The organism is Leisingera sp. S132 (genome assembly GCF_025144465.1).
GTDB lineage: Bacteria > Pseudomonadota > Alphaproteobacteria > Rhodobacterales > Rhodobacteraceae > Leisingera.
Genome location: NZ_CP083553.1, coordinates 3,596,885 through 3,652,286, shown reverse-complemented (window position 1 = coordinate 3,652,286; position 55,402 = coordinate 3,596,885). Strand labels below are relative to the sequence as shown.

54 protein-coding genes and 1 tRNA gene (2 of these 55 cut by a window edge) are annotated in these 55,402 nt (G+C 62.0%); 25 read left to right on the top strand and 30 right to left on the bottom strand.

Features of this window, described 5'->3' with window-relative positions:
• Both K3725_RS17995 and K3725_RS17990 read left to right on the top strand, forming a co-directional pair.
• A protein-coding gene (locus K3725_RS17995) for a beta-1,6-N-acetylglucosaminyltransferase (protein ID WP_260016617.1) crosses the window boundary here: on the top strand, nt 1-731 show its 3' end. It extends 970 nt beyond the left edge of the window; 731 of the gene's 1,701 nt are visible here — the last part of the coding sequence; its start codon lies off the left edge, out of view; it ends in the stop codon at nt 729-731.
• Between the two features lie 6 nt (nt 732-737).
• Nucleotides 738-2,174, top strand: coding sequence for a sulfotransferase family protein (locus tag K3725_RS17990; protein ID WP_260016616.1), 1,437 nt, complete (start codon nt 738-740; stop codon nt 2,172-2,174).
• Nucleotides 2,175-2,486: 312 nt separating this feature from the next.
• On the opposite strand, the gene K3725_RS17985 is transcribed toward K3725_RS17990, so the two are convergent.
• The 9 genes from K3725_RS17985 to K3725_RS17945 form a co-directional block, all read right to left on the bottom strand.
• Nucleotides 2,487-2,951 (bottom strand): PTS sugar transporter subunit IIA, encoded by a 465-nt coding sequence (locus K3725_RS17985; protein ID WP_260016615.1) that lies wholly within the window; start codon nt 2,949-2,951, stop codon nt 2,487-2,489.
• 53 nt (nt 2,952-3,004) lie between these two features.
• A complete protein-coding gene (gene hpf / locus K3725_RS17980) occupies nt 3,005-3,562 on the bottom strand; it encodes a ribosome hibernation-promoting factor, HPF/YfiA family (RefSeq protein WP_260016614.1) in 558 nt (185 codons plus the stop codon).
• Between the two features lie 268 nt (nt 3,563-3,830).
• Entirely contained in the window at nt 3,831-4,589 is a 759-nt protein-coding gene (gene lptB, locus K3725_RS17975; RefSeq protein WP_039184848.1) for an LPS export ABC transporter ATP-binding protein, read from the bottom strand.
• Nucleotides 4,589-5,101 (bottom strand): LptA/OstA family protein, encoded by a 513-nt coding sequence (locus K3725_RS17970; RefSeq protein ID WP_409201578.1) that lies wholly within the window; start codon nt 5,099-5,101, stop codon nt 4,589-4,591. The genes lptB and K3725_RS17970 overlap by 1 nt, the downstream gene beginning before the upstream one ends.
• 3 nt (nt 5,102-5,104) lie before the next feature.
• Nucleotides 5,105-5,704, bottom strand: coding sequence for an LPS export ABC transporter periplasmic protein LptC (lptC, locus tag K3725_RS17965; RefSeq protein ID WP_260016613.1), 600 nt, complete (start codon nt 5,702-5,704; stop codon nt 5,105-5,107).
• A gap of 21 nt (nt 5,705-5,725) precedes the next feature.
• Complete coding sequence (locus K3725_RS17960; protein ID WP_260016612.1) at nt 5,726-6,694, bottom strand: SIS domain-containing protein; 969 nt, start codon at nt 6,692-6,694, stop codon at nt 5,726-5,728.
• Nucleotides 6,691-7,305, bottom strand: a complete 615-nt coding sequence (locus K3725_RS17955) for a ribonuclease D (RefSeq protein ID WP_260016611.1) — start codon at nt 7,303-7,305, stop codon at nt 6,691-6,693. The genes K3725_RS17960 and K3725_RS17955 overlap by 4 nt, the downstream gene beginning before the upstream one ends.
• Before the next feature lie 172 nt (nt 7,306-7,477).
• Nucleotides 7,478-9,316 carry a M10 family metallopeptidase C-terminal domain-containing protein gene (locus tag K3725_RS17950; RefSeq protein WP_260016610.1) on the bottom strand — a complete coding sequence of 613 codons (1,839 nt, stop codon included), beginning with the start codon at nt 9,314-9,316 and terminating at the stop codon, nt 7,478-7,480.
• A gap of 369 nt (nt 9,317-9,685) precedes the next feature.
• Nucleotides 9,686-9,772: transfer RNA gene (locus K3725_RS17945), tRNA-Leu, on the bottom strand.
• Nucleotides 9,773-10,025: 253 nt separating this feature from the next.
• On the opposite strand from K3725_RS17945, the gene K3725_RS17940 reads away from it, so the two are divergent.
• Together K3725_RS17940 and K3725_RS17935 are read left to right on the top strand one after the other, a co-directional pair.
• On the top strand, nt 10,026-12,215 hold the full coding sequence (locus tag K3725_RS17940; protein ID WP_260016609.1) for an alpha-ketoacid dehydrogenase subunit alpha/beta: 2,190 nt from the start codon (nt 10,026-10,028) through the stop codon (nt 12,213-12,215).
• On the top strand, nt 12,212-13,246 hold the full coding sequence (locus tag K3725_RS17935; protein ID WP_260016608.1) for an ACP S-malonyltransferase: 1,035 nt from the start codon (nt 12,212-12,214) through the stop codon (nt 13,244-13,246). The genes K3725_RS17940 and K3725_RS17935 overlap by 4 nt, the downstream gene beginning before the upstream one ends.
• 31 nt (nt 13,247-13,277) lie before the next feature.
• On the opposite strand, the gene K3725_RS17930 is transcribed toward K3725_RS17935, so the two are convergent.
• The 3 genes from K3725_RS17930 to K3725_RS17920 all read right to left on the bottom strand — a co-directional run bounded on the left by K3725_RS17930 (nt 13,278) and on the right by K3725_RS17920 (nt 15,957).
• On the bottom strand, nt 13,278-14,852 hold the full coding sequence (locus tag K3725_RS17930) for a DUF427 domain-containing protein (RefSeq protein WP_260016607.1): 1,575 nt from the start codon (nt 14,850-14,852) through the stop codon (nt 13,278-13,280).
• A gap of 138 nt (nt 14,853-14,990) precedes the next feature.
• On the bottom strand, nt 14,991-15,692 hold the full coding sequence (locus K3725_RS17925) for a hypothetical protein (RefSeq protein ID WP_260016606.1): 702 nt from the start codon (nt 15,690-15,692) through the stop codon (nt 14,991-14,993).
• Nucleotides 15,664-15,957, bottom strand: a complete 294-nt coding sequence (locus K3725_RS17920; RefSeq protein WP_260016605.1) for a hypothetical protein — start codon at nt 15,955-15,957, stop codon at nt 15,664-15,666. Before K3725_RS17920 ends, K3725_RS17925 begins: the two co-directional genes overlap by 29 nt.
• A gap of 166 nt (nt 15,958-16,123) precedes the next feature.
• On the opposite strand from K3725_RS17920, the gene K3725_RS17915 reads away from it, so the two are divergent.
• The 4 genes from K3725_RS17915 to K3725_RS17900 all read left to right on the top strand — a co-directional run bounded on the left by K3725_RS17915 (nt 16,124) and on the right by K3725_RS17900 (nt 20,149).
• Nucleotides 16,124-16,639 carry a hypothetical protein gene (locus K3725_RS17915; protein WP_260018634.1) on the top strand — a complete coding sequence of 172 codons (516 nt, stop codon included), beginning with the start codon at nt 16,124-16,126 and terminating at the stop codon, nt 16,637-16,639.
• Nucleotides 16,640-16,737: 98 nt separating this feature from the next.
• Complete coding sequence (locus tag K3725_RS17910; protein ID WP_260016604.1) at nt 16,738-17,355, top strand: ribonuclease HII; 618 nt, start codon at nt 16,738-16,740, stop codon at nt 17,353-17,355.
• 107 nt (nt 17,356-17,462) lie between these two features.
• Nucleotides 17,463-18,566, top strand: a complete 1,104-nt coding sequence (locus K3725_RS17905) for a site-specific DNA-methyltransferase (protein ID WP_019297600.1) — start codon at nt 17,463-17,465, stop codon at nt 18,564-18,566.
• A gap of 194 nt (nt 18,567-18,760) precedes the next feature.
• Nucleotides 18,761-20,149 carry an adenylate/guanylate cyclase domain-containing protein gene (locus K3725_RS17900; RefSeq protein WP_260016603.1) on the top strand — a complete coding sequence of 463 codons (1,389 nt, stop codon included), beginning with the start codon at nt 18,761-18,763 and terminating at the stop codon, nt 20,147-20,149.
• 3 nt (nt 20,150-20,152) lie between these two features.
• On the opposite strand, the gene K3725_RS17895 is transcribed toward K3725_RS17900, so the two are convergent.
• Nucleotides 20,153-21,286, bottom strand: a complete 1,134-nt coding sequence (locus K3725_RS17895) for an alkane 1-monooxygenase (RefSeq protein WP_260016602.1) — start codon at nt 21,284-21,286, stop codon at nt 20,153-20,155.
• 84 nt (nt 21,287-21,370) lie between these two features.
• Nucleotides 21,371-22,435, bottom strand: a complete 1,065-nt coding sequence (gene mutY / locus K3725_RS17890) for an A/G-specific adenine glycosylase (RefSeq protein ID WP_260016601.1) — start codon at nt 22,433-22,435, stop codon at nt 21,371-21,373.
• Between the two features lie 84 nt (nt 22,436-22,519).
• Between mutY and K3725_RS17885 the strand changes: the two genes are divergently transcribed.
• Both K3725_RS17885 and K3725_RS17880 read left to right on the top strand, forming a co-directional pair.
• Complete coding sequence (locus K3725_RS17885) at nt 22,520-23,047, top strand: DUF721 domain-containing protein (RefSeq protein ID WP_226431046.1); 528 nt, start codon at nt 22,520-22,522, stop codon at nt 23,045-23,047.
• A complete protein-coding gene (locus K3725_RS17880; RefSeq protein WP_260016600.1) occupies nt 23,044-23,715 on the top strand; it encodes a DsbA family protein in 672 nt (223 codons plus the stop codon). Before K3725_RS17885 ends, K3725_RS17880 begins: the two co-directional genes overlap by 4 nt.
• A 70-nt stretch (nt 23,716-23,785) precedes the next feature.
• Here K3725_RS17880 and lpxK read toward each other — a convergent pair whose 3' ends face one another.
• The 5 genes from lpxK to K3725_RS17855 form a co-directional block, all read right to left on the bottom strand.
• The gene (gene lpxK / locus K3725_RS17875; protein ID WP_260016599.1) at nt 23,786-24,787 is read right to left on the bottom strand and encodes a tetraacyldisaccharide 4'-kinase; all 1,002 of its coding nucleotides are present in this window, start codon (nt 24,785-24,787) and stop codon (nt 23,786-23,788) included.
• Nucleotides 24,774-25,967, bottom strand: a complete 1,194-nt coding sequence (locus tag K3725_RS17870; RefSeq protein WP_260016598.1) for a 3-deoxy-D-manno-octulosonic acid transferase — start codon at nt 25,965-25,967, stop codon at nt 24,774-24,776. Before K3725_RS17870 ends, lpxK begins: the two co-directional genes overlap by 14 nt.
• Before the next feature lie 113 nt (nt 25,968-26,080).
• Nucleotides 26,081-26,884 (bottom strand): 3'(2'),5'-bisphosphate nucleotidase CysQ, encoded by an 804-nt coding sequence (locus tag K3725_RS17865; protein WP_260016597.1) that lies wholly within the window; start codon nt 26,882-26,884, stop codon nt 26,081-26,083.
• A complete protein-coding gene (locus tag K3725_RS17860; RefSeq protein WP_260016596.1) occupies nt 26,871-28,217 on the bottom strand; it encodes a TldD/PmbA family protein in 1,347 nt (448 codons plus the stop codon). The genes K3725_RS17865 and K3725_RS17860 overlap by 14 nt, the downstream gene beginning before the upstream one ends.
• A 122-nt stretch (nt 28,218-28,339) precedes the next feature.
• Nucleotides 28,340-29,863: a DUF2125 domain-containing protein gene (locus K3725_RS17855; RefSeq protein ID WP_260016595.1), complete on the bottom strand. Its 1,524-nt coding sequence runs from the start codon at nt 29,861-29,863 to the stop codon at nt 28,340-28,342.
• Between the two features lie 135 nt (nt 29,864-29,998).
• Here K3725_RS17855 and K3725_RS17850 point away from each other — a divergent pair, with 135 nt between their 5' ends.
• Genes K3725_RS17850 through K3725_RS17840 form a run of 3 tightly spaced genes read left to right on the top strand, consistent with a single transcriptional unit; the run spans nt 29,999 to nt 32,039 of the window.
• On the top strand, nt 29,999-30,748 hold the full coding sequence (locus K3725_RS17850; protein ID WP_260016594.1) for an SDR family oxidoreductase: 750 nt from the start codon (nt 29,999-30,001) through the stop codon (nt 30,746-30,748).
• Nucleotides 30,745-31,356 (top strand): enoyl-CoA hydratase/isomerase family protein, encoded by a 612-nt coding sequence (locus K3725_RS17845; RefSeq protein ID WP_260016593.1) that lies wholly within the window; start codon nt 30,745-30,747, stop codon nt 31,354-31,356. The genes K3725_RS17850 and K3725_RS17845 overlap by 4 nt, the downstream gene beginning before the upstream one ends.
• Nucleotides 31,353-32,039: a VOC family protein gene (locus tag K3725_RS17840; protein ID WP_311202207.1), complete on the top strand. Its 687-nt coding sequence runs from the start codon at nt 31,353-31,355 to the stop codon at nt 32,037-32,039. Before K3725_RS17845 ends, K3725_RS17840 begins: the two co-directional genes overlap by 4 nt.
• On the opposite strand, the gene K3725_RS17835 is transcribed toward K3725_RS17840, so the two are convergent.
• On the bottom strand, nt 32,036-32,329 hold the full coding sequence (locus K3725_RS17835; RefSeq protein ID WP_260016591.1) for an HNH endonuclease: 294 nt from the start codon (nt 32,327-32,329) through the stop codon (nt 32,036-32,038). The two genes, K3725_RS17840 and K3725_RS17835, sit on opposite strands and share 4 nt — an antisense overlap.
• Nucleotides 32,330-32,397: 68 nt before the next feature.
• On the opposite strand from K3725_RS17835, the gene K3725_RS17830 reads away from it, so the two are divergent.
• The gene (locus K3725_RS17830) at nt 32,398-33,597 is read left to right on the top strand and encodes a TIGR03862 family flavoprotein (protein WP_260016590.1); all 1,200 of its coding nucleotides are present in this window, start codon (nt 32,398-32,400) and stop codon (nt 33,595-33,597) included.
• Here K3725_RS17830 and K3725_RS17825 read toward each other — a convergent pair.
• From K3725_RS17825 to K3725_RS17805, 5 genes are all read right to left on the bottom strand, one after another.
• Nucleotides 33,570-34,160, bottom strand: coding sequence for a glutathione S-transferase family protein (locus tag K3725_RS17825; protein WP_260016589.1), 591 nt, complete (start codon nt 34,158-34,160; stop codon nt 33,570-33,572). The genes K3725_RS17830 and K3725_RS17825 overlap by 28 nt on opposite strands.
• Before the next feature lie 76 nt (nt 34,161-34,236).
• Nucleotides 34,237-35,265, bottom strand: coding sequence for a DNA polymerase III subunit delta (holA, locus tag K3725_RS17820; RefSeq protein ID WP_260016588.1), 1,029 nt, complete (start codon nt 35,263-35,265; stop codon nt 34,237-34,239).
• Entirely contained in the window at nt 35,262-35,777 is a 516-nt protein-coding gene (gene lptE / locus K3725_RS17815; RefSeq protein WP_260016587.1) for an LPS assembly lipoprotein LptE, read from the bottom strand. The genes holA and lptE overlap by 4 nt, the downstream gene beginning before the upstream one ends.
• The gene (leuS, locus tag K3725_RS17810; protein ID WP_260016586.1) at nt 35,764-38,328 is read right to left on the bottom strand and encodes a leucine--tRNA ligase; all 2,565 of its coding nucleotides are present in this window, start codon (nt 38,326-38,328) and stop codon (nt 35,764-35,766) included. The genes lptE and leuS overlap by 14 nt, the downstream gene beginning before the upstream one ends.
• Nucleotides 38,329-38,416: 88 nt before the next feature.
• Nucleotides 38,417-38,902 (bottom strand): DUF3576 domain-containing protein, encoded by a 486-nt coding sequence (locus K3725_RS17805; protein ID WP_260016585.1) that lies wholly within the window; start codon nt 38,900-38,902, stop codon nt 38,417-38,419.
• A gap of 311 nt (nt 38,903-39,213) precedes the next feature.
• Between K3725_RS17805 and K3725_RS17800 the strand changes: the two genes are divergently transcribed.
• Nucleotides 39,214-40,224, top strand: a complete 1,011-nt coding sequence (locus tag K3725_RS17800; protein ID WP_260016584.1) for a porin — start codon at nt 39,214-39,216, stop codon at nt 40,222-40,224.
• A 123-nt stretch (nt 40,225-40,347) separates the two neighbouring features.
• Nucleotides 40,348-40,998, top strand: coding sequence for a YggS family pyridoxal phosphate-dependent enzyme (locus K3725_RS17795; RefSeq protein ID WP_260016583.1), 651 nt, complete (start codon nt 40,348-40,350; stop codon nt 40,996-40,998).
• 54 nt (nt 40,999-41,052) lie between these two features.
• On the opposite strand, the gene K3725_RS17790 is transcribed toward K3725_RS17795, so the two are convergent.
• Together K3725_RS17790 and ribA are read right to left on the bottom strand one after the other, a co-directional pair.
• Complete coding sequence (locus K3725_RS17790; protein WP_260016582.1) at nt 41,053-41,562, bottom strand: L,D-transpeptidase; 510 nt, start codon at nt 41,560-41,562, stop codon at nt 41,053-41,055.
• Nucleotides 41,562-42,650: a GTP cyclohydrolase II gene (ribA, locus tag K3725_RS17785; RefSeq protein WP_260016581.1), complete on the bottom strand. Its 1,089-nt coding sequence runs from the start codon at nt 42,648-42,650 to the stop codon at nt 41,562-41,564. The genes K3725_RS17790 and ribA overlap by 1 nt, the downstream gene beginning before the upstream one ends.
• A gap of 172 nt (nt 42,651-42,822) precedes the next feature.
• Between ribA and K3725_RS17780 the strand changes: the two genes are divergently transcribed.
• Entirely contained in the window at nt 42,823-43,509 is a 687-nt protein-coding gene (locus K3725_RS17780; protein WP_039184779.1) for a response regulator transcription factor, read from the top strand.
• A 234-nt stretch (nt 43,510-43,743) separates the two neighbouring features.
• Nucleotides 43,744-44,532: an exodeoxyribonuclease III gene (locus tag K3725_RS17775; RefSeq protein WP_260016580.1), complete on the top strand. Its 789-nt coding sequence runs from the start codon at nt 43,744-43,746 to the stop codon at nt 44,530-44,532.
• A gap of 177 nt (nt 44,533-44,709) precedes the next feature.
• On the opposite strand, the gene K3725_RS17770 is transcribed toward K3725_RS17775, so the two are convergent.
• The gene (locus K3725_RS17770; RefSeq protein WP_260016579.1) at nt 44,710-45,231 is read right to left on the bottom strand and encodes a DUF6653 family protein; all 522 of its coding nucleotides are present in this window, start codon (nt 45,229-45,231) and stop codon (nt 44,710-44,712) included.
• 74 nt (nt 45,232-45,305) lie between these two features.
• On the opposite strand from K3725_RS17770, the gene K3725_RS17765 reads away from it, so the two are divergent.
• From K3725_RS17765 to K3725_RS17755, 3 genes are read left to right on the top strand one after another with little or no spacing between them, the layout of a single operon-like run.
• The gene (locus K3725_RS17765) at nt 45,306-46,232 is read left to right on the top strand and encodes a tetratricopeptide repeat protein (protein WP_260016578.1); all 927 of its coding nucleotides are present in this window, start codon (nt 45,306-45,308) and stop codon (nt 46,230-46,232) included.
• A gap of 27 nt (nt 46,233-46,259) precedes the next feature.
• Nucleotides 46,260-46,904 carry an LON peptidase substrate-binding domain-containing protein gene (locus K3725_RS17760; RefSeq protein WP_260016577.1) on the top strand — a complete coding sequence of 215 codons (645 nt, stop codon included), beginning with the start codon at nt 46,260-46,262 and terminating at the stop codon, nt 46,902-46,904.
• On the top strand, nt 46,901-47,089 hold the full coding sequence (locus K3725_RS17755) for a Trm112 family protein (RefSeq protein ID WP_260016576.1): 189 nt from the start codon (nt 46,901-46,903) through the stop codon (nt 47,087-47,089). The genes K3725_RS17760 and K3725_RS17755 overlap by 4 nt, the downstream gene beginning before the upstream one ends.
• Before the next feature lie 25 nt (nt 47,090-47,114).
• On the opposite strand, the gene K3725_RS17750 is transcribed toward K3725_RS17755, so the two are convergent.
• A complete protein-coding gene (locus K3725_RS17750) occupies nt 47,115-48,341 on the bottom strand; it encodes an FAD-dependent monooxygenase (protein WP_260016575.1) in 1,227 nt (408 codons plus the stop codon).
• 110 nt (nt 48,342-48,451) lie between these two features.
• Between K3725_RS17750 and K3725_RS17745 the strand changes: the two genes are divergently transcribed.
• The 4 genes from K3725_RS17745 (at nt 48,452) to K3725_RS17730 (ending at nt 54,878) form a co-directional block, all read left to right on the top strand.
• A complete protein-coding gene (locus K3725_RS17745; RefSeq protein ID WP_260016574.1) occupies nt 48,452-49,783 on the top strand; it encodes an amidase in 1,332 nt (443 codons plus the stop codon).
• A gap of 109 nt (nt 49,784-49,892) precedes the next feature.
• Nucleotides 49,893-51,071 carry an aminotransferase class I/II-fold pyridoxal phosphate-dependent enzyme gene (locus K3725_RS17740; protein ID WP_260016573.1) on the top strand — a complete coding sequence of 393 codons (1,179 nt, stop codon included), beginning with the start codon at nt 49,893-49,895 and terminating at the stop codon, nt 51,069-51,071.
• Between the two features lie 115 nt (nt 51,072-51,186).
• The gene (locus K3725_RS17735) at nt 51,187-54,213 is read left to right on the top strand and encodes a DNA translocase FtsK (RefSeq protein ID WP_260016572.1); all 3,027 of its coding nucleotides are present in this window, start codon (nt 51,187-51,189) and stop codon (nt 54,211-54,213) included.
• Between the two features lie 80 nt (nt 54,214-54,293).
• Nucleotides 54,294-54,878 carry an outer membrane lipoprotein carrier protein LolA gene (locus K3725_RS17730; RefSeq protein ID WP_065267988.1) on the top strand — a complete coding sequence of 195 codons (585 nt, stop codon included), beginning with the start codon at nt 54,294-54,296 and terminating at the stop codon, nt 54,876-54,878.
• A gap of 193 nt (nt 54,879-55,071) precedes the next feature.
• Here the strand turns inward: K3725_RS17730 and K3725_RS17725 are convergent, their stop codons facing one another.
• Nucleotides 55,072-55,402: the 3' portion of a lytic transglycosylase gene (locus tag K3725_RS17725; protein ID WP_260016571.1), read on the bottom strand. Its footprint extends 257 nt past the window's final position; 331 of the gene's 588 nt are visible here — the last part of the coding sequence; its start codon lies beyond the right edge, outside the window — the gene reads right to left on this strand; its stop codon occupies nt 55,072-55,074.

Below are 55,402 nucleotides of genomic sequence, written 5' to 3'. Positions count from 1 at the left end.
GCCATGGCTCCGAGAACGGCGTCACCTCCAGCCCTTATTCGGTGTTTCAGGGCTTTTCCGAGCTGTTTGAAGATTTCGAAACCTGGCTTGCACGCACAACCGGCAGCAAGGTGCACGGGCATATCTTTGCACCGGAGGGGGCAGAGTTCTGTGAAGGGCAGAGCCTGATCAACGGCTGCCTGAACGGCAGTGCCGGATTGCGCGACTATAACCCCGAAAGTTTTCTGACCAGCCTGATCTGGAACACCCGCGGCGAGCGGCAGTGCTTTCAGTTCGGGCCGCGCAGCAATCAGGCGGTGAACTGGCTTGTGGCGCGGGATACCAACGCGCAGGTCTCAGTCATCAGCGGCGCCTGGGCAATTCCTCTGTTCAAGTCCAGCCGCAGTTTTGCGGAGCTGCGCCAGGAAGCGGCGAGGCTGCAGCAGCGAGAGGCGGAGCAATTGCAGATCCTGCGCTCCCAATGGACCAAGGCGCGGGTGCGGATCTGGACCATGGCGGAGTTTGTCGAAGCGCCGATGGAACCCTTGCAGACCATCATCGACGAGATCGGGCCGCTGTCTGCACGGCATTTGGGCGAAGCCCCCAGAATGGCGGATCTTGAAGGTTTCGGGCAGTTTCTGCAGAATTTGAAGAACCAGGGCATGCATCCCTATCTGATGGGCGACTTTCCGGTCGAGCACAGCCCTGCCAGCCCGTCCAAGCCGCAGCGCAAACCTTATCTGGTGCGATAATCCATTATGTCTGAACCCTCCTTTGATTACTTCGCCGTCTTCGCTGAAATGCGGACGGGCTCCAATTTCCTGGAAAGCAACCTGAATGCCTTTGACCGGCTGACATGCCACGGGGAGGCGTTCAATCCGCATTTCATAGGCTACCCGAACAGCACCGAAATTCTGAGTGTGACCCAGGCGATGCGGGACGCCGATCCGGCACGGCTGATCCAGGAGATCAAGGCAGAGCCGGGTGTTCTGGGGGGCTTCCGGTACTTTCACGATCACGATCCGCGGGTGCTGGACCTGATGCTGGAGGATCCGCGCTGTGCCAAGATCATCCTGACCCGCAACCCGCTCGACAGCTATGTGTCCTGGAAGATCGCGCAGGAAACCGGCCAGTGGAAACTGACCGATGTGAAGCGGCGCAAGGACGCCAAGGCGCGGTTTGACGCGGCGGAGTTCGCGGCCCACGTGGCGGCGCTGCAGGAGTTCCAGGTCCGCCTCCTGAACCGGCTGCAGACCTTGGGGCAAACGGCCTTTTACGTGGCCTACGAAGACTTGCAGAGCCTTGAAGTGATGAACGGGTTGGCCCGCTGGCTGGGCGTTCCGCAGCAGCTGGAGGCGCTCGACGGCAGTCTCAAGCGGCAGAACCCGGCGCCGGTGCTGGCCAAGGTGGCCAATCCTGACGAGATGGAGGAAGCGCTGGCCGGTATGGACCGGTTCAACCTGACGCGGACCCCGAATTTCGAACCGCGCCGCGGGCCGGCGGTGCCGGGCTACGTGGCGGGGGCGGTGACGCCGCTCTTGTATCTGCCGGTGAAGGGTGGGCCGGAGGCAGGCGTGGTGCAATGGATGGCCGGACTGGACCAGGCGGCGCCGGAAAGCCTGATCCAGGGCATGAACCAGAAGCAGCTGCGCCAGTGGAAACGGCGCAATAAGGGGTTCCGCAGCTTTACGGTTCTCCGCCATCCGGCGGCGCGGGCGCATGCCGTGTTCTGCCGGCGGATCCTGAACGCAGGCGCGGGCAGTTACGGGCAGATCCGCAGCACGCTGCGGCGGCAGTTCAAACTGCCCATTCCGGAGGCCGGGCCAGATGCCGGCTATTCGCGGGCGCAGCACCGTGATGCCTTTGCCGGGTTTCTGGAGTTTGTGCGCACCAGCCTGGCCGGGCAGACCCCCGTGCGGGTGGATGCGGAGTGGGCAACGCAAGCCCAGGCACTGTCCGGGTTCGCCGAACTGGGCCCGCCGGATCTGCTGATCCGCGAGGAGGAGATGGGCGAAGACCTGCCTGCGCTGGCCCGCAAGCTGGGCCGGATGGAGCCGGAGGCGGTACCGGAAGCCGAGCCGGAGACGCCTTTCACGCTGGCGGATATCTATGACGAGGAGCTGGAGGCGCTGGTCTCTTCTGTTTATCAGCGCGATTACCTGGCTTTTGGCTTTGGGCCCTGGCGGCAGGGCTGAAACCTCTGGTTCCGTTGCAAAGGCGGGGCTCCCGCGCCCGCCAGGAGTTCAGCATGGCTGAACTCCTGGAACGGCCTTGGGCCGGGCGCCGCACGGGGTGCGGCGCGGTGCCTGGCGCCACCTTCCGGTTGTTGGAAACACAGTCTGTACGTATGCCTCCGCACGGGGCGGGGCCGCAGGCCGCGGCCCGTGCCCGGCCCAACGGGAAGAGCGCTGCCGGCAGGCTGCCGATGACGGGCGGGAGAGTCGCCGAAACTGCAGACCTCAGGTGCTTGCGGGAGGCGGGACTATCGGCCGGAGATGCCCGGCGCCTCAGGCGGCTTGGACGGACTGGCCTTCGGTGAGGATAGTGTAGAGCGTTGCCGGGTCGTGGTTGGCACGCAGCTTGGTGCAGAAGCTCTGCTCGCGCAAGGTGCGCGACACCAGCGCCAGTGCTTTCAGGTGCTCGACCCCGGCATCTTCGGGGGCGAACAGGGCAAAGGCAATATCGACCGGCTGGCGGTCAACCGCACCGAACTCCAGCGGTTTTTCCAGAATCAGGAAGGTGCCGCAGACCTCGCTGATGGACTCGAGCCGGGCATGCGGCAGGGCGACGCCATGGCCGACCCCGGTGGGGCCGAGGCTCTCCCGGTCCAGCAGAGCCTCGACCGTGGGCTGCGCGTCCAGCCCGTAGGCGGCCTGAGCGACATCCGCGATTTCCTGGAACAAGCGCTTCTTGCTGGAGACCGCGCCGATAACCCGGACGGCCTCTGGCTTGAGGATGCTGGAAATCTGCATGTGTCTGCTCCGTTCCGGCGCCCCGTCCGGGGGCGCCGATGCCTTGGGTGTGTTTACGGATCGATCCAGCCGATGTTGCCGTCGTCGCGGCGGTAGACCACATTCAATCCGTCTTTGCCTTCGTTGCGGAAAACCAGCACCGGTGCGCCTGCCAGCTCCATCTGCATCACCGCTTCCCCGACAGACAGGGAGGGGATACGGGTCTCCATCTCGGCGACGATGATCGGCTGCAGCGAGTCCGGTTCGGAATCCGCTTCCTCAGAGGCGAGGATATACGAGTTGGCGCCCAGATGTTCAACCGGCTCGGTGCGGTCCTTGTGGTGATCCTTCAGGCGGCGCTTGTAGCGGCGCAGCTGTTTCTCCATTTTCTCGCAGCACGCGTCGAAAGCGGCATAAATCTCGGTTTCGTGGGCTTTTGCCTGCGCGCTCAGCCCGGTCGACAGATGGACGGTGGCTTCACACACATATTCATGCGCCGAACGGGAAAAGACCACAGTCGCGTCGGTTGGGCGCTCGGCGTATTTTTGTACGGCCGAACCCAGCTCGTTCTGCACATGAACCTGCAGAGCGTCGCCGATGTCGATCTGTTTGCCGCTGATTTTGTAACGCATGTGATCTCCTTCACAATTTATTGCGGCCGGGCCCGCCGCCAAGGCAATCCTTGGCGGTGTCACATCAGGTCCGGAACCGGGGGGCAGGCCAGCCGTCCGGTTGCATCCATCCGGGCCTTGTCGCCAAGGCTGTTGTTCGGACTGCATCGGACTGCGCGTATGCCATGGGTCAATTCCACGGCAAGACAGCGGGAGAGTCAATGGATAACGCGAAAAAAGAAGTCCGGGTTTTCAGCGGTTATTTGCTGCCGCGGAGGTGCGGAAAGGGTCAGGAAATACGGAAGTTATCGCCCAGATAAACACGGCGGACATTCTCGTTTTCCACCACCTCTTCGGGGCTTCCCGACATCAGCACCTGGCCGTCGTGCAGGATATAGGCGCGGTCGACAATCTCCAGCGTCTCGCGCACGTTGTGATCGGTGATCAGCACCCCGATGCCGCGTTTCTTGAGGTCGGCGACCAGGTGGCGGATGTCGCCGACGGAAATCGGGTCGACGCCGGCGAAAGGCTCATCGAGCAGCAGGTATTTCGGGTTGGCGGCCAGGCAGCGGGCGATTTCGACGCGGCGGCGCTCACCGCCCGACAGCGCCAGCGCAGGCGCGCGGCGCAGGTGCTCGATCGAGAAATCCGACAGCAGTTCTTCCAGCCGCTCGCGGCGTTTGTGCTCGTGCTTTTGCGAAATGTCCAGAACGGCAGAGATGTTGTCCTCCACCGACAATCCGCGGAAGATCGACATTTCCTGCGGCAAGTAGCCGATGCCCAGGCGCGCGCGGCGGTACATCGGCAGGCCGGTCACGTTCTGGCCGTCAATGGTGACGGTGCCGGCTTCAGGAAATACCAGACCTGCAATCGTGTAGAAGCTGGTGGTCTTGCCGGAGCCGTTGGGGCCAAGCAGGGCCACCACCTCACCCCGGTTCAAAGACAGGGAAACGTCCCGGATCACCACCTTCTTGCGGTAAGATTTGCGCAGCCGTTCGATGCGCAGCCCGGAGGAGCCTTCCGTGACTTTCAGGTCTGGTTTCGCCATCAGTTGCTGCCGCCGTTCGGGTTGAGGATGGTTTTCACGCGGCCGGCCATCTGAGCGGTGCCGGAGGTAAGGTTCACCTCCAGCCGGTTTGAGGCAAGGGTCCCGTTTTCCTGATTGAGCAGCACGTTGCCGGTCATCACGACCGTTCCGCGGTCAATGGTGTACTCCGCGTATTGAGACTCGGCTGCGTCCGGGCCGCTGACCAGAACCACATTGCCCGTCGCCTCCAGCCGTTCGATACCGCCTTCGCCGCCGCTTTGTTCTGCCGTCTTGTAGATGACCAGAACCGTGTCGGCGGACAGCCGCATGACGCCCTGCACGATCAGGACATTGCCGGTGAACTCAGCCGAACCGTCGGCCTGGTTCACGGCAAGATTGTCGGCGGTGACTTCAACCGGCAGGCTTGGGTCGGCCTTGACCGCGCCGAAAGCAACGGAGGCGGCTTGTGCCAGTGCGAGACCGGGAAACACCGCGAGAGGCAGGCTGAAAATCAATGCGCGCAAATAAGACACAGGTTATCTTTCCGGTTGCTGGGGTTGATATAACAGCTTCACCCCGTTTTTGAACAGCATATGAACCGGGCCGCCGCCGGTTTTTGCTTCGATCTGCATGTTGCCTGCCGTCAGCACGCCGATGTCGCCGGTCGCGCGGACCGGTCCCGGGCTGCTGGCTGACAAACCGCTGAGAATGGAATGGAGTTCTTCCGTTTCAACGACCAGGCCATCGGCCGAAGTGATCACAACATTTCCGGTAAAACGGGCGGTATCCTGGGCCGGGTTGATCGCCCCGGTTTCGGAGGCAAGCGTGATCTTGCCGCCTTCCGCAAGGTTGATTTCCGCGGACATATCGCTGGCTATCGCAGGCGCGCCGTTCCGGCCCGGGCGGGCCGTAGAGGCTGTCACCTTGATCTCATCGCCTTTAGCGGTGGTGCCGGAGAAGAAGGGCGCGGTGACCAGCTGGCCTCTCATCCGGTCTTCGATTTCCTTTTGCGCAAAGGGGATCACCGCATCCGTGTTCACCCCGCGCGAGATCAGGAACAGTGTCGACAGCAGAACCAGTGCCGCCAGCGGCAGCAGCACCTTGAGATATGCGACGGCTCTTGAGTGGCTGTCCATGATGCGTTCCCGGACCCCGTGTCAGCCCAGCCCTGCGCGCAGGCAGTCGTGGATGTGCAGCAGGCCTTCGGCCTTTCTGCCGGTCTCCGGGTCGACCACAAACAGGCAGGTGATCTTGCGCTGGTTCATCACTGCTACCGCCTCCTGCGCCATGGCACCGGGAGCAATGGTAGCCGGGTCCGCGGTCATCACCTCAGCCGCGGTCTTGTTCAGCAGCCCGTCCATGTGACGGCGCAGGTCGCCGTCGGTGATGATGCCGGCCAGCGCGCCATCGGCGGCGGCAACGCCAGCGACGCCGAATCCTTTCTGGCTGATTTCGATCAGTGCGTCTGCCATCGGGGTGGTTTCCAAGACAAGCGGCAGCGCGCCGTCCGCATGCATCAGGTCGCGCACCTTGCTGAGCTGGGCACCGAGCTTGCCGCCGGGGTGGAAGTCGCGGAAGTTTTCCGGGCGGAAATCGCGGTGCTTCATCAGCGCGATCGCCAATGCATCACCCATCGCAAGCGTCAGCGTGGTGGAGATCGAGGGCACCATGCCAAAGCCGCAGGCCTCGCCCATCGAGGGGATTTGCAGGTGCACGTCAGCCTGTTTCATCAGGGTGCTGTCCATCTTGCTGGACAGGCCGATCAGCGGGATAGCGAAGCGGCGGGTGAAGGCCAGCAGGTTGGCCAGTTCCGGCGCCTCGCCCGAGTTTGAGATCGCCAGAACCACATCGCCTTCGGACAGCATGCCGAGGTCGCCGTGGCTGGCCTCAGCCGGGTGCACGAAATAGGCGGGCGTGCCGGTGGAGGCCAGTGTTGCGGCAATCTTGTGGCCAATGTGGCCTGACTTGCCGATTCCGCTGACGATGATGCGGCCCTTTGCCTGCAGGATCAGCTGCACAGCTTCGGCAAAGCGTTCATCCAGACCTTCGGCCAATGCGTCCAGCGCCTTGGCCTCATCAGTGATCACCTGCCGGGCAGTGACGAGGAATTTTTCTGTATCGGTCATGAGTGGGCAAAGATGTCGATTTCGGGCCAGCCAGCCAGGTCCAGCTTGGCGCGCATGGGAAGGAAGCCGAAGCACGCCTGGGCCATTTCGGTGCGGTCCTCGCGGGCCAGGCGCTTCTCCAGCGCGTCGCGCAGTTTGTGCAGGTGCAGGACGTCGGAGGCCGCATAGTCGAGCTGCGCATCGGTCAGTTCCTCTGCGCCCCAATCGCTCATCTGCTGCTGCTTGGAGATATCGATTCCCAGCAGTTCCTGGGTCAGGTTCTTGAGACCGTGACGGTCGGTGTAGGTGCGCACCAGGCGGCTGGCGATCTTGGTGCAGTAGACCGGAGCTGCCAACGCGCCGAATGCGTGGTACATCGCGGCGATGTCGAAGCGGCCGAAATGAAACAGCTTCAGCACATTCGGATCTTCCAGCATCCGGCAAAGATTGGGCGCTGCGGTCTGGCCTATTTCAACCTGAACAATATGGGCATTGCCGTCGCCGCCGGACATCTGGATCACGCAGAGACGGTCGCGGTGGGGGTTCAGACCCATGGTCTCGCAGTCAATGGCGACAACGGGACCAAGATCCAGCCCGTCGGGCAGGTCGTTCTTGTACAGGTAATTGGCCACTGGAATTCCCTTTTGATATTCACCGCACCGGGGCTGTTGCAGTGGAAATAGGCGCTTTGGACCGCAAACTCAACTGCGCCCTAAAAAACGGCAAAAGGCTCTTAAGAATCCCTGAAGAAAGTTGCACGGCACAGACAGGCCTGTGCCGTGCGGCAGTTTTGCCAGCCGCCGGTCAGAAGATGAAGTCATCCGCAGCAAGACTGCTGATCTGCAAACCTTCTAGCAGGATGCTGCTGTTCGCGCCTGTTGTGATCAGCACACCGTCCGAAGTTGCTGCGGCGTTGGCCAGCACATCATCGAAGTCTTCGATCTGTGAAATACGGGACAGGTCGATACGTTCTGCGCTCGAGTTTGTGCTGAAGTCGAGGATGCGGTCATGGCCGTGGTTGCTGGCGAAAACAAAGGTGTCGTGGCCGAAACCGCCGGCCATGACGTCCCTGCCGAAACCGCCGTTCAAGAGGTCATCGCCGTTGCCGCCGTACAGTTGATCCCGGCCCCAGCCGCCGTACAATTGGTCATTCCCGCCGCCGCCGTACATGCGGTCATCGTTGTTGCCGCCGTACAGCCAGTCGGTGCCCTCGCCGCCTGACAGAAAGTCGTATTCATTGCCGCCGTACAGGCGGTCGCCGCCATCGCCGCCGGTCAGCCGGTCGTTGCCGCTGCCGCCGAACAGCCTGTCCCAGCCCAGATCGCCATACAGGCTGTCGTTGCCATTGCCGCCATAGATCCTGTCGTGGCCGATCCTGCCCCGGACAATGTCATTGCCGTTATGGGTGTGGATAATGTTGGAGACATCGTTGCCGATGACGGTATCGTTGCCGGAGCCTGTGATCAGGTTTTCGACAATGGTGCCGCGGGCAATGCCAACATTCCCAGTGAGGCCGCCAACATCGGAAAACTGCGTTTGCCGCATGTCAATACGGCTTTGCTCATCATAGCCGCTGACGTCCAGTGTGTCTGTGCCGCCTTGATCGTAGATAGTGAACGCAACGGCGTTGCCTTGGATGCTGTTCTGGTCGCCAAACAGATCGCCGAGGGTGCCGGGCAGAGAGGATCCTGGCCCCCAGACGGTGTCACCCGCCGTTGTGCCGCCGCTTCCCGGCGCGCCGTACAGATTCTGAATGGCAATGATGTCCGCCATCATCGGGGTCAGCAGATAAGCGTGGCTTGCGTCCACGCTAGTGTTATCTGTCTGGCTGAAATAGGACATGATAGACAGCTGCCAGCTGTCATTTGAGAATTCCTCGCTGGACCCGTAGGTCGCGGTGCCGTTGTAGTCGCCCTGGTGTCCCAGGCCGAGCGCATGTCCAACTTCGTGAATGTAAGTCTGCAGCGAATAGCTGTCGATGCTGGTGCCGTAGGTGTTCAGCCATTGCAGGGAAACATTCACAAGAGATGAGGTGATGTCGCCACTTGACACCTGAGAGGTCGAATACGCACCTGCCTCGTGATCAATGAAAGTGATACCCGCGCTGTCGCTGGTGGTCTCGGAAAACTCGATATTTGCCACCATCTCCCAGGCCTGCAGGGCCCAGCGTGCAAGCTGCTGGCCTTCTGCGGTCAGCCCGGTAAGGTTTACGGTAATGACATTGCTGCCAGAAGTGTCGAAGCTTCTGCCCGTCCGGCCGCTGTCCTCCCAGTAGCCATCAGTCAGATAGCCGGCCAAGTCATTCAGAGACCCGAGCTGTGCCGGTTCATTTACATCGGTTGAGATCGTGTAGCTGCCAGTGTAGCCGTCTGAGTATGCACCGGCACTGATGTAGTATGTTCCGGTGGAGGATGCTGTAAATGTAATAGCGGAATCATAACCTGGACCGCCGTCATCATCGCTGCGGATAAGGCTGCCTTGGCTGTTGTAAAGCCGCAAGTAAGGGTCGCTCAAAGTGCCGCCGCCGCTGGCCGCGCCGCTCAGTTCAAATTCGTAGGTTTCGCCCTCGGTCAGCGTGATGGCGACCCAGTCCCTGTCTCCGTTGGTGGAAAGGGTGCCTTGGAACGTATCGCCGGCGGACATGCGGTATGAGGTCCAGGTTCCATGCCCTGCGTCGGAGATTTCAACAATTCTGGCAGAGCTGACATTGTCTTGACCATCGGACGCGGCACGTTCAATGCAATCTAAACACATGAAATATCTTCCTGTTGACCTTCGTAGCGTGCTGGAAAACGAATAACTGTTGAAACAGCTCTTGGTGGCGGCTGATTTCCGCCTGCAATCTTTGCGCTTTAATCATTTTTTAAGAGCCGCTGAAAGCCTCGCTTGCTTCACTTTCGAGGGATAGCCGCGAAAACGTTGCGTGAACCGTTTGCAAATGACGCAGAAAGCACCTGAAAACAAATGCTTGCGCTCATTGGTTCGCAAGGGGAAACAGAATGTTGAGGAAGATGGTGCCCAGGAGAGGACTCGAACCTCCACGTCCATACGGACACTAGCACCTGAAGCTAGCGCGTCTACCAATTCCGCCACCTGGGCAGGTGTCGTGAAACCGGCGTATAAGATGGTTTTCAGGGGCCGTCAAACGGAAATCGCGGGCCAAGCTGACGGCGGCGCGCGCATTGGAATGCGGCCTTAGCCGCAAGCGCGGGGCTTCCAGCCTTTATGTGACAATCCCGACTGATTGGCGGGTTTTGCATTCCGTTTTGGAATGAAGCCAGTACGCAAACTCATTGGCTTCAAGTTCCGGATTCGCGGATAAAGACATGGTCAGTCAGCGTAGGGAGGCCGCATGGACCGCGCCCAGATCGTGCATCAGAACTTCCTGGACCGGGTTCAGGCCGGAAAACTTCCCGCAGGCGCTGCGCCTGCAGGTCCTCTGGCCGCGTCCGCGGCCGTTTCCACCTTCCGTGCGCAAGTGCTGAGCCGGGCGCTGGACCTGACAAGCCGCGACATGCAGAAAGCGGGGCAGGGGTTTTATACCATCGGCTCCTCCGGGCATGAGGGGATGGCGGCGGTGGCCCGCGCCCTGCGCCCCACTGATATGGCGTTCCTTCATTACCGGGATGCGGCGTTCCAGATTGCCCGTGCCGATCAGGTGCCGGGACAGCGGATTGCCTGGGACATGCTGCTGTCCTTTGCCTGTTCCAGCGAAGATCCGACCTCCGGCGGGCGGCATAAGGTGCTGGGGTCCAAGGCGCTGATGATCCCGCCGCAGACCTCGACCATTGCATCGCATCTGCCGAAGGCGGTGGGCGCAGCCTATTCCATCGGTGCTGCCAAGCGGCACCAGCCGGAGCATCAGCTGCTGCCGGAGGATGCGATTGTGATGTGTTCCTTCGGCGACGCATCTGCCAACCACTCGACGGCGCAGGGGGCGATCAACACCGCGGGCTGGACCTCGGTGCAGTCGACGCCGCTGCCCTTGCTGTTTGTCTGCGAGGACAATGGTATCGGCATTTCGACCAAGACGCCGAAAGGGTGGATCGAGTCCTCGATGGCCCATCGGCCGGGCATCCGGTATTTCAAGGCGGACGGGCTGGATATCTACAACGCCTTTCAGGTGGCGCAGGAGGCGGCGGAATATGTGCGGACGCGTAAGAAGCCCGCGTTTCTTCACCTGCGCACTGTGCGACTTTATGGCCATGCCGGGGCGGATGTGCCGACTACCTATATGGCCAAAACTGAAGTGGAGGCGGATGAGGCCAACGATCCGCTGCTGCATTCGGTGCGGCTGATGGATGAGGCGGGGGCGCTGCGTCCCGAGGATGCGCTGAAGATCTACACGGATACCTGCGCGCGTGTGGAGCGGATCCGGGCTGAGGCAGTGACACGGCCGCATTTGAAAACCGCCGCGGATGTCGCCGCCAGCCTGATCCCGCCCAAGCGGGTATGTGCGCCCACCAATGGCCCCAGTGCCGAAGCGCGCGCCGCGGCCTTTGGCAGCGACATGCGGGCGATGGAGGAGCCGCAGCCGATGTCGCGCCTGATTAATTGGGCGCTGACCGACCTGATGCTGGAGCACGGTGAAATCGTCATGATGGGCGAAGACGTGGGCCGCAAGGGCGGGGTCTACGGCGTCAGCCAGAAGCTGCAGCAGCGGTTCGGGCCGGACCGTGTGACCGACACTCTGCTGGATGAGCAATCGATCCTCGGCCTCGCGATCGGCATGGGGCACAATGGATTCCTGCCGATCCCGGAAATCCAGTTCCTCGCTTATCTTCACAACGCCGAGGACCAGCTGCGCGGCGAGGCGGCGACATTGCCGTTTTTCTCCAACGGGCAGTTTTCCAACCCGATGGTGCTGCGGATTGCCGGTCTGGGGTACCAGAAAGGTTTTGGCGGCCATTTCCACAACGACAACTCGCTGGCGGTGCTGCGCGATATTCCGGGCTTGGTGATTGCCTGCCCGTCGGACGGGGCGGAGGCTGCGATGATGATGCGTGAGGCGGTGCGGCTGGCGCGCGAGGAGCAGCGGGTGGTGGTCTTTGTCGAACCAATTGCGCTCTATCCGATGCGGGATCTGCATGAGGCGAAAGATGGCGGCTGGATGCGGACCTACCCGTCGCCGGAGCGGCGGATCGGTTTGGGCGAGGTTGGCATGCATGGGGACGGCAGCGATCTGGCCATCGTGACCTATGGCAACGGACGCTACCTTTCCACCCAGGCGCAGGCAGAGCTGGCGGCGCAGGGCGTGCAGGCGCGGATTGTGGATTTGCGCTGGCTGGCGCCCTTGCCGGAGGCGGCGCTGCTGGAGGCCGTCGAAGGCTGCAAGCACGTGCTGATCGTCGACGAATGCCGCATCACCGGCAGCCAGTCTGAAGCGCTGATGGCGCTGTTTGCGGAGCAAAGCGATATCCCCACGGCCCGGATCGCGGCCAGCGATTGCTTTATCGCAACCGGGCCTGCTTATGGCGCCACGCTGCCGTCGAAGGATAGCATCGTTGAGGCCGCGTTGAAGCTGGCAGGAGGCCGGAAATGACCCGTACCGCTGTTCTGATCTGCCCGGGCCGGGGCACCTATAACAAGCCGGAGCTGGGGTATCTGCACCGCCACCATGCGGACAAGGCTGCGCTTTTTGCGGGCTTTGATGCACAGCGCCAGGACGCCGGACAGGAAGCGATCACCGCGCTGGACGGAGCCACGCGGTATTCCGTGTCGAAGTATTCGCGCGGGGATATTGCCTCGCCGCTGATCTATGCGTCCGCATTGGCGGATGCGCAGTCCTTGGCGGAGGACATCGAGGTGGTTGCGGTCACCGGCAACTCTATGGGCTGGTACATCGCGCTGGCAGCGGGTGGGGCGCTGAGCGCGGCGGATGGGTTCGAGGTGGTGAACACGATGGGCACGCTGATGCAAGAGCAGCTGATCGGCGGCCAGCTGGTCTATCCCTTTGCCGGGCCGGATTGGCAGAACGGCCCCGCGCGCAAGGCTGAGCTTCTGGCGCTGGCGGCAGAGATAAATGACCGCGAGGGGCATGATCTGGCGCTGTCGATTGATCTGGGCGGAATGCTGGTGCTGGCCGGAAATGAGGCCGGGCTGGCAGCGTTTGAGCGCGCGGTGCCAGTGGTCGAGGAGCGTTTCCCGATGCGTCTGGCCAATCATGCGGCTTTCCACACTGCGCTGCAGGCGCCGGTGGCGGCGGAGGGGCGCAAGCGGTTGGTGGCAGGGGTGTTCACCCAGCCGGAGCTGCCGCTGATCGACGGGCGCGGGCAGATTTGGTGGCCCGGTGCCACGGATACGCAGGCCCTGTGGGATTACACTTTGGGTCATCAGGTGGTGGAACCCTATGATTTCACGCTTGCTGTGCAGAATGCGGCTTATGAGTTTGCGCCGGATCTGTTCATCGTAACCGGTCCGGGCACCACGCTGGGCGGCGCGGTGGCGCAATCTCTGGTGCAGGCGGGTTGGCAGGGGATGACCGGGAAGGAGGCCTTCAAGGCGCGGCAGGCCGAGGCGCCGCTGCTGGTCTCGATGGGCGATGCGGGGCAGCGCTCCTTGGCCACCAGTTGATTGACTGCCGGGAAGGCTGTCTGTGGCAGGGTTACTCTGCAGCAGCCTGGGAATTCCCGCCAGCTTGAATTGCAAAGCAGCTGACGGGCTGGGAGACGTTGTGCAGGCTGACTGCGCCGAGCGAGATGCCTTGCGAGGTGTCGCCCAGGATGTCATGGCTGACGACAATCGCGTGATCCGCGGTCTTGCCGTAGTCGCCCAGCCGGGCGGCGATATTGGCGGCTTGGCCGATCACCGTGAAATCCAGCCGCTCCCGCGAGCCGATGTTGCCATAGGTCACGCGGCCATAGGCGATGCCGATGGCGGCCTCGCAGCGGTGGCCGTCTTCTTCCCGGGCAATTTCTTCCAGCCGGGCAACGATGGCGCGGGCGCTGTCCAGGGCCTGGGTCCGGGCTTTGTCTGGGTCGCTGCCGGCCGGGAATACGGCCAGCACAGCGTCGCCGATGAATTTCAGCACTTCGCCGCCGTGATCATGCACGATGGTTGAGGCGGTCTCGAAGAACTGGTTCAGCAGCGCGATATAGTCCCGGCGGCCCAGCTGCTCTTCCAGCCGGGTGGAGCCGCGCAGGTCGCAGAACATGATGGCAGCGTCAATCTCGTCGCCGTCGCCGCGGCGGATCTCACCGCCCAGCACCCGGGCGCCGGTGCGTTTTCCGACATAGGTTTCCAGCAATGCCTGGGCGTTTTCGCGCTGCATAAAGATCTCGTAGTAACGCGCGATAACTCCGGAGCATTCGAAGATCAGGCCCAGGTTGGCGGTGGAGAAACCCTTGGGGTGATCGCTGGTTAGCGTCAGCACATTGATCCGCCCGTCCGAGAACCGCAGCGGCATTGCGACATAGTCGGTGGCACCTTCCTTGCGCAAATCCTCAAGAATGGGAAAGGCATCATCGGTGCAGCAGGCGTCCAGCCGGTGCCGCACCCCGCCCAGCCCGTTGGAAACGTGGCGCAGCGGGCTGTTCTGGTAAGCGGGATGGTCGTGGATTTCATACGACGGGGCGTAGGTCGTGACCTCACCGGTTTTCTTCTGCCAGATGTAGTTCTTGCCCGCGATCAGCGGGTGCAGCGACCAGGCCATGACCGAGAGGCGGGACAGGTAGATGCCCTGTTCCACGAATTTCTCTGCCAGCGCGGCGGTCAGCTCTTCCGGGGTTGCCACCATCGAGGCGTCGCGCAGCAGCCAGTCGATCACCGGGCCGGAGATATTACCGTAATCAGGCATCTCCACGGTGTTAGTGCCGAAATCGAACTCAACTTTTGCGCTGGGCATGAAGCCGATATGGCCGGAAATGGCAGCGGCTTCGGGCAAGGCGTCCTCGTAGGCCCAGACACCGTTCTGCACGGCGCCGTCCGGCAACAGGACATCGCGGTAGCTGGCGGTGCCCTTAAAGGGGCAGAAGGTTTGAAGGGGAGTATGGTCTGACAGTGGAGCAGTAACGTCGTCCGCAGGGAAATAGACCGCTGGCGGGAGGCGGGTTTCGTACATCACCTTGGCCCGGGTGCTTTGCGCCAGAACGGTGCCGCCGCGCCGGGCGGTGACCAGGCCTTGCAGCGGTTCGACAACAATACCGTAGCCCCGGTTGCGGGTCTGAACCTGCGTGTCCATCCCAGAGATCCTTGTTTTTTGCCGGGCAGCCGGTGGAAACAGGACCGGCCGGCGCGGGCCGGTTCTGAACTATCTGGGAACTTTGCCGGGAAAATCCAGACCGGAACACAGGATATTGAGCATAACGGAGCCGAAGGGTCAGACCATGCGGATCACGTCCTTGCTGATTGCCAGCACATAGCCGCGCTTGGCGATATTCTTGACCAAGAGTTCGCTAACCATCTGGTTTCCCAGGGTGTCCCGCAGGCGCTTGATCCGGGTGGCGCCGGCGGCTTCCTCGCAATCGGCGGAGGCGCGGCCGGAAATCACCGCCTCGATCTCGGTGCCGGACAGCACGTCGCCGTCCAGCCGGGCCTCGGCCAGAACCGAGAGGGTTTCCATCGCAGCTGGAGTCAGCTTGAACCCCATGCTGTTGAGGTAGACGGTGTTCTCATCGCGGCTGATCAGCAATTCGTTCACCTGGATGCCTGAACGTTCGATTTGCGCCATACGGCGGTTCAGCATCACCAGCATACCCAGCACCGCAAGCGCCGCCACCATCATTGCGGTGGCAAAAACCAGCAGAACAAAGATCACCATCCGGTAGCTGGTCAGCGTGTCGGCAAAGGCGGTGCCAGACTGGGCCAGGATTTCCAGCAGCTTGATTTCGGCCTGGGTTGTCAGATCGTTTTCCACAAACAGCTGCTCAACCCGGGCGTTGAAAGCGTTCGCGTCAGGCAGGGCCAGAAGTAGAACCGTGCCTGCAATGATCAGAACGGCGACGATGGCGGCGATCCCTAGAGTGATGACCCTGCTGCCGGCGGCACGGGCGTCAGAAACTGAGATAGTAGGGTCCGGCATCAGCCTTCCTTTGCTGCAGGCCTTCGGGGCCAAAGACAGAGAGGACATTCAACAGCGTCCACCCGGCCGGGGCTATGCGGGCCTGAATTTCACTGCGGGCAGCCTGTTTGTTGCAGGCGCCGGACAGTTGAACAACACCGTAATGCAGGCGCAACGGATTGTCTTGCTTGGCCTTGTAGTCGGCATAGCACTCAGCGGCCTGCGCGGGCGCGGAAAGCGCCAGCAGGGCGGCTGCAAAGGCGGGGATCAGAAGGGTTTGTTTCATGGGGCCATCCTGCGTCGGGGCTGATTGAAATTCAATAACCGCAGGGGGTTGGTATGGCTGATATCCGATAACAAGCGGCCGATATTGCCTGTCTGAAGGGGGCGGAAGCAGGGTGAGCGCATCAAACGCATTTTGCGTTCCGCTCATTCCATTGAAAGGTTCAGATATGACCCAGACAAGCCGCCCGCAGCCGCACCGCAAATTCATAGCCTTGATCGTTGCAGCCTCCATTGCGATTACCGGCTTCTCGGCAGCCCCCGCCCGTGCGGACAATGATGTTGCAAAAATTCTGGGCGGCCTGGCGCTGCTTGGTATTCTTGGAGCGGCCATCAAGCATTCCAGAGATAAAGATGATCACGCCGTGACACGCACGTATAACCCGCCGCAGAACCACAGCCATAACAGACACAGGCACCAGGGCCGCAACCGTCACGACGGCCACGTCAAACCGCTGCCGCAGTCCGTGCGCCGTTATGATCTGCCGGCGCATTGCGTCCGCTATTTTCCACGCTACAGCACCAATTATCCGCTGGCGGCCAAGGGCTGCCTGGACCGCAATTACGGCTACACGCACAAACTGCCGCAGGTCTGCAAGGTGACGTTCTGGAACGGCCAGCGCAACCGTACCGGGTACAAGCCCGGGTGCCTGAAGAAACATGGCTACCGGATGGTGAACCGGTAAGCCGGAGTACAGGTTCGGGCAGCAGTAAACTGGGGGGCTGCGGCCCCCCTTTTTTTTGTCCGCTTGCATCACGCTCAGGAATTGGTTTTGTCAGAAGCATGACACAGCCAGATTTCAGTCTTGAAGCCGCCGCCCGCGAAAACGGGTTTCTTAGAATTGCAGGGGTTGATGAGGTCGGCCGCGGTCCGCTGGCTGGTCCGGTCACGGCCGCTGCGGTGGTTCTGGATGCCAGCGCGATCCCCGATGGACTCAACGACTCCAAAAAGCTCAGCCTGAAAAAACGGGAGGCACTGGAGGGGGAGATTCTGTCGTCGGCCCAAACCGCTATTGCCCATGCGACGGTGGAAGAGATTGATTCCCTGAACATTTTGCGCGCGTCGCACTTGGCAATGGAACGTGCGGTGGCGGCGTTAAACCCGCCGCCGGACTACTTGCTGATTGATGGCAATCTGATTCCCAGAGGGCTGGCACTGCCGGCTGATGCGGTGGTCAAGGGCGATGCCAAATCGGTGTCGATCGCGGCGGCCTCGATTTTGGCAAAACTGGCGCGTGACAGGATCATGGTGGATTTGGCGCAACAGTTCCCGGGCTATGGCTGGAAGAAAAACGCAGGCTATCCCTCGAAACAGCACCGTGAAGCGCTAGTTCAGCTGGGGGTGACCCCACATCATCGGCGTTCCTTTAAGCCGGTACACAATATCTTGTATCAAGAGTGAACCGTAGGGCGTTGTTATAATAAACAAATTGACCTCGAATCCGCGATGACTCATCCTGTGGACAACCTAATGAGCGCAAAAATGCGCCGCGGTTATGAGGCAGAGCAATGAATAAAACCATGACAAAGGGCGCGGCAGCGCTCCCTTTAAACACGATTATTGGCGGTGACTGCGTCGAGGCGATGAACAGTCTGCCGGCCAATTCGGTCGATCTGATCTTTGCGGATCCGCCGTATAACCTGCAGCTGAAAGGCCAGCTGCACCGCCCCGACAATTCCAAAGTCGACGCCGTGGATGATCACTGGGACCAGTTTTCCAGCTTTGCGGCCTATGACCAGTTCACCCGCGAGTGGCTGAAGGCGGCGCGCCGGGTTCTGAAGCCGAACGGCTCGATCTGGGTGATCGGCTCCTACCACAACATCTTCCGTGTCGGCGCCGTGCTGCAGGACGAAGGTTACTGGGTTCTGAATGACGTCATCTGGCGCAAGTCGAATCCGATGCCGAACTTCCGCGGCAAGCGGTTCACCAACGCGCATGAGACGATGATCTGGGCGTCCAAGTCCGAAGGCGCGAAGTACACTTTCAACTATGAAGCGCTGAAGGCACTGAACGAGGGCATTCAGATGCGCAGCGACTGGGTGCTGCCAATCTGCACAGGCCACGAGCGGCTGAAAGACGAAAACGGCGACAAGGCGCACCCGACACAAAAGCCGGAATCGCTGCTGCACCGGATCCTGGTGGGTGCGACCAACCCGGGCGACGTGGTGCTGGATCCGTTCTTTGGCACCGGCACCACCGGAGCTGTAGCCAAGATGCTGGGGCGCGAGTTCATCGGGATCGAGCGCGAGGAAGCCTACCGCAAAGTGGCGGAGAAGCGGATCAAGGCAGTGCGCAAGTTCGACCGCGAGGCGCTGGAGGTTTCCGCCAGCAAGCGCGCAGCGCCGCGGGTGCCCTTCGGCCAGCTGGTTGAGCGCGGCATGCTGCGCCCGGGCGAGGAGCTGTACTCGATGAACCGCCGCCACAAGGCGAAGGTGCGGGCTGACGGCACCCTGATCGGCGACAACATCAAGGGGTCCATCCATCAGGTCGGTGCGCATCTGGAGAATGCTCCGTCCTGCAACGGCTGGACCTATTGGTGCTTCAAACGCGATGGCAAGACGGTGCCTATCGACGTGCTGCGCCAGCAGATCCGCGCCGAAATGCAGAACTGACGCAACCGGAACTATTCAGAAGATATCAGTCGATTGCAGGTGCCTGTGCAATTTGCGCAGGCGCACACCTTGCCCCGCCTGGATCAGGCGGGGTTTTTTGCATGTTTGCGGCCTGATGAGCTATTCACAGTTTGAGGCGAGGTAACTATCTGAAGCAGGAATGCTTCTGCAGCCAGCGGGAAGAGGGAGACCCAATGACCGATACGGCGTTTGCAACCGGAACCGGAGCTGCCAGAGCAGCAGAAGCAAGCAGCCAGGAGCTCTCTGCTGCGGAAGGCAGGTTTGCGGAGGCTGCGTTGGACGCGCACAAGCGGCGCGGGCTGCAGCTGGCTGTTCGCGCGCGGTGGATTGCGCTGCCGATTGTTGCGGTCTTCATTGTTTTTCTGAACCCTGTCTGGAGCGTTCTGTATTACCATGGGCTTCTTGCGGTTCTGTGCCTGAACGGCTGGTTCATCAGCCGGGCCGGGAAGGTTGGCAAATCGCGGCTGGAACTGTTCCTGATCTTCCTTGACCTTGCGGTCATGACCTTTGCGCTGGTTGTGCCCAACCCATTTGATCCCCGCGAAATTCCTGCAGCGATGCATTACAGATTCGATAACTTCCAGTACTTCTTCATCATTCTTGCCGCGGGCACTATGGCCTATTCTTGGCGCACGGTGATTGCGATCGGAACTTGGACCGCGATGATGTGGCTGAGCGCGTTGGGGCTGGTCTGGTGGTTCTCCAGCCCGGTTCCCGGGCTGACTGAAGCCGTTGGCGCCGCCCTCGGGTTCGAGCCGGAACTGGCACAGTTCTTTGACCCGAACAGCTTTGTGGTCAAATTGCGGGTGCAGGAAGCGCTTGTCTTTGTCCTGGTGGCTGTGACGCTGGGTTTCTCGGTGCGCCGGTTCAACGGGCTTTTGCGCAGCAATGCCAGCCTGGAACGGGAGCGGGCGAACCTGTCACGCTACTTTTCGCCCAACGTGGTGGAACAGCTGTCCCAGAACGATGAGCCGCTGAAGCAGGTGCGCAGCGAGAACGTGGCGGTTCTGTTCATAGACATCATCGGCTTTACCCGGCTGTCAGCAGGTATGAATCCGCATGCGGTGATTGATCTCTTGCGGGAATTCCATGGCCGGATGGAGCGGGAGGTGTTCCGCCATCACGGCACGCTGGACAAGTATCTGGGGGACGGGCTGATGGCGACCTTTGGCACGCCGGTGGCGGGAAAGCAGGACGCCACGAATGCGCTGGCTTGCGCGCATGCGATGCGGGCTTCGCTTGCGAGATGGAACCGGGACCGTGCAAAACAGGGCAAGCCCGAAATACGGGCCGGGATCGGTATTCACTATGGCGAGGCGCTGCTGGGCGATATCGGTGCCAACCGGCTGGAATATGCGGTCCTAGGCATGACGGTGAACATCGCCGCGCGGCTGGAGAACCTGACGCGCAGGCTGCAGGGCAGTATTGTCGTCAGCGAAGCAATGGCTGCGCAGGTTAAGGCGGAGCTGGCCGGGCTGGACCTGCTGGCTGGCGCATCCCGCCATGCGGATCAGGAAGTGCGCGGGCTGGATCAGCCGATGACGGTCTTGGCTTGGGATTGACGCCTAGCGCGGCATCGGGTTCTGCGCCTTGTTATAGGCGTGCCAGTCGGTGATTTCGGGATAATACGTCTGCCGCCAGCGGCGCACCCGCGGGTTCATCACCCGCCGCCACAGAGGCGGGATCATCGCTGCAATGGTCATTACCGGATAGCCGTATGGCAGCTGTGGCGCGTCAGCCTCAGTGTAGTTCTGCAGCAGCGGAAAGCGGCGGTTCGGCTTGTAGTGGTGGTCCGAATGGCGCTGCAGGTTGATCAGCAGCCAGTTCGATGCCTTGTGCGCCGCGTTCCAGGAATGGCGCGGCTGGACCGGCTCGTATTTGCCGTCGCCCAGGTGTTTGCGGGTCAGCCCGTAGTGCTCGACGTAGTTGACCACTTCCAGCTGCCAGATCGCGGTGCCGGCCTGAACCAGGAACAGGAGAACGCCGGTCAGCCCGCCCAGCATCAGCGCCAGGAGCAGCATGGCCGCCTGCAACGCCCAGTAGCGGAAGAATGGGTTAGAGCGGTCGGTCCAGTGTCGGTTCTTCTTGGCCAGTTTTTCTTTCTCGGCACGGAAGGCGGAGTGCCAGCATTGGCGCAGAACACGCGGGTAGAAACGATGGAAACCTTCGTTATAGCGCGCCGTGACCGGATCGCGGGGCGTGCCGACATAACGGTGGTGCACCAGCAGATGCTCAGACCGGAAATGCGAGTACAGCACCATCGCCAGCAGAATGTCCCCCAGCCAGCGTTCCATCCTGCTGGACTGGTGCATCAGCTCGTGACTGTAGTTGATTCCGACGGCGCCGGTCACAACGCCGACGCCGAAGAAGGCTGCGAATTTCTCGAATGCGCTTAGGTGTTCTGCGCTGCTGACGTACCAGATCAGCGTAAACAGAGTGAGGAACTGCAGCGGAACCCAAGCCGCGGTCAGTGCCTTGTACCACTTTAGATCGTTGTCCGGTGTTTCCGGGTCGGCGTTTTCCAGATTGAGCCCGAACATCCCGTCCAGCACCGCAAACAGGTGCCATGTCACAAGTGGCGGCAGCAGCAGCGCCCAGCCGCCCTGCAGTGCCGCGATCCAAACCAGCGGCAGCAGCAGAAATGACATCCAGAACGGCAGGGCGCTTTGCCAGCGGGAAAGAGTATCCGGGGCAATCATGCCAAGTCTCCCAAATCAGTCAGCGCGCGTTTGGGGAAACCCTATGCCCTGACATTTCAAAACCCAATAGGGGCGCAGGGTAACCTAGCGGCCTTTATAAAGATCGAAGGCTTTGCGCATCACCGTTGGCAGGCTGGAAGGGGTGAAATCGTGACGCGTGATCATCTCTTGATCTGCACTGTGATTGAAACCGATGGGGAGTTCAGCGGTCATGACACGCAGAATGAGGTGAAAATGGGTGAACGTGTGCCGCACCTCGCCAGCCAGCTCCTGCCATTCGGCTTCAAAAGGCGGGGTCGGTGTGGCGGTATCACTCCAGTCTGATCCGGGCCAGCCCAGCATGCCGCCTAAAAGCCCCTTGTCCGGTCGCCGCTCCAGCAGCCAGGTGCCATCGGCGGATTCTGCAAGGTAAACAATGCCATACCTGGTTGGTTTTGGCTTCTTTGGCGCTTTCTTGGGTAAGTTGGGCGCAGTTCCAGCAATGCGGGCCGTACAGGGCGTGCGCCAAGGGCAGATGCCGCAGGCCGGATTGCGGGGGGTGCAGATGGTGGCGCCCAAGTCCATGACCGCCTGAGCGTAGTCGCCGGGCCGCAGCGCCGGGGTGAGCTCCGCAGCGCGGTCTTTCAGCACCGGCTTGGTGCCCGGGAGCGGGTCGTGGATGTCGTGAATGCGGGCCATCACCCGCTCGACATTGCCATCCAGTACTGTTTCAGGCCGGTCAAAGGCTATGGAGGCGATGGCTGCTGCGGTGTAGGGGCCGATGCCGGGCAGCTTGAGCAGGCCCTCGTAGCTGTCCGGGAAGCTGCCGCCGTGATCCTGAGCCACCGCGCGGGCGCATTTCAGCAGGTTGCGGGCGCGGGCGTAGTAGCCGAGGCCGGCCCATTCGCTCATCACGTCTGCGTCTTCTGCGGCGGCCAGATCCAGAACCGATGGCCAGCGGCTGGTGAAGCGCAGGAAATACTCGCGCACTGCGGCCACAGTGGTTTGCTGCAGCATTACCTCGCTGAGCCAGACCCTGTAAGGGTCGGGGCGGATGCCTGCAGCGCGGCTTGCAGGACCTACTCGCCAGGGCATCTCGCGGGCATGCACGTCATACCACGCGAGCAGTTCTTCGCTCATCGCAGCGGAATTGCTCTTTAAGTCACGCATTCGTTATTCCTTGGGCGGCGGTTTGGCTAGCGCCTGCATAACCGCTCTTTACAATAGGGCGGGCAGTCGAGCAAAACCTACATCATGGCATTCAGGCGCAGCACCACACGCGGGTTCTCCCGGACCTCCAAGCTCCTAAGCGAGCAGATCCGCAAAGCGGGCGAAAGCCGCGGATTCGCGGTGTCCCGGCTGCTCACCCATTGGGAGGAGATCGCCGGGCCGGATATCGCTGCCATGGCCCGTCCGGTGAACATCGGCTACGGGCGGGGCTCCTTTGGCGCCACGCTGACGGTTCTGACCACCGGGGCCAACGCGCCGATGCTGGAAATGCAAAAGGAACGCCTGCGCGAACGGGTGAATGCGGTCTATGGCTTTAACGCCATTTCCAAGGTGCGGATCACGCAAACGGCACCGACGGGATTTTCCGACGGACGCGTGGAATTCAAGTATGCCCCCAAGGTGCAAGCGCCGCTGCAGCCGGACCCGCGGGATGCGGCTGAGGCCAGCAAGGCAGCCGCCGGGGTGGAAAATGACGATTTGCGCGCCGCCCTGGAACGCCTGGGGCGCAATGTGCTGACAAAACAGAAAACGCAAGGAAAGGGGTTCAAATGACCCGTTTGATGTCTGGTGTCTTGGCCGCGGTTGCGGTGGTTGCGGGCGGTTATGCCCTGTCGGGTTTGGGCAGCCAGAGCAATCTGCCGTCAAATCCGCTGGTCGGCGCGGCAATCGCGCAAGAAGCCGAAGTGGACACCTCGACCATCACTGAGATGACTTTGGGCGCCGAGGATGCGCCGGTCACGCTGATCGAATATGCCTCCTATACCTGCCCGCACTGCGCGAATTTTCATAATAACACCTTCAAGCAGCTGAAGGCGGATTACATCGATACCGGCAAGGTGAAGTTCATCTACCGCGAGGTTTATTTTGACCGCTACGGGCTGTGGGCCTCGATGATTGCGCGCTGCAGCGGGCCGGAGAAGTTCTTTGGCATTTCCGACCTGATCTACAAGGGGCAGTCGGAATGGGCGCGGGCCGGCGGCGCGCCGGAGATCATTGACGAACTGCGCAAGATCGGCCGTTTGGCAGGCATCGAAAACGACCAGCTGGAGGCCTGTCTGCAGGACGGCGAGAAGGCGCAGACTCTGGTGACCTGGTATCAGGAAAATGCAACTGAGCATGGGATCGAATCCACCCCGTCCTTCATTTTGAACGGCGAAAAGGTGTCGAACCAGTCTTACGAAGACTTCAAGAAACTGCTGGATGCTGAACTCGAAAGCTAAGCGCGAGTAAGCAGAACGATAAAAGCCCGGGCCAGGTGCCCGGGCTTTCTCTTTGCGGCGCTATGTCAGGTCAGGGTGCAGGCGCGGCTGTTTTCAACATGTCTTTCAGGCCCTCATCTCCGGCAATACGCAGGCGGACAGGCAGGGTAATCACCTTGGAGCGAAAACTGTCCGGCAGCCGCACGGCGTCCTTTTCGGTCGTGACCAGCTGCGCGTTTAGCAGTTTCGCCTCGTTTTCCAGACGGTTCATCAATGCCGGGGTCAGCGGCTGATGATCGTCCAGTGCCTCAGACCTGGAAATATCGGCTCCAAGGTCGCGCAGAGTGCTGAAAAATTTCTGAGGATGGCCGATACCGGCAAAGGCCAGCACCCGGGTGCCGTGCCAGGGCATGCCGGTCTGCAGGGGCTCCAATGCGCCAGTGAAATGCGGGAGTCCTTGAATCTGGCCGCTCCAAACCGCGGTGAAAGCTTCCTGAGCCGGCTCCGCGCCCAAGGACAGAACTGCGTTGGCGCGTTTCAGCCCGGTGGCAACTGGTTCGCGCAAGGGGCCTGCGGGCAGGCAGCGCCCGTTGCCGAAACCGTGCTGGGCATCGACCACGATAAGTGACAGGTCCTTGGCGACTGCCGGGTTCTGAAACCCGTCATCCAAAACGATGACCGTTGCCCCTGCCTCTGTTGCAGCACGGGCGCCTGCCGCACGGTCCTTGGCTACCCACACTTCGCCAAAGGCAGCCAGCAGCAGCGGCTCATCTCCCGTCTGCGCTGCCTTGTGCTGGCCGGGGATGACCTGAACCGGCCCGTCCAGCGTGCCGCCATAGCCGCGGCTCACCACATGCGGTTCATGTCCGAGGCTGCGCAGGGTCTCCAGCAGCCAGATTACAGTCGGCGTCTTACCTGTGCCGCCAGCATTCAGGTTGCCCACGCAAATCACCGGCACACCGGGTGCAACCGGATCGCCCTTGGCCAGCCGGGATGCGGTGGCGCGCGCATAGGCCCAGCCCAGCGGCGCCAGCAGAGTTGACCGCAGATCGAATTCCCCCGGCGGCTTGTGCCAGAAATCAGGTGCCCGCATTGCTGTCCTCGCGCTGATCCAAAAGGGCCTGGACCTTTTCCAGAAGTGTGTCTGTTGTGGCCGCACTTTCGGTAACGCTTTGCCAGCCGGCCAGGGCCATCTCGGCGGCCTTGTCCGGTGCTGACAGGGCCACAACAGTGTCTGACATTTCGCCTTGCGTCTGAACTTGCACTGCGGCGCCGGCCATGGTCAGCCTGTCGTAAAGCTCCCGGTGGGCGTGGATGCCCGGACCATGAAGCAGCGCAGACCCCAGGGCGGCGGCATCGAGCGGCGACTGGCCTTGTGCTGCCGGGTCCAGGCTGCTGGCGATCAGGGCAACCGGCGACAAGCGGTACCAGAGGCCAAGGTCCTCACCGGCGGTGAGAAGAACCTGGTTGTAGTCTTCCGGCTCGCTGCCGGCTTCCCAATCGGCAAAGGAAAGCCCGCTGTTTTGCACCAGGCCACGGGCCGCTTCCAGATCCGGGGTATTGTCCAGCGCAACCACCAGAAGAAGGCGGTGGAGCAACCGCAAAGCGTTCCGGTGGGCATCCAGAATGCGGGGCAGCTCTTCCAGTTTAACGTGGGCCGCCAGCCAGACCGGGCGGCTGCCTAGGGTTTGCTGCATGGCGGCCAGCTCATCATCGTTGCAGCCGGGCGGAATGGCGGACACGCGCAGCTTGCCAGCCACTTCCAACCGTTCGGCCGGAAAGCCCAGCCTGATCAGCCGGTCCCGCACAGTTTTGGACGGCGTCAGGATACATGTCAGCCCTTCCAGCATCCTGCGGCGCTGATCCGGCAACCAGCGGCTGGTACGGTGAGGCATTTCAGCGTCAAGAAGATCGGCCAGAAGAACACCAGTTCCCCGTTCACGCAGATGGCGCAGTATGGTCCGCCGGGCTGGGGCGCCTGTCCAGATGCAGGCATCGGGCCGCCAGTGCGCCACGAACTCGCGGGCTTCCGCCAATGTGTCTTCTGCCAGCGGGCCAACTGGAATGTCGCAACCGACAGTGCCGGTCAGTCGCAGATCCGGCTCCCAGCTGGCCAGAACAGAGAGGTCCGGGCGCAGGGTCTTGAGACGGCGGCCGATGTCGCAGAGCGCGAGGTAGCGCTCTGGTGTTGTCGCGTGCACCCAGAGCACCTCACCCTTTGGACGGGGTTGCAGCACCGCAGAGCGGCTGGAGTTTGTGCTTCGCCGTTGCATCTGTTTCGATTTGATTTTTCCGGCCAAAGGTAGCTGCAACATGCGGGTTTGTCTGTGAAAGAATTATGTCCAGCCATTGCAGGACAGCTGAGACCGCTTAAGCCGGGGCTGGTTCAATGTCCAGCGATGCCAGGGCCAGCCGGGTCCAGCGCTGCGATAAGCGCTGTGTGCAGAGACGTATTCCCGGCAACCACTCCGTTCAGGCGGGGATGCGGGTTATTGAAGCGCAGAAGCTTGCCTGACCTGTCCGAGATGGTGCCGCCTGCCTCGCGCACCAGCAAATCGCCGGCGGCGATATCCCATTCCCAGCTCGGGCGCAGCGTCAGCATGGCGCCGAACCGGCCGTCGGCCACCTTGGCAAGGCGGTAGGCCAGTGAGGGACGGTAGCTGCGGATGAACGCAGGCGGTGTGCCGCCCTGCCAGTGGTGTGGTTGCAGGTTTGGCTTTGCGGCTAGAACCTCTGTGTCTGTAAGTTCTGCCGCAGCCGAGATCCTGATCGGGCTGCCGTTGCAGGCTGCGCCCTTTCCCTTGGCGGCGGTGTACATAAGTGCCCGCTGGGGCAAATAGATCACCGCGGCTGTGACTTCGCCGTGTTCCGCAACAGCGATGGAATGCGCCCAGGTGCGGGAACCTTCGGCAAAGCTGCGGGTGCCGTCGATCGGGTCTATGATGAAAACCTTCTCGCGAGTCAGGCGGGCAGGGCTATCTTCGGTCTCCTCCGACAGCCAGCCGTAGCCGGGCCGCGCTTGCTGCAACATGTCCTCGAGCATGGTGTTTACGGCCAGATCGGCTTCGGTCACCGGGCCCGCACCGCCAGGTTTGTCCCAGCGCTTGGCGTCGGGACCAGTGTAGCGGCACGCAATGTCTCCGGCCTGTTCCGCCGCTTTTACAAGCAGGGATAGGTCAGTTGCCGGCAAGGGTCATTCCTTCGACCAGCAGTGATGGCACCACTGTGGACAGATGCGTGCGCGCGTCATTGGCCGGGATAATCCGGCGCAGCATATCGTGCAGGTTGCCCGCGATGGTGCATTCGTTGACCGGATAGGCAATCTCGCCGTCTTCCACCCAGAAACCGGATGCGCCGCGGGAATAGTCGCCAGTGTTCGGATTGATGGTGGAGCCGATCATCGACGTGACCAGCAGGCCGGTTCCCATCTGCGCGATCAGATCCGCGCGGCTGTCTTGCCCTTGGGTCAGCGCAATGTTCCAGGTCGAGGGAGAGGGCACCCCGCCGATGCCGCGGGCGGCGTTGCCGGTGCTTTCCAGCCCCAGCTTGCGGGCGGAGGCGAGGTCCAGCGTCCAGCCGGTCAGCACGCCTTTGTCCACCACGGTACGTGTGCGGGTCGCCAGCCCCTCGCCGTCAAACGGGCGGGAGCCGGAAATGCGCGGACGGTGCGGGTCCTCAATCACAGAGAGCGCCTCAGGCAGCACCTGCTGGCCGAGCGAATCCTTCAGCCAGGAGGATCCGCGGGCGATTGCGGCGCCATTGGCGGCAGACATCAGATGGCCGATCAAAGAGGAGGAGATGCGTTCGTCGAACAGGACAGGGAAGCTGCCGGTCTTGGGTTTTCGGGCACCGAGGCGGGCGACTGCGCGCTCGCCCGCAGTGCGGCCAATCTCCTCCGCGCTGCGCAGATCAGACTGAAAGGTGCGGGAATCGCCGTCGTGGTCACGCTCCATTCCAGTTCCTGTCCCCGCGATCCCGGTACAGGACAGAGACCGGCCCGTGCGCTGGTAGCCGCCGGAGAAACCGTTGGTCGCGGCCAGATGCACAGCATGGCGGCCATAGCCCGCCGCTGCGGATTGCACCTGGGTAATGCCCTCAATCTTTTGGCAGACGGCCTCGGCCGCCAGGGCATCCGCTTGCAGGGCTGCCGGCTCTGGTTCGCTGCACGGGTCTTCCAGCTCCAGCGCAGCCACATCCCAGTCCCGGGCCAACTGAGACGGATCGGCCAGGCCGGCATAGGGGTCTTCCGGCGCTTCCCTTGCCATGGCAACAGCGCGTTCGGCCATCGCCGCGATGGTTTCCGGCCGCATGTCGGAGGAGGAGACCAGCGCCTGGCGCTTGCCGACAAACACCCGAAGACCCAGATCAGTGCCTTCTGAGCGTTCTGCATGTTCCAGCTTGCCCTCGCGGACTTCGATGCTGAGAGAACTGCCCTCAGCGGCCATGGCGTCGGCGGCATCTGCGCCGGCTTTGCGGGCGGCGTCGATCAGGGCGTGGCAAAGCGCTTCGGGGGACTGGGTCATGGGCACCTTCTGTTCTGCTCTTTAAAAGAGCTATCCAGTGCAGCGCCATGCCGCAAGTGCAGGGTGCAAAAAAGGGGCTGCGTGCTGCAGCCCCTTTCCAGTTCCTGTTCGGGATTTGACGGTTACTTGATGCGCTGGCCGTTTGCGAGCACCTGGCCGTCTTCGGTGACTTCGATCTTGGAGGTCAGGGTGTCCTCACCTTCGCCCGGGACCGCCAGCATGCCCATCATCATGCGTGCGCCCATGGCATCGCTGTCGGACATCAGGCCCATGCCGATCAGCTTGTCGATCAGGGTGTTTGCACCGACCAGTTTGAGGTTGGCCTCGCCTGCCGGTGCCGGCATGCCGTCAAAGCTGGTCAGGTCATCATTGTTGAAGGTGAAGTCGCCGGTGCCGGTCAGCTCGGCGCCTGCAGCAGAGACTTGCAGCTGCTTCACGGTCAGCGCGTTCAGCTCACCGGGCTGCTCCTCACCCATTTCCACGGCTTCCATGGCTTCCGGATCGAACAGGTCAAACAGAACCTTGCCCTTGCCGGCCAGGTCCAGGATGACGGTTGCCGGGTCATGCGGCAGCTGGCCGGTCGGGTCGACCATGCCCCACAGCATTTCCGGAACGGCAAAGTCGCGCAGCGTGACGCCCAGGGCAAAGTCCTGCTCTTCTTCGGATTTTGCCAGCGGCATCATCAGTTTGAAGCCGGTCTCCGCCATGCTCAGAGCCAGCGGGAACGGAATCTCGGAGCCGGAGATGTTCACATTGGTAGCAACTTGCGACACATCGTAGGTCAGGTGCTGCTTATCCATCGAAACAGTGAATGCGCCGCCTTGGGAGTTGCTTTCCATGGCGAAGCTTTCGCTGCCATCCACACCGGAGATAGAGCCATTGCCGCCGGTAAAGGTGAAGGTGCCGTCAAAGGCAAAGCCGGCTTCAAGCATTGCGGCCATGTCCGGGCTTTCCAGTCCTTCGGGTACGGTGCCGGTACCGGTGAAGCTCAGGCCCTGCAGCGCGCCCTTGAATGCGCCGGTGCCGTCGCCTTCGGGATCATTGAAGCCCATGTCATAGCTGAGGCTGGAGGCGGTCATGGTCTGATCGTAGCTGCGCCCTTCGGCAACCTTCATGGTGCTTTTGGTGACAACATCGTTCATCTCGACCTGAACCTTTGCCACCTCTGCGGGCACTGGCTCACCGTCCGCTGACAGTTCGTCCAGCGTCATGGTCACCTTCGAGGAGCTGTAGTCGTAGCTCATGTTTCCGGCATCGCCTGCAACTTTCATCGGCGAGCCATCGTGGGAATAGATCAGTTTGCCTGAAAAGGTCTCGCCATCGCCGGAGAACTCAAAGCCCATCGGGAATTCGGCAGGCAGCAGCACATTGACGGTGCCATCGCCGTTCTCAATAAACTGGACTTCGGGGAAGCTGATGGTGCCGGAGCCGTCTTCTTCGGGGATCGGCATGGCCATGGAGACATCGGAAACGGTCAGGGTGTTGCCTGAAACTGCTTCAGTTCCGGACACGGCGTAGCCAGTGCTGGTCAGATACGCCTTCCAGTCGGCCCAGACTTCCTGGGCGCTGAGGTCGGCGAGGGCGCCTTGAGCGGAAACAACCAAAATTGCCGCTGCGGCACCGCCGCGCGCAAGAATAACGGACATTAGAGAACCTTTCTCTGAGAGATAATTGAAAACATCGTCGGCCCGGTGGGCGGTGCCGTCAAGGGGGCCTTGGGCTGGACCGTTCCCCCTAACAGCTTTACCACTTGGGTTATCAGTCACTTGGAGGTTTCGGGCATGGAATTCAACGGAAAAACAGTTGCGATTACAGGAGCCAGCCGCGGGATCGGCGCGGATGCCGCCCGTGTATTTGCCGCTGCCGGAGCCAATTTGGTCTTGCTGGCAAGGAGTGCGGATGCACTGCAGGACCTTGCGGGTGAGATCGGCAATAATGTGCTGACATTTGCTTGCGACGTGTCTGACTACGCTTCCATTGAGAGCGCGCTGGCCAAGGCGCACCAGAAATTCGGCAGCCTGGACGTTCTGATCAACAATGCCGGGGTGATCGAGCCGATTTCCCGGCTGGAGGACGCCTCGCCGGAGGGCTGGAGCAAGCTGATCGACATCAACCTGAAAGGCGTGTTCAACGGGATGCGGGCTGCGCTGCCGCTGATGAAGCCATCGGGGGGCGGCACCATAATTACCGTTAGCTCGGGTGCCGCGCACCGGCCTTTGGAGGGGTGGAGTGCCTATTGTGCGTCGAAGGCAGGCGCGGCGATGCTGACTTCAGCGCTCGACTTGGAAGAACGCGGCAATGGCATTCGCGCTATGGGTCTGTCGCCAGGGACAGTTGCGACCCAGATGCAGCGGGAGATCAAGGCCAGCGGCATCAACCCGGTGAGCGAGCTGGACTGGGAAGACCATATTCCGGCCGAATGGCCGGCCCGGACGCTGATGTGGATGTGTACTAGCGACGCAGAGGATAATGTAGGCCAGGAGGTTTCCTTGCGCGAGGACAGCATCCGCAAACGGGTGGGCCTGGTATGATCGGACTGGAAATCGCGGAAAACGGTCTGTGGACCATCACCATCAACCGGCCGGACAAGGCGAACTCTTTGACAGAGTCGATGCTGACGGAACTGGCAGAGATCGCCGAGCGCGCGCAGGAGGCCCGCGGGCTGATTCTGACCGGAACCGGCAAGGTGTTCAGCGCCGGTGCCGATCTGGATGAGGCGCGTGCGGGCCTGGCGACCTCGCCGGTGTGGGAGCGGCTGTCTGCGGCAATGGCCGCTACCCCCTGCCTCAAGGTGGCTGCGCTGAACGGCACTTTGGCGGGCGGTGCCAATGGAATGGTGCTAGCCTGCGACATTCGCATTGCGGTGCCATCGGCCAAATTCTTCTACCCGGTGATGAAGCTTGGCTATTTGCCGCAGCCTTCGGATGCAGGCCGGATGGCAGCACTGATCGGGCCTGCCCGCACCAAGATGATCCTGGCGGCCGGGCAGAAGATCACCGCGCAGGAGGCATTCGGCTACGGTCTCGTGGACCGGGTTGTGGAGCCTGAGGCCTTGCTGGCAACGGCGGAGGACTTGCTGGCCCATGCGCTGGAAGCCAAACCGGAAATTGCTGCCGGGATCCTGAGGATGTGCCGGTGAAGCGGCTTTCCGGCCTTCGGTTGCAGGTCGAAGACCCAGAACAATTGGCGGAGTTTTACGCGGATGTGCTCGGCATGGAGGCACGGGCTGAGGGTGAAGCCTGGCGCGCCGGTTATGCCGGCGGGGATGCGGACGTGATCCTTCTGCCCGGCGGCAGCCGAGCGCCGCATTCACGCGATGAACGTTATTGGAAGATCGGCATTTGCCTGCCCGATCTGGACATCGCCTGTGAACATTTGCGGCAGAAGGGCGTGGAGGTTTCTGCGCCGCACCAGTTCCGCGATATCGGCTATATGGCGCATCTGCACGATCCCGGAGGCTTTACCATAGAGCTTTTGCAGCATGATTTTCTGGGCAACCGGCCAGATGGCTCAGCTGATCCTGCACTGCCGCTGGGCGGCGGCGCGCATGTCGGGCAGATCACGTTGCGGACCGGCGACATCGCGGCTGATCTAGCTCTTCATAGCGACATGAAGCTGCTGTCAGTTCAGGGCGTGGCGGAGTTCGGATTCGATTTGCATTTCCTCGCCTTTACCGAAGAGACGCCACCGGACCCGGATTTGCAGTCGGTGGCGAACCGGGAATGGCTGTGGCGGCGGCCTTACACAACGCTGGAATTTCAGCATATTCCCGGGATGCAGTTGCGCGGCAGCCCGGCCTTCAAGGGGCTTGAGATCAGTTAGCGCTTGCGCCGCTTGCCAGGAACCCGGGAGCGGAACTCAGGTGGGCGTTTCTGGATCCAGGTGATGAACTTTGCCAGCCGCGGATGGGCTTGCAGCGCTTCCGGCGTGTTGAAGTCGCGGGCCAGTTCCGCTTCTGTCAGCGTGGCGTGAATCTCGCGGTGGCAGATGTCATGCAGCAGAACGGTTGGTCCGCCCTTGCCTCCTTTCAGTTTTGGGATCAGATGGTGCTGGCTTTGCGGTGCGGCTTCTGGGATTGGGCGGCCGCACAGCGGGCAGACCGGATCAGACATGCACAGGCCCCAACTGGTTTCGTGCGGACACTAGACACGCCGGCGGCAAGGGCTGGCAAGGGGACGACATGACAGAGGCGCGGGACGCAGTGGTGATCGGAGCCGGGCCAGCAGGGCTGATGGCTGCCGAAGAACTGGGCCGCGCCGGGTACCAGGTGCTGGTTGCTGAGGCCAAGCCGTCAGCTGCCCGCAAGTTCCTGATGGCTGGCAAATCCGGTCTGAACCTGACCAAGGACGAATCTTTCGAACAGCTGATCACCCGTTATGGGGAGGCGGCGGACTGGCTAGCGCCTATGATCCGGGTATTTGATGCGCAGGAAGTGCAGGCCTGGGCGCAGGGGCTGGGGAGCGAGCTGTTCACGGGCTCCACAGGCCGGGTGTTCCCGAAGGTGATGAAGGCATCGCCGCTTTTGCGGGCCTGGCTGGGGCGCTTGGACGGGTATGGCGTGCAGGTCCGCACCCGCTGGCGCTGGGCAGGCTGGGACAGCGCGGCTCTTCTTTTTGAAACGCCGGGCGGTTCGGTGCGGATTGCGGCAGGCACCACCGTTCTGGCGCTTGGCGGTGCAAGCTGGGCGCGGCTGGGGTCGGATGGGGCGTGGCGGCCGCTGTTGCAGGAACGAGCGGTAGAAGTTTCCCCATTCAAGCCTGCCAATGCCGGGCTGCTGGTGGAGTGGTCCAAGCATATGGCACCGCGATTCGGCCAGCCGCTCAAGGGGATTGCGCTGCGGGCGGGCAACCTGGTTTCGCACGGTGAAGCGGTAATTTCGCAGCGCGGGCTGGAGGGCGGAGGTATCTATTCCGTCTGCGCCGCGGTGCGGGAGGGGGCGGTATTGCATATGGATCTGCTTCCAAATTTGGAGGAAGCGGAAGTTGCCCGCCGCCTGTCGCGCGGGCGCGGCAAGGCGAGTTTCTCCAACCACCTGCGCAAGGCCTTGAAGCTGTCACCGGCTGGGGTGGCGCTGTTGCAGGAATTCGGGCGCCCGCTGCCGCAGGAGGCGCAAGCCCTGGCAAGGCTGGTCAAGGCGCTGCCTGTGAAACACGCGGGTTTGCGCCCGATAGACGAGGCGATTTCGACCGCCGGCGGTGTTTGCCGCGATGCAGTGGATGGCAACCTGATGCTGAGACAAGTCCCCGGAATTTTCTGCGCCGGGGAAATGCTGGATTGGGAAGCCCCGACGGGCGGTTATCTGCTGACCGCCTGCCTGGCGACAGGGCGCTGGGCAGGGCAGGCGGCGGCGGGTTACTTGGCGAGTGCGGCCACCTGTTGAAACGCCGGGCGTTCCCGCATCCGTTTGCCGTAATCCTGCAGCTTTTCACCCTCGACCGGGAACTTGGCGCTGCGCGCCCAGTTAAGGCAATGGGTGCAGATGATGTCGGCGATGGTGAACTCCTCTCCCATCAGGAAAGGGCCTTCCATCTTGCTTTCAAGGCGCGACAGGTTGTGGGCAAACTCCCATTTCAGGCTGCCCTTCACCTCTGGCACCCGTTGTTCCTCCGGCAGGATGAAGCTGTGCCTGGCCGCGGCCCAAAGGACGGCATCGACCTCGTCCAGCAGCAGATGGGTCATCGCGTCCTGCTTGGCGCGTGCAATGGTTCCTGCGGGGGCCGTCAGCGCGCCGTGCTTGTCAGCCAGGTAGGTGAGAATAGCAGTCGAATCGGTGATGACCTCACCTTCCGCCTGCAGCACCGGCACCTTGCCAGAGACATTCAGCGCCTGCACTTCCGGACTGCGGGGGCCATGCTGATTCAGCTCGTAGGGCTGCCCAAGCTCTTCAAGCGCCCACAGCACCCGGAAGGTGCGGGTGAGGGGAATGCCGGTGACCGTATACATCGTCTTTCTCCTGTTCTTACCGTGCCATGATGGGCGGCGCTGCAAGGCGGATCAAGCAGGACGGAGCGTTTCGGGATCAGCGGGCGCGGCTGAGCATTGCAAGCCGGATCAAAGCCCGCTCCATCAGGGCCAGCGCCGGCGCGGTCTGGCCGGCAGAACGCAGCGCCAGATCTGTGTCGGTGATGATCGTCAGCGCAGTTTCCAGCCGGTTTGCGCCCCAGTTCTGGGCCTGCCGCAACATCCGGTCGCGGCGTTTGCCGTACAGCGGCGGGCGCAGCTGGCCGATGCCCTGGGCCGGGCCGCCGGGAGCCGAGGCGATGGTGTAGAGCGTGCGGAAATGCCGGGTGGCGCCGATGCAGAGGGTCACGGCGTTGGTGCCCTGCGCCTGCAGGCGGCGGATCAGCGGGCCGATTTCGGGGCTGCGGCCCTCGGCGACCACGTTCAGCACGTCATCCAGCGCGGCTTCGGTCGACTGCGGGGCGACGGCGCTGATGTCGTCCAGTGACAGCGGGCTGCTGTCGCCGTGCTTGTAAAGCGCCAGCTTCTCGATCATGCGGGAAAAGTCGCCGGGGCCGATGTCATTGGCGATATCGGTCAGCGCCGACATGCTGTCGCCGGGCACGTCGCGGATGCCGGCCTCGCCCAGAATGCGTTCGATCTCAGCACGCGAGGGCGGGTCGTCGTAAATGCCAACCGCATAAGCGTTGCTGTGGCCTTCAAACGCCTTGCGCAGTTTGGAGGACGCTTTCAGCTGGCCCGCCGTGACCACGATCTGGGCATCGCCCGGCTGCCATTCCTCCAATGCTGCGGTGATTGCGGGGGTGGCGGTATCGTTGGCACCTTCGACAAACACCGCCCGGACACCGGGAAAGAACCCGACCGCCTTGACCGCATCCAAAAGCTGTGCCGGATCCTTGCGCAGGTCGCCGCCTGGCAGGCGGGTCAGGCGCATTTCTTCCTCGGCGCCGGGGCCAAGCAGGGCAGCCAGCACCTGCTGCCGCTTCAAGGACACGCGCATCGCGTCGGCGCCATAGATCAGGATGCCGCTTTTGCCGGGATCGGGCTTGGCGAAATAGCCGTCAGCTTCGCGCGGGGAAAGCTTCATTCAGCAGCGGCGGAGAGATCCGCGGTTGCCAAAATCTGTGCGGTGATCTGGTCTGCCAGAACCACCATCAGCCGTTCATGCGCATCCCGTTCGCCTGCCAGCGTTTCTATTGTGGTGCCGGTAGCAGAGTAGCCGGAGAAGTTCCGGACAGTTCCACTGGAAGCAACCTTACCGTCAGACAAGCGGGTTAGCGAAAAACTTGCGGTCCCGACGACAGAATAACGGGTGATTTCGTTGTCCGCGGTAATTGCCTGACCTTCTTCCCGGGTGCTGAGCGTCAGATCAAGCGCATATGCAGGGCTGCTGCCCCGGCCCAGGCGCTGCTCAAGGTTCTGCACGAGGAAATAGGCGTCAGCTCCGCTGGCGCCCTTGATTTCCTCAGGGTCTTGTACTTCGATCCTGCCGTGCAGCTCAGACCCGGTTCCGCCTGGAGCGTAAACCGGTGTAAAGCCGCAGGCCGCAGCCAGCAGGGGCAGGGCCAGCAGCAGGGTTCTGCGATCAAGCAACGACATTCACAATACGGCCCGGAACCACGATTACCTTTTTCGGAGCGCCGCCATTCAGCGCCTTCTGCACAGCTTCGTGCGCCAGCGCGAGTTTTTCAACCTCTGCCTTGTCCAAATCCTTGGCGACCTCAATCTCGCCGCGGCGCTTGCCGTTGATCTGGATCGGCAGAGTCACGGTGTTCTCGATCAGCATCGTTTCGTCTGCAACCGGCCAAGGTGCCGTGGCGCAAAGGCCCTCGCCACCCTGGTGGTTCCAGATGTCTTCCGCCAAGTGCGGTGTCATTGGCGACATCAGCTGGGCCAGAGTCATCACTGCTTCGCGCTGCGCCTTGTAGCTGGCCTTGGATTTGCTGAGCGTGCCAGTGAAGGCGTAAAGCTTGGCGATTGCGGCGTTGAAGCCAAAGGAATCGATGCCCAGGGTCACGTCGCGGATGCATTTGTGCATCTCGCGCAGCAGGTCCTCGTCGCCTTCGCCTTCTGCGTTTCGGTCCATTTCTCCTATCCGGTCGCACAGGTTCCAGACCCGGTTCAGATGCTTGTGCGCGGCCTCGGCGCCAGAGGCCGTCCATTCCACATCCCGCTCGGGCGGTGAATCGGACAGTACGAACCAGCGTGCGGTATCGGCGCCGAAAGACGAGATGATGTGCAGCGGATCCACCACATTGTTCTTGGACTTCGACATCTTGGCAGAGGGGATGATTTCCACCTCGGTGCCGTCCTTGAGGAAACCCTTCCCGTCGCGCAGCTCCACTTCCTCGGGATAATGGTAGACCGGGCGGTGGTTGCCGCCGGTGGACTTGTAGATCGCGTGGGTCACCATGCCCTGGGTGAACAGCGCATCGAACGGCTCGATGGATTTCTCCGGCAGGTGGCCGCAGATCTGCATCGCGCGGGCAAAGAAGCGCGAATAGAGCAGGTGCAGAATCGCATGCTCGATGCCGCCGATGTACTGGTCAACGTTCATCCAGTATTCGGCCTCGGCCATGTCGGTCGGAGTTTCGGCGCGCGGTGCGGTGAAACGGGCAAAATACCAGGACGAATCGACGAAAGTGTCCATGGTGTCTGTTTCGCGTTGCGCAGGCTTGCCGCAGGACGGGCATTCACAGCTTCGCCAGCTTGGGTGGCGGTCCAGCGGGTTGCCTGGAACCGAGAAGTCGATGGCCTTGCCGTCTTCATCATAGGGAAGCGCAATCGGCAGGTTCTCTTTCTTCTCGGGCACCACGCCGCAGTCTTCACAGTGGACAACCGGAATCGGGCAGCCCCAGTAGCGCTGGCGGGAGAGGCCCCAGTCACGCAGGCGGTATTTGGTGACGCCCTGGCCCCAGCCGGCCTTTTCGGCAAAATCGACGGTGGCGTTGATCGCTTCCTCGCCGGTGGTTTCGGTCAGGCCTGCAAAGTGATTGACCCAGCGGACTTTCTCGGTTTTTGGCGGAACAAAAGCCTCGTTTGCGACCGGAGTGTTATTGTCCAGCGCAAAGAAAGTGTCGATGACCGGCAGATCGTATTTGCGGCAGAAGTCCAGGTCGCGCTGGTCATGCGCCGGGCAAGCAAAGATTGCGCCGGTGCCGTAGTCCATCAGGATGAAGTTTGCGATCCAGACCGGCAGCTCCCACTCCGAGTTCAGCGGGTGTTTGACACGGATGCCGGTGTCATAGCCCAGCTTCTCGGCCGTCTCGATGGCTTCCTCGGTGGTGCCGCCCTTGCGGCATTCGGCGACAAATGCCGCAACTTCGTCCGATTCGGCTTCCAGCGCCTTGGCAATCGGATGGTCGGGGGAGATGCCGACAAAAGACGCGCCCATCAAGGTGTCGGGGCGGGTAGTGTAGACCTCGATCGGCTCAGCGCCGTCGGTGCGTTCAAAGGAGAACTGCAGCCCGCGCGACTTGCCGATCCAGTTTTCCTGCATCAGGCGGACCTTGGCGGGCCAGTTTTCAAGAGTGTCCAGTGCCGACAACAGCTCTTCGGAGAAATCGGAGATCTTGAAGAACCACTGGGTCAGCTCGCGCCGCTCCACCAGCGCGCCCGACCGCCAGCCGCGGCCGTTCTCAACCTGCTCGTTGGCCAGCACGGTCATGTCGATGGGGTCCCAGTTCACCACGGCGTTCTTGCGGTAGACCAGGCCTTTTTCCAGGAAGTCGAGGAACAGCGCCTGCTGCTGGCCATAATATTCCGGGTCGCAGGTCGCGAACATGCGGCTCCAGTCCAGCGACAGGCCCAGCGGCTTCATTTGCTCGACCATCGTGTCGATGTTCGAATAGGTCCAGTCCTTGGGGTGCCCGCCCGATGCCATTGCGGCATTTTCCGCGGGCATGCCGAAGGCGTCAAAACCCATGGGGTGGAGCACGTTATGGCCGGTCGACAGTTTGTAGCGCGCGATCACGTCGCCCATCGTGTAGTTGCGCACATGGCCCATGTGCAGCTTACCCGACGGATAGGGGAACATCTCCAGCACATAATACTTGGGCTTGTCGCCGGTACGCTTGGCCTGGAAAATCCCGGCCTCGTCCCAGGCCTTCTGCCATCGTGCTTCGATTTCAGGAGCTATATAACGCGGCATCAGAGCGGTCCTTTGCATGAAAACGCCGGGCTGGTGGCCCGGCGCTTCTGATAATGGGGTTTTGCTGGTGTTTCCAGAGGGTAGCGCGTCAGAGTTTCCCGTCAGCGATGCGCAGCTGGCGCGCGCGGGACAGAATGGCATCCTCGACCGCGCGGGTGGTGCTGGCGCTGACCGGGCCGCCCTTGGATTGCAGTGCCACATTAAGGGAGCGTGCATCCAATGCCGGATCCTTGATGTGAATGGTGGCACGGTACGACCGTCCGCCGCCGGGCGGGGTGCCGTAACCGGTCACGATCACCCCGGTGAAGGGATCAACCGACTGAACCGGCAGGAAGCTCAGCACATCCAGGCTGGCGGTCCACAGGTAACGGTTCACCTGAACTGTCTGGTCCGGCTTGGCATTCAGGAAATCAAAGACGGAGGATTTCGTCGCTTCGCCCTGAATTTCTTCCTTATGGCTGGTTGTGCGCGCAGTGCTTGCTGGTGCCTTGCCGCTTCTGTTGCCGCCGCATGCCGCCAGGCTGAGGCAGATCGCGCCCATCACTGATACCCGCAGGGTCTTTCCGTATTTCATAACCGCTCCCGGAGCCATTTTTCTGCGCGAACACCTAACGCAAGCGGCGCCGGCGGAGCAAGGGCTTTGGCTTCTATGACTCTGCGCCTGTGGAGGATTTCGCCGGTTGGGTGCCGTCAGAGGAGCGGATCGGAGCCGTTTCAGGTGCCTGGGCGGGGCGGACTGTGGCAAAGCTGCACCATCCAGGGCCGCATCGTTTCGTGCGGCTTTCGCAAGTCTTGCCAAAATGGGGGTGAAAGAGCGAAACCCCTTGGCATACCCACGCCGGATTCCCCGGTTTGGGCAGTGGAATAGAAACCGAGGGAAAAACTATGAAAAAGGTTCTCTTCGCGACCACCGCGCTGATCGCCACCGCAGGCATGGCCGCGGCAGAAGTGAAAGTGTCCGGCTATGGCCGCTTTGGTCTGGACTGGAACGAAGCCAACGACGCAGTTGCAGGCACTTCCGACACCAACCTCACCAGCCGTTTTCGTCTGACTTTTGATGCGTCGACCGAAACCGACGGCGGCGTGACCGTTGGCGGCCGTATCCGTGCCCAGGCAGAAAGCCGTGACGGCACCCCGGGCACCGCAGCATGGTCCGCACCGCAGTTCCACGTCGCATACGGCGGCCTGCGTGTGAACGTTGGCAACATCTGGGGCGCGATCGACTCCGCACCGGGCCTGTACCTGAACACCACCTCTGTTGGCACCGGCATCGACGGCATGGGCTTCAACTCCCTGGCCATCGGCAACAGCTTCGCTTGGGACACCTTCACCTCCGCAGGTGCTGGTCGTAACGGCATCGAAGCGATCTACTCGGCAGGCGGCTTCACCGGTCACGTGTCCTACTCGCAGTCGAACGGCGGCACTGTTCTGGGTTCTGCACAGGGCCTGGAGCGCTCCGCAATCATGCTGAGCTACTCCTTTGGTGACTACTTCGTGACCGGTGCATACCAGTCCGAAGACAACAACACGAACACCGTGACTTTCAGCAACGGCGCTGTCGAAAGCCAAGGTGACGAGCTCGGCTTCTTCGCCATCGGTGGTAACTTTGGCCAGTATGGTGCGACCCTGTCCTATGGCACCACTCAGGAAGCTGACACTGTGACTCTGGCAGGTTCAGCCGAAATCGGCGCAGCCTCGACCATCGTTGGCTGGGTGAACTCCACCGACGTCGACGCCAATGTGACCGCAGGTCAGACCCGCACCGACGGCACCGCCTTCGGCATCAACTACGAGTATGACCTCGGCGGCGGCGTGACCTTTGTTGCTGGCTATGTGAACACCGCAGCAGCCACCAACGAAAACTCCCTGCAGGCAGGTCTGCACTTCAGCTTCTAAGCTGAAGCACGCCTAGCGTGACATTCGGGGCGGGTTCCTTCGGGGCCCGCCCTTTTCTTTTGCCCCTTAACATTTCCGAGCAAACAGTGTTTTTTGCGGCCAAACAGTAATGAGGCCGGACCCATGCCGCTTGCAGAGATCAAATCCAGAATTGCCAAGGCTGAAGCAAAGGCTGGCCGTGAACCGGGCAGCGTGCAGCTGATTGCGGTGTCCAAGGTGCAGCCGAATGAGCGGGTTCAGGCGGTGCTGGAGGAGGGCCACCGCTGCTTTGGCGAGAACAAGGTGCAGGAAGCGGCCGGCAAATGGCCGGATTTTGCCGAGCAATTTGACGGCATTGACCTGCACTTGATCGGCCCCCTGCAAACCAACAAGGTGCGCCAGGCAATGGAGCTGTTTGACAGCATCCATTCGGTGGACCGTCCCAAACTGGCCAATACAATTGCCCGGCTCGCGCAGGAACTGGGGAAATGCCCGGACCTGTTTATCCAGGTGAACACTGGCGAAGAGGAGCAGAAAGCAGGCGTGATGCCGGCCGATGCGGATGCGTTCGTTGCCGAGTGCCGCAAGCTGGATCTGCCCGTGAAGGGCCTGATGTGCATCCCGCCGGTCGACGAGGAGCCGAGCCTGCATTTCGCGCTGCTTGCCAAAATTGCAGAGCGCAACGGCCTGCAGGGCTTGTCCATGGGTATGAGCGGGGATTTCGAGCAAGCGATTGCCCTTGGTGCAACGCACGTAAGGGTCGGATCGGCAATTTTTGGCGACCGAACGTACTGAGACGCAAAGTGCAAAGAAAACTTTTGCCAAGGCTATTTGAATAGCCTTGCAGCGTCAGGCCGCCGGCAAGTCAGGAACAATGATCCGTGTACCAATCTGTACTCTGGCAGCGAGCCAGTGCAGGTTCGCCCTGGAAAAAGCGATACACCCTTCAGTCGGGTAACCGGGACGCCGCCATTGATGGATGAAAATGGCCGATCCCTTGCCTGGAATGGCGTCCGGCCAGTTCCAGTCGGTTATCAAGACCAAATCGTAAAGCGGATCGGAGCGGCGCAGTTTTTCGTGGCTGAATGCGTAGGGGGCCCGAACCTGAAGGTTATAGCAGTCATCGCGGACGTCATCAGACCATAAATCATTGGGACCGATGGGTTTCGCCCAGGGCGCCGGCGGGGGCAAGCGGTCCGGCCGGTAGAGCATCCCGGCGACTCTGTGAGTGCCTATTGGCGTCGCACCATCGCCTTCGCGCTTTCTGTCTGACAAACCGCCCTTGCCGATTGTGCACGGCAGCGCCCGGCCCATAAAACGGACGCCTGCCGGGGTCAGAACCAAGTCGGAAGGCGTCATTACAGCATATGCCCGGACTTGCGGGCCTTGGTGGCCAGGTAATGCTGATTGTGGGCGTTTTCCCCAACTTTCAGTGGCACCCGTTCGGCCACTTGAATACCCGTTTTCTCCATCATAACGATCTTGTTCGGGTTGTTGGTCAGCAGCCGCACGTGCGAAAAGCCCATCTTCTTCAGGATGGCAGCGCCCAGCCGGAAGTCCCGTTCATCATCTTCAAAGCCGAGCCGGTGGTTGGCTTCTACTGTGTCAAAGCCCTGGTCCTGCAGAGAATAGGCCCGCATCTTGTTGGCCAGGCCAATGCCGCGGCCTTCTTGATTGAGGTACAGGAGCACGCCTGCGCCTTCTGTTCCCATTTGGGTGAGCGCTCCATGCAGTTGCGGGCCGCAGTCACATTTCAGTGAGCCCAAAACGTCACCGGTGAAACACGCCGAATGCAGCCTGGCAAGCACCGGTTTGCTGCGGTCGGGGCGGCCGATTTCCACCGCATAGTGCTCTTCGGCGCCATCTTCAGGGCGAAAAATGTGGAGCCGCCCAGCCTCGGCGGCCGTCATCGGCAGGCGGGCCGCGGCCACCGGGTGCAGCGGCGAACTTTCGCTGAGCAGCGGAGCGGCAGCACTTCGGGAAATGGTGGTTAGCCCGTAACCGATTGCAAAATCGGCCGGGCTGTCCAACGGAACAAGGGCTGCGGCAGGCAGAAGCCGTGCGGATTTCACCAGGGCAATTGCCAGCCGGTGCAATTCCGCATTGCCTTCACGCAGGCTGGACAACGGGCCTTTCATCGGAGTGTTCAGATCATCTGCCGGGTCGGCCAGTGCCTGAATCCAAGCCAAGCCTTCGGACACGGGCACTGCCACACGGGCGGTATCTTCGTCATAAACCCGCGCCTTCAGCGTTTCTGCGCGACGGGCCGTCAGAGCCAAGGACAGCTTCCCCAAGGAGTGCATTTCCGAAAGACGGGCTTCAGTAAGTGTCTCTACGGCTATTGCCAGTGCGGCATCTCTGCCGGCTGTCAGCACAACCGGCAGTCCCATGCGCAGATCGACCCGGGCGCGGGCCAGCAGTTCGATCATTGTGGGCATCAGGCTCATGCGGGGCATCCGATGTTATTTTGTAACAAAGCTTGCTGTCTTTACGCCTAAATGCAACGGATGTGAAATAATTTCCATGCCATGGACACGTCGGCGTGAGAGTTTTGCAGCAAATCTTGCCGCCGGCGCAAGGGATGCGCATGTGTGGTCAGGAGAACAGGAGGGCGAGCCGATGGCGCAACTGAAGAAAATTCTGCTGGTTGATGATGACGAGGACCTGCGCGAGGCCTTGAGCGAACAGCTGGTGATGACCGAAGACTTTGACGTGTTCGAAGCAGAGAATGGTCAAAGCGCGATGGAGCGTGCCAAGGAAGCCTTGTATGATCTGATAATCCTGGACGTTGGTCTGCCTGACACCGATGGCCGTGAGTTGTGCCGCCTGATGCGCAAACAAGGGGTGAAGTCACCGATTCTGATGCTGACTGGCCACGACACCGATGCAGATACGATTCTGGGTCTGGATGCCGGCGCTAATGACTATGTTTCTAAACCCTTCAAGTTTCCCGTACTGCTGGCCCGCATCCGTGCCCAGTTGCGCCAGCACGAGCAATCGGAAGACGCCGTCTTTGCGCTTGGGCCCTATACTTTCAAGCCGTCTATGAAACTGCTGATCACCGAGGACGAGCGCAAAATCCGGCTGACAGAGAAGGAAACCAATATTCTCAAATTCCTGTACCGCTCCAGCGACGGAGTGGTGCCGCGTGATGTTCTTTTGCATGAGGTCTGGGGGTACAACGCAGGGGTGACCACCCATACTCTGGAAACCCATATCTACCGCCTGCGTCAGAAGATTGAGCCTGATCCCTCGAACGCACGCCTGCTGGTAACGGAATCAGGCGGATACCGCTTGGTTGCCTGATGCTGCAGGCGTTGAGCCAGATCAAAGAGGGACCTGAGGTTCATCTTTAGAGTGGTCCTACTCCCGCGCATATCCGGGTGATGATATGCACCTCCCTGTTGGACTTGGCCGGGCTCTATGTCCGGCCATTTTTTGTTCCGGCTGTCTGACGCGGGAGGGGAAAACACTTCTGGCACTTCTCCGCCCGCGCAGGCAGTATCGCTGCCGAACACGGATTACATCACGGGGGCCGCGATGCCATTTTCCCTTGCAACCTGGAACATCAACTCTGTCCGCCTGCGCGAGCCGATCGTGCAGAAGCTGTTGCAGGAGGAAGGGCCGGACATCCTCTGCCTGCAGGAATGCAAGAGCCCGGTGGAGAAGATCCCGTTGGAGGGCTTTGCCGCACTTGGCTACCCCCACATGATCGGTCGCGGCCAGAAGGGATACAATGGTGTCGCCATTCTGTCGCGGCTGCCGATCGAGGATATCGGCGACAAGGATTTCGCCGGTCTCGGCCATGCACGGCATGTCGCAGGCCGGCTGGAAAACGGGGTTGTGATCCACAATTTCTATGTGCCCGCAGGCGGCGATGTGCCGGACAGGGAGCAGAATGAGAAATTCGGCCAGAAGCTGGACTATCTGACGGATATGCGGGACTGGTTCCACGCGGAGAAGCCGGAGAAGTCGATCCTGGTAGGCGACCTCAATATCGCCCCGCGGGAGGATGACGTCTGGGACCACAAGAAGCTACTGAAGGTCGTCAGCCATACGCCCATCGAGGTGGAGCACTTCGCCGATGTGATGGACGCGGGCAACTGGTCCGATGTGACCAGGAACGACATTCCGGATGGTCGCCTTTACAGCTGGTGGAGCTACCGGGCCAGGGATTGGGATGCCGCCGACAAGGGGCGCCGGCTGGATCACGTCTGGGCGACGCCGGACATCCGGAACGCGGCCCACTCCAGCAAGGTCCTGCGCGATGCCCGCGGCTGGGAGAAGCCCAGCGACCACGCGCCGGTATTTGCGACATTCGACCTGTAACCTTAAGCGGAGCGCTCCCGCCGGATCATGAACATCCGCGTGATGTTCCCTCTCAGTTGGGCGTGGCACTGCGCTGCCGCGCAGTGCAGGGCCGCCGCGCGTCAGCGCGGCGCCCGGCCCAACGCCGCAAGGGGCAGGCAAAGCCGGGCCTGAAGCCGGAGGCGGGAGGGCTCCCTGTCAGCGCAGCCAGCGGGCATAGCCGGAGTGTTTGTCCTGCATGTCCTGATACAGCCAGGCCATCCGGTCCACGAACCACAGCTTGCCGCCAATCATCAGGATCAGCCCCGCCAGGGCGGTGCCCGGGTTCAATGCCCACAGGCCGTGAACCCAGGGGACAACGCCGATGCCTGACACCCAGGCCAGGCCTTTTGCCCACATCTCGTGATGCCGGGGAACGGGAACCTGTGCCCGGTTCAGAAAAACCCGTTCGCCAAATGTGCCGCGCGAGGCCCAATTGTCCGTGCTGGCAGGCGGCGCAAAGGCGCGCGGGTTCCACCACGTCCATGCCAGCACCAGCAGAACCGGCAGCAGGGCTCCCCAGTCCAGCCAGACTCTTGACCAGATCGCCAGGGTCATCAGCGGCAGCACCGACATCCGGCTGTAGACGCTCCACGGGTTTGCATGCCGCGCCCAGGCGGCGTCGTCCATCTTCATCAGCCGCTCTGACGCAGCGAAGAGATCGAACCTGTGGCGGGCCATTGGCAAACTCCTCTCTTGGTTTCCGGCGCGCAGGATTCCATATAGGGGGCAAGTTCCTAGCGGAGTACAATCTGATGAGTGAAATTCTTGGCAGCGCCGCACCGGCGGATGACCTGATCAAAGACGTGACCGAAGCCACATTTATGCAGGATGTGGTGGATGCATCTATGCAAGCGCCGGTGATTGTGGATTTCTGGGCGCCCTGGTGCGGCCCGTGCAAGACCCTCGGCCCGATGCTGGAGGCTGCAGTTGCCAAAGCTAAGGGTGCGGCCACTATGGCCAAGATCAACGTGGATGAGAACCAGCGCCTGGCCCAGGCGCTGGCTCAGCAGGGCTTGCCGCTGCAGTCGATCCCGACAGTTGTGGCCTTCGTGCAGGGCCGCCCCATCGACATGTTCCAGGGCGCGCTGCCGGCGTCCGAAATCGATGCCTTCGTTAAGAAGGTGATCGAGGCCGCAGGCGGTACTGCCGATGGCGGCCTGGGTGAGGCGCTGGAAGCGGCTGAGCAGATGCTGGCCGAAGGCGCGGTCGCAGATGCGGCCCAGACCTTTGCGGCGATCCTGGGTGAGGATGACAAGAATGCTGCCGCCTATGGCGGGCTGGCGCGCGCGCATATCGCGCTGGGAGACTTGGATCAGGCCGAGGCGGTTCTGAACGGCGCGCCTGCGGAGATTTCCGGCGCGGCTGAGATTGAGGCGGTTCACGCGCAGATCGCGCTTGCGCGGCAGGCGGAAAATGCTGGTCCGGTTGCTGAACTGCGTGCCGCGGTGGACGCCAGCCCGGAGGACCACCAAGCCCGTTTTGACTTGGCGCAGGCGCTGCATGCGGCTGGCGAAGCGGAGGCAGCAGTGACGGAGCTGCTGGAGCTGTTCCGCCGTGATCGCGAGTGGAATGACGGCGCCGCCAAGACACAGCTGTTTACAATCTTCGATGCGCTCAAACCGAACGACCCGGTGGTGCTGAACGGGCGCCGCAAGCTCAGTTCAATGATATTTGCCTAAGACCGGGGCAGCACTACACTCTGTCCCATGATCCAGCCTGCCGATTTGCCGGACACGATCGCCGTGTTTCCCTTGCCCGGGGCGCTTCTGTTGCCCCGGTCGCGCTTGCCCTTGCACATCTTTGAGCCGCGGTATTTGCAATTGCTTGAAGACACGCTGAAAACGCGGCAACGGCTGATCGGTATGGTGCAGCCTTGTCCTCCCCCGCACGGCAACGGAGAAGAACTTCATAGCATCGGTTGCGCCGGCCGGGTGACGCAATTCTCTGAAACAGAAGACGGCCGCTACCTTGTCACTCTGTCGGGGGTCTCCCGGTTCAGAATCACCCGTGAGACAAACGGATTCACGCCTTACCGGCGCTGTGATGTCAGCTGGGCAGGGTTCGACAGGGATCTGGGCCGCTGCGAGGCGGATGAAACCCTTGACCGGCCTTCTTTCCTGGATCTCCTTGACCGTTTCTTTTCTGCCCGCAACCTGTCGACCGACTGGGAGGCGCTGAAGGATGCGGATGACGAGTTGCTGATCAATTCACTGGCGATGCTGCTGGAATTTGATCCCGAGGATAAACAGGCCTTGCTCGAGGCGCCCTGCCTTGCCACAAGACGGGAAACGCTTGTCACTTTGATCGAGTTTGCCCTGCGTGGCGGCTCTCAGGAGGAAACCCTGCAATGACCGAAACACAGGCGCCTGCCTTTGACCGGCGGATGCTGGAAGCACTGGTCTGTCCACTGACCCAGACCGTGCTGGAATACGACGCCCAAGCGCAAGAGCTGGTCTCACGCGCGGCCAGCCTGGCCTTTCCGATCCGCAACGGCATCCCGGTGATGCTGGTGGACGAGGCGCGCCAGCTGGACTGATCCGGGCCAGGGCCGCCAATTCCACTTATATTGCCTGCCCTTTCAGCAGCCGCGGCAGATCGCCGGTCAGGCCTGCCGCCTCGCGCACGAAACCGCGGCGCAGGCCGGGGAGCGCGCCCGCAAGCCCCATGCCAATGTCCCGGCCCAGCCGCAGCAGCGGGTTGTCATTGGAAAACAGGCGGTTGAACACGTCAGTCGCCGCCGCCAGAGAGGCGGTGTCGAAACGGCGCCATTGCTGATAACGTTCCATCACCAGGGAGGATCCGATGTCCTCGCCCCGCCGGGTGGCCTCGGTGATCACTTCGGCCAGTGCGCCAACATCGCGCAGACCCGCGTTCAGGCCCTGACCGGCAATCGGGTGCATGCCGTGAGCGGCATCGCCGATCAGCGCCATCCGGTCGCCGATGAAACTGTTGGCGATGGTCAGGTTCAACGGGTAGGTGAAGCGTTTTCCCGCCAGGGAGATCTCCCCCAGGAAATCGCCGAACCGGGGCCGCAGCGCCTGGATGTATTCCGCGTCATCCAACGCGTGGATCGCCTTGGCGGTCTCGGTCCGTTCGCTCCACACAATAGACGACCGGTTGCCTGGCAGCGGCAGAATTGCCAGCGGCCCGGGCGGCAAGAAGAACTGGTGGGCAATGCCGTGGTGCGGCTTTTCGTGGTCGATGGCGCAGACCAGCGCGGTCTGGCCATAGTCCCAGCCGGTCCTTTTGATCCCCGCCCGTTGCGCAGTGCCGCTGCGGCGCCCGTCAGAGCCAACCAGCACCTGGCCGCGCAGTTCGCCGCCGTCATCCAGCGTGACTGTCACACCGGCCTGATCCGGTGCCTGTGCAACCACCGTGCGCCCGGATACCGTTGTAATGCCTGGGGCGTCCTTCATCGCCTGCAGGAATGCGCGGCGCAGGAAGCGGTCCTCGACCATATATCCCATCGGGCCTTCTTCCAGCTCAGCGTGGTTGAAATGGATGAAAAACGGCGAGGGCCCGTGGCCCGCGTGGCCGTCTGTAACCTTGATCTCCAGCATGGGCTGCGCGTTGTCCCCGACATGCTGCCAGACGCCGGTCTGCTGCAGCAGCCGCTGCGAGGCCAGCGCCAGCGCATAACCGCGGCCGTCGAAACCCTCGTCGGCCAGCCTGTCTGGGGTCAGCGAGTCGACAACGGTAACGCTGTGGCCGGTCTGAGCCAGGGCCAGAGCCAGCGCCGGACCATTCAGCCCGCCGCCTACGATCAGGATATCGGACGCATTTTTCATGCCCCGCAATATGCGCCTGCTGACGGGATTGTCCATGCAGGAAGCGCGGGATTGTGCCTGCGTCCTGCTGCCGCTACCGTCGCCGGCAGCAGGCAAGGGGAGAGATGCTGATGCAAGACTGGCTGACGATGACTGCCGCCGACCTGGGACGCGGGATTGCGGCCGGTGAAATCGGCCCGGTGGCACTGACGCGCTGCTATCTGGACGCTATCGACGCGCATCCCCTGAAAGACCGGATCTACACGCAGGTGACCCATTGCCGCGCAATGGCAGAGGCGGAAGCGGCTGAGCAGCGCGCCCGTCTGGGCTTGCGCCGCTCGCTCTTGGATGGGGTGCCGATTAGCTGGAAGGACCTGTTCGACAGCGCCGGCACCGCAACCGAATCCGGTTCGGACCTGCTCAAGGGGCGGGTGCCGGACCAGGATGCTGCCGTGCTGTCCAATGCAACGCTTATGGGCTCGGTGTGCCTCGGTAAAACCCACATGAGCGAGCTGGCGTTTTCGGGCCTCGGCTTTAACCCGGTCAAGGAAACACCGCCCTGCGTAAATGACCAGAAGGCCGCTCCGGGAGGGTCATCCTCCGGCGCGGCGGCTTCTGTGGCTTACGGGCTGGCAGCCGGCGGAATCGGCTCTGACACGGGCGGTTCTGTCCGGATTCCCTCGGCCTGGAACGATCTTGTGGGGCTCAAGACAACCTCCGGCCGGATCACGCTGGAGGGCGTCGTGCCCTTGTGCCTGAAGTTCGACACCGTCGGCCCGCTGGCCCGGTCAGTCGAAGATGCCGGGCTGCTGCTGGGCGTACTGGAAGGGACTGCGGGTCCTGACCTGCGCAACCCTGGCTCCCTGAAAGGCTGCCGGTTTGCCGATTTGCAGAACGTGGCGCAGAACGATCTCGATCAGAACGTTGCTGCTGCCCACCGCGAGGCGATGGACAGGCTGAAAGATGCTGGGGCAGAGATCGTGCCGCTGGAGTTGCCTGCGCTGGACGATGCGATGGGCCTCAGCCCGATTCTTTACACCACAGAGGCCTATGGCCTGTGGAAGGACGTGATCGAGGCTGCGCCGCAGCTCATGTACGCTGAGATTCTGGAACGCTTCCGTTCCGGTGCGCAGTTTGGCGGACCGGATTATGTTGCGGCCTGGGCCAAGCTGGAGCAGTGCCGGATGGCCTGGGATCAGGCGGTGGCCGGATTTGACGCAGTGCTCAGCCCTGTCTCGCCAATCCTGCCGCCCAACCTGGACCGGCTGCAAAGCGATCACGACTATTACGTCCGTTCCAACCTGATGGCATTGCGCAACACCCGGATCGGCAATCTGATGGGGCTGTGCGGCCTGTCGCTGCCCACCGGCATCCCCAGCTGCGGGCTGCAGGTTCTAGGGCAGCCGGACTGCGAGGAGGCCCTGCTGCGCATCGGCGCCGCGATCGAGGCTGCCTTGGCCTGAAAGCCACATTCGGCCCGACGACCGCATCACCGGGTGGACGCGTCCGCCCGCCCCCTGTAACCTGATGCGCAAACGGGGCGCCAATGATCCCGTGACTGAGGCATAAGATATGGATTTTCCTGAGCGGTTTTCGAACCTGCCAGCCTATGCGTTTCCGCGCCTGAGAGCGCTGTTGGACCACCACACCCCCGGCGGGGATGTGGTGCATATGACCATTGGCGAGCCCAAGCATGCGTTTCCGGCCTGGGTTACGGATGTCATTGCAGAAACCGCCGCCGGATTTAACCAGTACCCCAACAATGACGGCACGCCGGAACTGCGCGGTGCGATTTCGGACTGGATCCACCGCCGCTATGGTGTGACCACGGACCCCGAGACGCAGATCATGGCGCTGAACGGCACCCGCGAGGGTCTGTACAATGCCGCGATGGCACTATGCCCGGAGCAGAAGAACGGGCAGAAGCCTGTGGTGCTGATCCCGAACCCCTTCTACCAGGTCTATATGGTGGCGACGATTTCTGTCGGGGCAGAGCCTGTGTTTGTGCCTGCGACAGCAGCGACCGGCCATCTGCCGGACTATGAAAACCTGCCGGAGGATGTTCTGAACCGCACGGCGGTCGCCTACATCTGTTCGCCCGCAAACCCGCAGGGCGCTGTGGCCTCGCGCGCGTACTGGACCCGGCTGATCCAGCTGGCGGAAAAATACGATTTCCGCATCTTCGCGGACGAATGCTACTCCGAAATCTACCGCGATGAGGCCCCCGTGGGTGCGCTGACCGTTGCGCAGGAACTGGGTGCCGACCCCGAACGGGTGGTGCTGTTCAACTCGCTCTCGAAACGTTCGAACCTGCCGGGGCTGCGCTCCGGGCTGATTGCCGGCGGGCCGGAGACCCTCAAGCGGGTCAAACAGCTGCGCGCCTATTCCGGTGCGCCGCTGCCGGGGCCCTTGCAGGCCGCCGCCGCCCGGGTCTGGGCGGATGAGGCGCACGTGGAAGAGAATCGTGCGCTCTATCAGGCAAAGTACAAAATTGCGGATGAGGTTTTTGACGGCCTCAACGGCTACATGGCGCCAGAAGCGGGCTTCTTCCTTTGGCTTCCGGTGGAAAACGGCGAGCAGGCCGCGCTGAAGCTGTGGAGTGAAACCGGGGTGCGGGTGCTGCCCGGCGCCTATCTGGCGCAAGGTGCACCGGGCCAGAACCCGGGCGAGACATACATCCGGGTGGCGCTGGTCGCCCCCGCAGAGGACACCCGCGAGGCGCTGAGCACGCTGCGCGGCTGTCTTTACTGAATTCTGCTGAGCGGCCCTTGGCTGGGGGCCGCGCAGCCAAAACCAAGAACGGACAGGCCTTTGACCTTGCGGTGAACAGCGGGGCGGGGGCGAATGAAACGGAACTGAGGTAGGCATGGCATTTCAAACCCGCAGCCGCGATCCGCTGCTCGACAGCAATATGCAGGCAGCCATTGAAAAGCGCGGCAAGGAACTGATCGGGATTGCCCTGATCCTGGTGGGGCTGATGGTTGCGGCCATGCTCGGCTCGTACACGCCTGAAGACCCGAACTGGACGGTGTCCACAGACGCGCCAGTGCAGAACTGGCTGGGCCGCCCGGGCGCTTCTGTCTCCTTTATCCTGATCACCCTGTTCGGCAAGGCAAGCTGGGCGATGCCGCTGTTCCTGGCGGCCTGGGGCCTGCGGTTTGTGCTGCACCGGGGCGAGGACCGCGTGGTCTGGCCGCTCCTGCTGTCGGTGCCCTGGCTGCTGGTTGTGTCCCTGCACATGGAAACTCTGAATGCCAGCACCAGCTGGCAGCAGAATTATGACTTCGGCCTCGGCGGAATGGTTGGCTACACCTTCCTGGGCGCGCTGCTGGCGCTGTTGCCGGTAGGCCTGCACTTCATGGTCAAGATCATGTCCCTGCTGAGCGCTGCAGGCATGCTGGCGCTTGGCTGCGTGGTGCTGGGCTTCACCTGGCCTGAGGTCAAAAAAGGACTGAACAAGGTTACAATTGGCCTCATTCTTGGATACGGCGCGATAGCAGCTCTGCTTGGCCGCGGTGCTTCCAGCGGGCTGCAAGCTGCAATGACATACCGCAGGGAGCGGGCAGAACGCGCAGGCTCTGGGGATGAGGATGTCTATGCAGTCGCAGATTCGGATCCAGACATGTTCGAGGACTATCCCGATGAAGCCTTTTCGGCTGACGACAGCGGGGAAGAGCTTGAAGCCCCGGCCAGGGGCGGCTTGTTGTCGCGTGTGCCCAGCCTGATCCGCCGGGCAGGGCCTTCTGCCGCAGCTCCGGAAGACGCATATGCTGCTGCGGCTGATTTTGAGAACGAAGAGGGGCATACAAGCGACGGGATTGGCGGCGAAGACCGCATTTCCAGGAAAATCGCAAATGCGGTGCGGATCCGCCGCGCCGCCGATACACCGCCGGAGCTGGACCCGAACCTGCCGCTGACCAAGGGCCGCGGCCAGCGTCCCGCGCCTCTGATTTTCAACCCTGCAGCCGCACAGGGCAGCCTGCCAGCCGAGCCGCCGCTGACCGCTGCGCAAATGCCGGTGCCGCCGGTGCCGGACGAGCCGCCGCTGTCCTGGCAGGCGGCAGAGGCTGAAACCTTTGTTCCGAACGCACCGGAAGCGCACGCGCAGGAAGAGGATGCCCGCGCCGGCTTCGGCGACGACACGCCCCGGATGCTGACGCCGGACCACGTGCCGGCCGAGTCTCTGCCGGGCGCGGCGGCGCCTGTTCAGGATGCCCCCCAGGCGGCCAAGGCCCCCGGGCCGCGGCTGACCGTCGATCTGCCGGTGGCAGAGCCGCGCAAGGCGGTGGTGGAGAAACCGGCGCGCAAGCCGGTGCAGCCCTCCGCGCGGGCCAAGGCGGAAGCCCAGCCCAACCTGGCCTTCGACGACAGTGACAGCGATTTCGAACTGCCGCCGCTGAGCCTGCTGACCAACCCGGTCAGCATCGAACGCCACCACCTGAGCGATGAGGCACTGGAAGAAAACGCCCGGATGCTGGAGACGGTGCTGGACGACTATGGCGTGAAAGGCGAGATCGTCTCGGTTCGCCCGGGTCCCGTTGTCACCATGTATGAGCTGGAGCCCGCGCCGGGTCTCAAGGCCTCCCGCGTGATCGGCCTGGCCGATGACATTGCACGGTCGATGTCGGCGCTGTCGGCCCGGGTTTCAACCGTGCCGGGCCGCACCGTGATCGGCATCGAACTGCCGAATGATAAGCGCGAGAAAGTTGTCCTGCGCGAAATCCTCTCCTCCCGCGATTTTGGTGACGGCAACCACGCGCTGCCGCTGGCATTGGGCAAGGACATCGGCGGCGACGCCATGGTGGCAAACCTCGCCAAGATGCCCCACCTGCTGATTGCAGGCACCACCGGCTCCGGTAAATCGGTGGCGATCAATACGATGATTCTGTCGCTGCTGTACAAGCTGACGCCCGATGAATGCCGCCTGATCATGATTGACCCCAAGATGCTGGAACTGTCCGTCTATGACGGCATCCCGCATCTGCTCTCGCCCGTTGTGACCGACCCGAAGAAGGCGGTTGTTGCCCTCAAGTGGGTGGTGGGCGAGATGGAGGACCGCTACCGCAAGATGTCCAAGATGGGGGTGCGCAACATCGCCGGCTACAACGGCCGTGTGAAGGAGGCGCTGGCCAAGGGCGAGCTGTTCTCACGCACGGTGCAGACCGGGTTTGACGACGACACCGGCGAACCGGTGTTCGAGACCGAAGAGTTCGAACCCAAGGCGCTGCCTTACATCGTGGTGATCGTCGACGAGATGGCGGACCTGATGATGGTAGCCGGCAAGGAAATCGAGGCCTGCATCCAGCGCCTGGCGCAGATGGCGCGGGCCTCTGGCATCCACCTGATCATGGCAACCCAGCGCCCCTCGGTCGATGTGATCACCGGCACCATCAAAGCCAACTTCCCGACCCGGATTTCCTTCCAGGTGACCTCCAAGATCGACAGCCGCACCATTCTCGGTGAGATGGGTGCCGAGCAGCTCTTGGGCATGGGTGACATGCTGTATATGGCGGGCGGTGCTAAGATCACCCGCTGCCACGGCCCGTTCTGTTCGGATGAAGAGGTCGAAGAAGTGGTCAACCACCTCAAGCAATTCGGCCCGCCGGATTATGTGGGCAGTGTGCTGGATGGCCCGGATGAGGACAAAGCCGACAATATCGACGCGGTGCTGGGGCTGAACACCGGCGGCAATACCGACACCGAGGACGCGCTCTATGACACGGCGGTTGCCATTGTGATCAAAGACCGCAAGTGCTCCACCTCCTACATCCAGCGAAAGCTGGCGATCGGCTACAACAAGGCCGCGCGTTTGGTGGAGCAGATGGAGGACGAAGGTGTCGTCTCAGCCGCCAACCACGTCGGCAAACGGGAAATTCTGGTTCCCGAACAGTAAGCTGACGAATTCCTGCCGATGCCGGAGCCTTCGTGTCTCCGGCATCTTCACTTCTGCAGCAGCACACCTATGTTGAGGCCATGAAACGGATTGCACTTGCGCTTGCGCTGACCTTCATGGCCCCGGCCTCCTGGGCGGCAGAGAAACTAAGCCTCAATGAGATTTCCCGGTACTTGAATGGGATCTCAACGGCGTCGTCACCCTTTACTCAAATCAATGACGACGGCAGCCTGTCCACCGGCAAGCTGTACATGCACCGGCCCGGGCGGATGCGGTTTGAATATGACGGAAAAGGTGGCGGCACAGTTGTGGCCGGGGGGGGCGCGGTGGTGATCCACGATCCGAAATCGAATCAGCCCCCTGAAACCTATCCGCTGAAGAGGACGCCGCTGTCGATCATTTTGGACCGCAGGGTGGATCTGGGCCGAGCCAACATGGTGGTTGGGCACAGCTTTGACGGCACATCAACAATTGTTCGGGCGCAGGACCCGGAAAACCCGGACTATGGCAGCATTGAAATGATGTTCACCGGCAGTCCGGTGGAACTGCGCAAATGGGTGATCCATGACGGCGCCGGAGGTCAGACGACCGTTATCCTGGGCGCGATGGAAACCGGTGTTAAGCTGTCCTCAAGCCTATTCGTGACCACCGGCCGCTCTCGCTGAGCCAAGGCCACCCGCCAAGAGAAGCCCGCTGCGCTGGCTCTGTTGCAGCGGCAAGCACCTAACTGTGTTCTCTCTGCTTCAACGGCCAAACAACCGCGGAACCGCAGCGCGCATTGCGCGCTGCTTGATCCAATGGTTGAGGGCTGGATAAAGAAAGCCTCTTAAGCGGGCGAGAGAGCCTGCGTGCCGTGTTTCAGCGGAACTTGCGGCAGGTGGCCAGCTGCGCCTGGTACGTTTGGGCACGCGTTTCGACCTGACCGGCAACGCGCATGAGCCAGGCTTTGGAGCGGTAACTGCCGCGGGCATAGCCGCTGTGGCCTTCGTGGTAGGCCAGATACTGGTTCCGCGCATCGTAAAGAGGGATGCCGTTCTTCTCCAGGCTCTTGCGCATGTACCAGCCCATGAAATCCGCTGCATCACCGATCCGGTCGCGTTTTGCGCGCCGCCGGCCGGTGTCGCTGCGGTAATCGTCCCAAGTGCCGTCAAGGGCCTGACTGTAGCCATACGCGCTGGACTGACGCCCG

Excerpts from the sequence above, each read along its gene's own strand:
- K3725_RS17730 (WP_065267988.1), top strand. The coding sequence starts at position 54,294 with ATGAAACGGATTGCACTTGCGCTTGCGCTGACCTTCATGGCCCCGGCC.
- leuS (WP_260016586.1), bottom strand. The coding sequence starts at position 38,328 with ATGCCGCGTTATATAGCTCCTGAAATCGAAGCACGATGGCAGAAGGCC.
- K3725_RS17925 (WP_260016606.1), bottom strand. The coding sequence starts at position 15,692 with ATGCCGGACCCTACTATCTCAGTTTCTGACGCCCGTGCCGCCGGCAGC.
- lptC (WP_260016613.1), bottom strand. The coding sequence starts at position 5,704 with ATGGACAGCCACTCAAGAGCCGTCGCATATCTCAAGGTGCTGCTGCCG.
- K3725_RS17765 (WP_260016578.1), top strand. The coding sequence starts at position 45,306 with ATGAGTGAAATTCTTGGCAGCGCCGCACCGGCGGATGACCTGATCAAA.
- K3725_RS17745 (WP_260016574.1), top strand. The coding sequence starts at position 48,452 with ATGCAAGACTGGCTGACGATGACTGCCGCCGACCTGGGACGCGGGATT.
- K3725_RS17900 (WP_260016603.1), top strand. The coding sequence starts at position 18,761 with ATGACCGATACGGCGTTTGCAACCGGAACCGGAGCTGCCAGAGCAGCA.
- K3725_RS17935 (WP_260016608.1), top strand. The coding sequence starts at position 12,212 with ATGACCCGTACCGCTGTTCTGATCTGCCCGGGCCGGGGCACCTATAAC.
- K3725_RS17825 (WP_260016589.1), bottom strand. The coding sequence starts at position 34,160 with ATGTATACGGTCACCGGCATTCCCCTCACCCGCACCTTCCGGGTGCTG.
- K3725_RS17740 (WP_260016573.1), top strand. The coding sequence starts at position 49,893 with ATGGATTTTCCTGAGCGGTTTTCGAACCTGCCAGCCTATGCGTTTCCG.
- K3725_RS17950 (WP_260016610.1), bottom strand. The coding sequence starts at position 9,316 with ATGTCCGCCGGCGATACGTTCCAAGGCACCCTTTCCACCAACGGAGAC.
- K3725_RS17790 (WP_260016582.1), bottom strand. The coding sequence starts at position 41,562 with ATGACGCCTTCCGACTTGGTTCTGACCCCGGCAGGCGTCCGTTTTATG.
- K3725_RS17835 (WP_260016591.1), bottom strand. The coding sequence starts at position 32,329 with ATGTCTGATCCGGTCTGCCCGCTGTGCGGCCGCCCAATCCCAGAAGCC.
- lpxK (WP_260016599.1), bottom strand. The coding sequence starts at position 24,787 with ATGCGGGCACCTGATTTCTGGCACAAGCCGCCGGGGGAATTCGATCTG.
- K3725_RS17930 (WP_260016607.1), bottom strand. The coding sequence starts at position 14,852 with ATGGACACGCAGGTTCAGACCCGCAACCGGGGCTACGGTATTGTTGTC.
- K3725_RS17910 (WP_260016604.1), top strand. The coding sequence starts at position 16,738 with ATGACACAGCCAGATTTCAGTCTTGAAGCCGCCGCCCGCGAAAACGGG.
- K3725_RS17960 (WP_260016612.1), bottom strand. The coding sequence starts at position 6,694 with ATGACCGATACAGAAAAATTCCTCGTCACTGCCCGGCAGGTGATCACT.
- K3725_RS17990 (WP_260016616.1), top strand. The coding sequence starts at position 738 with ATGTCTGAACCCTCCTTTGATTACTTCGCCGTCTTCGCTGAAATGCGG.
- K3725_RS17860 (WP_260016596.1), bottom strand. The coding sequence starts at position 28,217 with ATGACCCAGTCCCCCGAAGCGCTTTGCCACGCCCTGATCGACGCCGCC.
- K3725_RS17830 (WP_260016590.1), top strand. The coding sequence starts at position 32,398 with ATGACAGAGGCGCGGGACGCAGTGGTGATCGGAGCCGGGCCAGCAGGG.
- K3725_RS17870 (WP_260016598.1), bottom strand. The coding sequence starts at position 25,967 with ATGCAACGGCGAAGCACAAACTCCAGCCGCTCTGCGGTGCTGCAACCC.
- K3725_RS17800 (WP_260016584.1), top strand. The coding sequence starts at position 39,214 with ATGAAAAAGGTTCTCTTCGCGACCACCGCGCTGATCGCCACCGCAGGC.
- K3725_RS17735 (WP_260016572.1), top strand. The coding sequence starts at position 51,187 with ATGGCATTTCAAACCCGCAGCCGCGATCCGCTGCTCGACAGCAATATG.
- lptB (WP_039184848.1), bottom strand. The coding sequence starts at position 4,589 with ATGGCGAAACCAGACCTGAAAGTCACGGAAGGCTCCTCCGGGCTGCGC.
- K3725_RS17920 (WP_260016605.1), bottom strand. The coding sequence starts at position 15,957 with ATGAAACAAACCCTTCTGATCCCCGCCTTTGCAGCCGCCCTGCTGGCG.
- K3725_RS17755 (WP_260016576.1), top strand. The coding sequence starts at position 46,901 with ATGACCGAAACACAGGCGCCTGCCTTTGACCGGCGGATGCTGGAAGCA.
- K3725_RS17855 (WP_260016595.1), bottom strand. The coding sequence starts at position 29,863 with ATGTCCGTTATTCTTGCGCGCGGCGGTGCCGCAGCGGCAATTTTGGTT.
- K3725_RS17850 (WP_260016594.1), top strand. The coding sequence starts at position 29,999 with ATGGAATTCAACGGAAAAACAGTTGCGATTACAGGAGCCAGCCGCGGG.
- K3725_RS17985 (WP_260016615.1), bottom strand. The coding sequence starts at position 2,951 with ATGCAGATTTCCAGCATCCTCAAGCCAGAGGCCGTCCGGGTTATCGGC.
- K3725_RS17775 (WP_260016580.1), top strand. The coding sequence starts at position 43,744 with ATGCCATTTTCCCTTGCAACCTGGAACATCAACTCTGTCCGCCTGCGC.
- K3725_RS17750 (WP_260016575.1), bottom strand. The coding sequence starts at position 48,341 with ATGAAAAATGCGTCCGATATCCTGATCGTAGGCGGCGGGCTGAATGGT.
- holA (WP_260016588.1), bottom strand. The coding sequence starts at position 35,265 with ATGAAGCTTTCCCCGCGCGAAGCTGACGGCTATTTCGCCAAGCCCGAT.
- K3725_RS17880 (WP_260016600.1), top strand. The coding sequence starts at position 23,044 with ATGACCCGTTTGATGTCTGGTGTCTTGGCCGCGGTTGCGGTGGTTGCG.
- K3725_RS17885 (WP_226431046.1), top strand. The coding sequence starts at position 22,520 with ATGGCATTCAGGCGCAGCACCACACGCGGGTTCTCCCGGACCTCCAAG.
- K3725_RS17905 (WP_019297600.1), top strand. The coding sequence starts at position 17,463 with ATGAATAAAACCATGACAAAGGGCGCGGCAGCGCTCCCTTTAAACACG.
- mutY (WP_260016601.1), bottom strand. The coding sequence starts at position 22,435 with ATGCGTGACTTAAAGAGCAATTCCGCTGCGATGAGCGAAGAACTGCTC.
- hpf (WP_260016614.1), bottom strand. The coding sequence starts at position 3,562 with ATGCGTTACAAAATCAGCGGCAAACAGATCGACATCGGCGACGCTCTG.
- K3725_RS17770 (WP_260016579.1), bottom strand. The coding sequence starts at position 45,231 with ATGGCCCGCCACAGGTTCGATCTCTTCGCTGCGTCAGAGCGGCTGATG.
- K3725_RS17940 (WP_260016609.1), top strand. The coding sequence starts at position 10,026 with ATGGACCGCGCCCAGATCGTGCATCAGAACTTCCTGGACCGGGTTCAG.
- K3725_RS17915 (WP_260018634.1), top strand. The coding sequence starts at position 16,124 with ATGACCCAGACAAGCCGCCCGCAGCCGCACCGCAAATTCATAGCCTTG.
- K3725_RS17895 (WP_260016602.1), bottom strand. The coding sequence starts at position 21,286 with ATGATTGCCCCGGATACTCTTTCCCGCTGGCAAAGCGCCCTGCCGTTC.
- K3725_RS17845 (WP_260016593.1), top strand. The coding sequence starts at position 30,745 with ATGATCGGACTGGAAATCGCGGAAAACGGTCTGTGGACCATCACCATC.
- K3725_RS17780 (WP_039184779.1), top strand. The coding sequence starts at position 42,823 with ATGGCGCAACTGAAGAAAATTCTGCTGGTTGATGATGACGAGGACCTG.
- K3725_RS17805 (WP_260016585.1), bottom strand. The coding sequence starts at position 38,902 with ATGAAATACGGAAAGACCCTGCGGGTATCAGTGATGGGCGCGATCTGC.
- K3725_RS17795 (WP_260016583.1), top strand. The coding sequence starts at position 40,348 with ATGCCGCTTGCAGAGATCAAATCCAGAATTGCCAAGGCTGAAGCAAAG.
- lptE (WP_260016587.1), bottom strand. The coding sequence starts at position 35,777 with ATGTCGTTGCTTGATCGCAGAACCCTGCTGCTGGCCCTGCCCCTGCTG.
- K3725_RS17760 (WP_260016577.1), top strand. The coding sequence starts at position 46,260 with ATGATCCAGCCTGCCGATTTGCCGGACACGATCGCCGTGTTTCCCTTG.
- ribA (WP_260016581.1), bottom strand. The coding sequence starts at position 42,650 with ATGAGCCTGATGCCCACAATGATCGAACTGCTGGCCCGCGCCCGGGTC.